This window comes from Campylobacter sp. IFREMER_LSEM_CL1890, from assembly GCF_025772045.1.
Lineage (GTDB): Bacteria > Campylobacterota > Campylobacteria > Campylobacterales > Campylobacteraceae > Campylobacter_D > Campylobacter_D lari_D.
In genome coordinates this window covers 1-57,671 of record NZ_JAKMRK010000007.1, presented here as the reverse complement: position 1 = coordinate 57,671, position 57,671 = coordinate 1, and the positions used below count along the sequence as shown (strand labels likewise).

General features: G+C 29.4%; 50 protein-coding genes, 1 tRNA gene, 1 other RNA gene and 3 pseudogenes (1 of these 55 running past the window's edge). 34 read left to right on the top strand and 21 right to left on the bottom strand.

Features of this window, described 5'->3' with window-relative positions:
* The 9 genes from fliI to L8W57_RS04865 all read left to right on the top strand — a co-directional run.
* On the top strand, positions 1-635 hold the final stretch of the coding sequence (fliI, locus tag L8W57_RS04905) for a flagellar protein export ATPase FliI (protein WP_220566469.1). 673 nt of this gene lie to the left of the window's left edge; 635 of the gene's 1,308 nt are visible here — the last part of the coding sequence; its start codon lies beyond the left edge, outside the window; it ends in the stop codon at positions 633-635.
* Between the two features lie 56 nt (positions 636-691).
* On the top strand, positions 692-1,180 hold the full coding sequence (locus L8W57_RS04900) for a hypothetical protein (RefSeq protein WP_133318996.1): 489 nt from the start codon (positions 692-694) through the stop codon (positions 1,178-1,180).
* Positions 1,181-1,233: 53 nt separating this feature from the next.
* Entirely contained in the window at positions 1,234-1,413 is a 180-nt protein-coding gene (locus L8W57_RS04895; RefSeq protein WP_133318997.1) for a putative motility protein, read from the top strand.
* A 79-nt stretch (positions 1,414-1,492) separates the two neighbouring features.
* Entirely contained in the window at positions 1,493-2,638 is a 1,146-nt protein-coding gene (locus tag L8W57_RS04890) for a hypothetical protein (protein ID WP_263660676.1), read from the top strand.
* 126 nt (positions 2,639-2,764) lie between these two features.
* A complete protein-coding gene (locus tag L8W57_RS04885) occupies positions 2,765-3,943 on the top strand; it encodes a NifS family cysteine desulfurase (protein ID WP_263662132.1) in 1,179 nt (392 codons plus the stop codon).
* Between the two features lie 10 nt (positions 3,944-3,953).
* Positions 3,954-4,925: an iron-sulfur cluster assembly scaffold protein gene (locus L8W57_RS04880; RefSeq protein WP_220566466.1), complete on the top strand. Its 972-nt coding sequence runs from the start codon at positions 3,954-3,956 to the stop codon at positions 4,923-4,925.
* 85 nt (positions 4,926-5,010) lie between these two features.
* On the top strand, positions 5,011-6,171 hold the full coding sequence (gene nhaA, locus L8W57_RS04875) for a Na+/H+ antiporter NhaA (protein WP_263662131.1): 1,161 nt from the start codon (positions 5,011-5,013) through the stop codon (positions 6,169-6,171).
* Entirely contained in the window at positions 6,168-7,322 is a 1,155-nt protein-coding gene (nhaA, locus tag L8W57_RS04870; protein WP_263659575.1) for a Na+/H+ antiporter NhaA, read from the top strand. Before nhaA (L8W57_RS04875) ends, nhaA (L8W57_RS04870) begins: the two co-directional genes overlap by 4 nt.
* A gap of 54 nt (positions 7,323-7,376) precedes the next feature.
* Positions 7,377-7,451: transfer RNA gene (locus tag L8W57_RS04865), tRNA-Glu, on the top strand.
* 190 nt (positions 7,452-7,641) lie between these two features.
* Here L8W57_RS04865 and L8W57_RS04860 read toward each other — a convergent pair.
* Genes L8W57_RS04860 through L8W57_RS04835 form a run of 6 tightly spaced genes read right to left on the bottom strand, consistent with a single transcriptional unit; the run spans position 7,642 to position 12,546 of the window.
* A complete protein-coding gene (locus L8W57_RS04860; RefSeq protein ID WP_133319002.1) occupies positions 7,642-8,268 on the bottom strand; it encodes a trimeric intracellular cation channel family protein in 627 nt (208 codons plus the stop codon).
* Positions 8,269-8,302: 34 nt separating this feature from the next.
* Positions 8,303-9,346: a Cj0069 family protein gene (locus tag L8W57_RS04855; RefSeq protein ID WP_263662130.1), complete on the bottom strand. Its 1,044-nt coding sequence runs from the start codon at positions 9,344-9,346 to the stop codon at positions 8,303-8,305.
* 54 nt (positions 9,347-9,400) lie between these two features.
* On the bottom strand, positions 9,401-10,489 hold the full coding sequence (gene aroC, locus L8W57_RS04850) for a chorismate synthase (RefSeq protein WP_263662129.1): 1,089 nt from the start codon (positions 10,487-10,489) through the stop codon (positions 9,401-9,403).
* A complete protein-coding gene (rnc, locus tag L8W57_RS04845; protein ID WP_263662128.1) occupies positions 10,486-11,154 on the bottom strand; it encodes a ribonuclease III in 669 nt (222 codons plus the stop codon). Before rnc ends, aroC begins: the two co-directional genes overlap by 4 nt.
* Positions 11,147-11,587 carry a ribonuclease HI gene (rnhA, locus tag L8W57_RS04840; protein ID WP_263660658.1) on the bottom strand — a complete coding sequence of 147 codons (441 nt, stop codon included), beginning with the start codon at positions 11,585-11,587 and terminating at the stop codon, positions 11,147-11,149. The genes rnc and rnhA overlap by 8 nt, the downstream gene beginning before the upstream one ends.
* Positions 11,584-12,546 carry a hypothetical protein gene (locus L8W57_RS04835; RefSeq protein WP_263662127.1) on the bottom strand — a complete coding sequence of 321 codons (963 nt, stop codon included), beginning with the start codon at positions 12,544-12,546 and terminating at the stop codon, positions 11,584-11,586. Before L8W57_RS04835 ends, rnhA begins: the two co-directional genes overlap by 4 nt.
* A 74-nt stretch (positions 12,547-12,620) precedes the next feature.
* Between L8W57_RS04835 and dnaG the strand changes: the two genes are divergently transcribed.
* Together dnaG and L8W57_RS04825 are read left to right on the top strand one after the other, a co-directional pair.
* Complete coding sequence (gene dnaG / locus L8W57_RS04830; protein WP_263662126.1) at positions 12,621-14,408, top strand: DNA primase; 1,788 nt, start codon at positions 12,621-12,623, stop codon at positions 14,406-14,408.
* Positions 14,409-14,473: 65 nt separating this feature from the next.
* Complete coding sequence (locus L8W57_RS04825) at positions 14,474-15,457, top strand: MnmA/TRMU family protein (RefSeq protein WP_220566459.1); 984 nt, start codon at positions 14,474-14,476, stop codon at positions 15,455-15,457.
* 23 nt (positions 15,458-15,480) lie between these two features.
* Here the strand turns inward: L8W57_RS04825 and L8W57_RS07955 are convergent.
* Together L8W57_RS07955 and L8W57_RS07950 are read right to left on the bottom strand one after the other, a co-directional pair.
* Positions 15,481-15,861, bottom strand: a pseudogene (locus tag L8W57_RS07955) (methyl-accepting chemotaxis protein); the annotation flags it as partial.
* 1,077 nt (positions 15,862-16,938) lie between these two features.
* Positions 16,939-17,562, bottom strand: a pseudogene (locus L8W57_RS07950) (hypothetical protein); the annotation flags it as partial.
* Between the two features lie 141 nt (positions 17,563-17,703).
* Between L8W57_RS07950 and L8W57_RS04815 the strand changes: the two are divergent.
* A pseudogene (locus tag L8W57_RS04815) lies at positions 17,704-18,156 on the top strand (hypothetical protein); the annotation flags it as partial.
* 16 nt (positions 18,157-18,172) lie between these two features.
* On the opposite strand, the gene pbpC reads toward L8W57_RS04815, so the two are convergent.
* Positions 18,173-20,377 carry a penicillin-binding protein 1C gene (gene pbpC, locus L8W57_RS04810; RefSeq protein ID WP_263662125.1) on the bottom strand — a complete coding sequence of 735 codons (2,205 nt, stop codon included), beginning with the start codon at positions 20,375-20,377 and terminating at the stop codon, positions 18,173-18,175.
* Positions 20,374-25,659 (bottom strand): Ig-like domain-containing alpha-2-macroglobulin family protein, encoded by a 5,286-nt coding sequence (locus tag L8W57_RS04805; RefSeq protein ID WP_263662124.1) that lies wholly within the window; start codon positions 25,657-25,659, stop codon positions 20,374-20,376. The genes pbpC and L8W57_RS04805 overlap by 4 nt, the downstream gene beginning before the upstream one ends.
* A 101-nt stretch (positions 25,660-25,760) precedes the next feature.
* Here L8W57_RS04805 and L8W57_RS04800 point away from each other — a divergent pair, with 101 nt between their 5' ends.
* Both L8W57_RS04800 and L8W57_RS04795 read left to right on the top strand, forming a co-directional pair.
* Entirely contained in the window at positions 25,761-26,123 is a 363-nt protein-coding gene (locus tag L8W57_RS04800) for a hypothetical protein (protein WP_263662123.1), read from the top strand.
* Between the two features lie 31 nt (positions 26,124-26,154).
* Positions 26,155-26,469 carry a hypothetical protein gene (locus tag L8W57_RS04795; RefSeq protein ID WP_263662122.1) on the top strand — a complete coding sequence of 105 codons (315 nt, stop codon included), beginning with the start codon at positions 26,155-26,157 and terminating at the stop codon, positions 26,467-26,469.
* Here the strand turns inward: L8W57_RS04795 and L8W57_RS04790 are convergent.
* Both L8W57_RS04790 and L8W57_RS04785 read right to left on the bottom strand, forming a co-directional pair.
* Positions 26,466-28,337, bottom strand: coding sequence for a mechanosensitive ion channel family protein (locus tag L8W57_RS04790; protein ID WP_133319016.1), 1,872 nt, complete (start codon positions 28,335-28,337; stop codon positions 26,466-26,468). The genes L8W57_RS04795 and L8W57_RS04790 overlap by 4 nt on opposite strands.
* A complete protein-coding gene (locus tag L8W57_RS04785; RefSeq protein ID WP_133319017.1) occupies positions 28,334-28,972 on the bottom strand; it encodes a carbonic anhydrase in 639 nt (212 codons plus the stop codon). Before L8W57_RS04785 ends, L8W57_RS04790 begins: the two co-directional genes overlap by 4 nt.
* A gap of 160 nt (positions 28,973-29,132) precedes the next feature.
* Between L8W57_RS04785 and L8W57_RS04780 the strand changes: the two genes are divergently transcribed.
* The 10 genes from L8W57_RS04780 (at position 29,133) to L8W57_RS04735 (ending at position 36,285) form a co-directional block, all read left to right on the top strand.
* A complete protein-coding gene (locus tag L8W57_RS04780) occupies positions 29,133-29,834 on the top strand; it encodes a Bax inhibitor-1/YccA family protein (protein ID WP_039629164.1) in 702 nt (233 codons plus the stop codon).
* 103 nt (positions 29,835-29,937) lie between these two features.
* Complete coding sequence (gene secG, locus L8W57_RS04775; protein ID WP_263662121.1) at positions 29,938-30,282, top strand: preprotein translocase subunit SecG; 345 nt, start codon at positions 29,938-29,940, stop codon at positions 30,280-30,282.
* A gap of 13 nt (positions 30,283-30,295) precedes the next feature.
* Positions 30,296-30,853 (top strand): ribosome recycling factor, encoded by a 558-nt coding sequence (frr, locus tag L8W57_RS04770; RefSeq protein ID WP_039668941.1) that lies wholly within the window; start codon positions 30,296-30,298, stop codon positions 30,851-30,853.
* Positions 30,854-30,855: 2 nt separating this feature from the next.
* Positions 30,856-31,464: an orotate phosphoribosyltransferase gene (gene pyrE / locus L8W57_RS04765; protein ID WP_263662120.1), complete on the top strand. Its 609-nt coding sequence runs from the start codon at positions 30,856-30,858 to the stop codon at positions 31,462-31,464.
* Positions 31,464-31,880: an RDD family protein gene (locus L8W57_RS04760; protein ID WP_133319021.1), complete on the top strand. Its 417-nt coding sequence runs from the start codon at positions 31,464-31,466 to the stop codon at positions 31,878-31,880. The genes pyrE and L8W57_RS04760 overlap by 1 nt, the downstream gene beginning before the upstream one ends.
* Positions 31,877-32,899: a ribonucleotide-diphosphate reductase subunit beta gene (locus tag L8W57_RS04755; RefSeq protein WP_133319022.1), complete on the top strand. Its 1,023-nt coding sequence runs from the start codon at positions 31,877-31,879 to the stop codon at positions 32,897-32,899. Before L8W57_RS04760 ends, L8W57_RS04755 begins: the two co-directional genes overlap by 4 nt.
* A 124-nt stretch (positions 32,900-33,023) precedes the next feature.
* Positions 33,024-33,191: a dihydroneopterin aldolase gene (locus tag L8W57_RS04750; RefSeq protein WP_133319023.1), complete on the top strand. Its 168-nt coding sequence runs from the start codon at positions 33,024-33,026 to the stop codon at positions 33,189-33,191.
* Between the two features lie 10 nt (positions 33,192-33,201).
* On the top strand, positions 33,202-34,719 hold the full coding sequence (locus L8W57_RS04745; protein ID WP_263661613.1) for a disulfide bond formation protein B: 1,518 nt from the start codon (positions 33,202-33,204) through the stop codon (positions 34,717-34,719).
* Positions 34,720-34,809: 90 nt separating this feature from the next.
* On the top strand, positions 34,810-35,439 hold the full coding sequence (locus tag L8W57_RS04740; RefSeq protein WP_133319188.1) for a protein-L-isoaspartate(D-aspartate) O-methyltransferase: 630 nt from the start codon (positions 34,810-34,812) through the stop codon (positions 35,437-35,439).
* 105 nt (positions 35,440-35,544) lie between these two features.
* The gene (locus L8W57_RS04735) at positions 35,545-36,285 is read left to right on the top strand and encodes a carbonic anhydrase family protein (RefSeq protein WP_263662119.1); all 741 of its coding nucleotides are present in this window, start codon (positions 35,545-35,547) and stop codon (positions 36,283-36,285) included.
* An 11-nt stretch (positions 36,286-36,296) separates the two neighbouring features.
* Here the strand turns inward: L8W57_RS04735 and L8W57_RS04730 are convergent, their stop codons facing one another.
* Both L8W57_RS04730 and typA read right to left on the bottom strand, forming a co-directional pair.
* Complete coding sequence (locus tag L8W57_RS04730) at positions 36,297-36,929, bottom strand: poly(A) polymerase (RefSeq protein WP_263662118.1); 633 nt, start codon at positions 36,927-36,929, stop codon at positions 36,297-36,299.
* The gene (typA, locus tag L8W57_RS04725) at positions 36,929-38,737 is read right to left on the bottom strand and encodes a translational GTPase TypA (protein WP_220567072.1); all 1,809 of its coding nucleotides are present in this window, start codon (positions 38,735-38,737) and stop codon (positions 36,929-36,931) included. The genes L8W57_RS04730 and typA overlap by 1 nt, the downstream gene beginning before the upstream one ends.
* Positions 38,738-38,864: 127 nt before the next feature.
* Between typA and L8W57_RS04720 the strand changes: the two genes are divergently transcribed.
* The 4 genes from L8W57_RS04720 to L8W57_RS04705 are packed head-to-tail and all read left to right on the top strand — an operon-like array spanning position 38,865 to position 43,568.
* Positions 38,865-39,203 (top strand): hypothetical protein, encoded by a 339-nt coding sequence (locus L8W57_RS04720; protein ID WP_133319030.1) that lies wholly within the window; start codon positions 38,865-38,867, stop codon positions 39,201-39,203.
* Positions 39,204-39,206: 3 nt separating this feature from the next.
* Complete coding sequence (locus L8W57_RS04715; RefSeq protein ID WP_133319031.1) at positions 39,207-40,880, top strand: flagellar hook-length control protein FliK; 1,674 nt, start codon at positions 39,207-39,209, stop codon at positions 40,878-40,880.
* 50 nt (positions 40,881-40,930) lie between these two features.
* On the top strand, positions 40,931-41,938 hold the full coding sequence (locus tag L8W57_RS07945; protein WP_263662117.1) for a flagellar hook capping FlgD N-terminal domain-containing protein: 1,008 nt from the start codon (positions 40,931-40,933) through the stop codon (positions 41,936-41,938).
* A 4-nt stretch (positions 41,939-41,942) separates the two neighbouring features.
* Positions 41,943-43,568, top strand: coding sequence for a flagellar hook protein FlgE (locus L8W57_RS04705; RefSeq protein WP_133319032.1), 1,626 nt, complete (start codon positions 41,943-41,945; stop codon positions 43,566-43,568).
* Positions 43,569-43,578: 10 nt separating this feature from the next.
* On the opposite strand, the gene L8W57_RS04700 is transcribed toward L8W57_RS04705, so the two are convergent.
* Entirely contained in the window at positions 43,579-44,022 is a 444-nt protein-coding gene (locus L8W57_RS04700) for a hypothetical protein (RefSeq protein ID WP_133319033.1), read from the bottom strand.
* A 52-nt stretch (positions 44,023-44,074) separates the two neighbouring features.
* Between L8W57_RS04700 and ffs the strand changes: the two genes are divergently transcribed.
* Positions 44,075-44,172, top strand: an RNA gene (gene ffs / locus L8W57_RS04695) — signal recognition particle sRNA small type.
* A 3-nt stretch (positions 44,173-44,175) separates the two neighbouring features.
* Here ffs and L8W57_RS04690 read toward each other — a convergent pair.
* Positions 44,176-45,399 (bottom strand): HD domain-containing protein, encoded by a 1,224-nt coding sequence (locus L8W57_RS04690; protein WP_263659558.1) that lies wholly within the window; start codon positions 45,397-45,399, stop codon positions 44,176-44,178.
* 133 nt (positions 45,400-45,532) lie between these two features.
* Here L8W57_RS04690 and L8W57_RS04685 point away from each other — a divergent pair, with 133 nt between their 5' ends.
* Positions 45,533-46,204 carry a WG repeat-containing protein gene (locus tag L8W57_RS04685; protein WP_263662116.1) on the top strand — a complete coding sequence of 224 codons (672 nt, stop codon included), beginning with the start codon at positions 45,533-45,535 and terminating at the stop codon, positions 46,202-46,204.
* A gap of 70 nt (positions 46,205-46,274) precedes the next feature.
* Here L8W57_RS04685 and L8W57_RS04680 read toward each other — a convergent pair whose 3' ends face one another.
* The 3 genes from L8W57_RS04680 to L8W57_RS04670 are packed head-to-tail and all read right to left on the bottom strand — an operon-like array spanning position 46,275 to position 49,862.
* Positions 46,275-47,255, bottom strand: a complete 981-nt coding sequence (locus L8W57_RS04680; RefSeq protein WP_263662115.1) for an ABC transporter ATP-binding protein — start codon at positions 47,253-47,255, stop codon at positions 46,275-46,277.
* Entirely contained in the window at positions 47,255-48,838 is a 1,584-nt protein-coding gene (locus L8W57_RS04675) for an ABC transporter permease (RefSeq protein WP_263662114.1), read from the bottom strand. Before L8W57_RS04675 ends, L8W57_RS04680 begins: the two co-directional genes overlap by 1 nt.
* A gap of 19 nt (positions 48,839-48,857) precedes the next feature.
* Positions 48,858-49,862, bottom strand: a complete 1,005-nt coding sequence (locus tag L8W57_RS04670; protein ID WP_133319037.1) for an extracellular solute-binding protein — start codon at positions 49,860-49,862, stop codon at positions 48,858-48,860.
* A 190-nt stretch (positions 49,863-50,052) separates the two neighbouring features.
* Here L8W57_RS04670 and cgb point away from each other — a divergent pair, with 190 nt between their 5' ends.
* Positions 50,053-50,481 carry a single-domain globin Cgb gene (gene cgb, locus L8W57_RS04665; RefSeq protein WP_133319038.1) on the top strand — a complete coding sequence of 143 codons (429 nt, stop codon included), beginning with the start codon at positions 50,053-50,055 and terminating at the stop codon, positions 50,479-50,481.
* 24 nt (positions 50,482-50,505) lie between these two features.
* On the opposite strand, the gene L8W57_RS04660 is transcribed toward cgb, so the two are convergent.
* Together L8W57_RS04660 and L8W57_RS04655 are read right to left on the bottom strand one after the other, a co-directional pair.
* Positions 50,506-50,979: a GlcG/HbpS family heme-binding protein gene (locus L8W57_RS04660; protein ID WP_133319039.1), complete on the bottom strand. Its 474-nt coding sequence runs from the start codon at positions 50,977-50,979 to the stop codon at positions 50,506-50,508.
* A gap of 9 nt (positions 50,980-50,988) precedes the next feature.
* Positions 50,989-52,617, bottom strand: coding sequence for a multidrug ABC transporter permease/ATP-binding protein (locus tag L8W57_RS04655; protein WP_263662113.1), 1,629 nt, complete (start codon positions 52,615-52,617; stop codon positions 50,989-50,991).
* A gap of 164 nt (positions 52,618-52,781) precedes the next feature.
* Between L8W57_RS04655 and L8W57_RS04650 the strand changes: the two genes are divergently transcribed.
* The 3 genes from L8W57_RS04650 to L8W57_RS04640 form a co-directional block, all read left to right on the top strand.
* On the top strand, positions 52,782-52,976 hold the full coding sequence (locus L8W57_RS04650; RefSeq protein WP_263662111.1) for a hypothetical protein: 195 nt from the start codon (positions 52,782-52,784) through the stop codon (positions 52,974-52,976).
* Entirely contained in the window at positions 52,955-56,449 is a 3,495-nt protein-coding gene (locus L8W57_RS04645; RefSeq protein WP_263662110.1) for a filamentous hemagglutinin N-terminal domain-containing protein, read from the top strand. Before L8W57_RS04650 ends, L8W57_RS04645 begins: the two co-directional genes overlap by 22 nt.
* Before the next feature lie 10 nt (positions 56,450-56,459).
* Positions 56,460-57,671 (top strand): ShlB/FhaC/HecB family hemolysin secretion/activation protein (locus L8W57_RS04640; RefSeq protein ID WP_263662109.1); only part of this gene is annotated, 1,212 nt, incomplete at its 3' end.

The following is a 57,671-nucleotide window of genomic DNA, read 5'->3' as shown; positions in this document are numbered from 1 at the left end:
CGCTGATGAGAAAATACGGAGCATTTTGTGCTATGAGTGTGGCTGAATATTTTAAAGAACAAGGTAAAGATGTGTTATTTATCATGGATAGCGTAACGCGTTTTGCTATGGCTCAAAGAGAAATAGGTCTTGCCCTAGGTGAACCACCTACAACAAAAGGTTATCCGCCAAGCGTTTTAAGTCTTTTACCTCAGCTTATGGAAAGAACAGGAAAGGAAGAAGGTAAAGGCACCATAACAGCTTTTTTTACCGTGTTGGTTGATGGGGATGATATGAGTGATCCAATAGCTGATCAAAGCAGATCTATCCTAGATGGGCATATAGTACTTAGTCGTGAACTCACTGACTTTGGAATTTATCCACCTATAAATATACAAAATTCAGCCTCAAGGGTTATGGGGGATATTATCAGTGATGAACATAAGTTAGCTGCTAGAAAATTTAAGCGTTTAAATTCTTTGCTTAAAGAAAATGAAGTGCTATTGCGTATTGGTGCTTATCAAAAAGGTACCGATAAAGAACTCGATCAAGCTATTGCTAAAAAAGATTTTATGCAACAATTTTTAAGTCAAAATCCTGAAGAAAGTTTTGAATTTGAAGATACGATTAATATGCTTAAGATGATTGATACATAATAGTTGGAATATTTTTTGCTTTTTTTGATAAAAAAGTCATGAAAAAAGGATAGATCATGTCAAATATAGCATTTTTAGATCATCAACAAAGCTTAGGTTTAAAATATACCGATATTTGTCAAAATATTTTTGAAAGAGAAATTTTTACACATATGTTTTTAGAATGCATAAGTTTTGTTTTACTAGAAGATAAAGCAAAATTAAAATATTTAAAAATTATCGCTTCAAAAGAAGATTTTATAATCGAATTTAAAATCAATAATCAAAAAAAATCTTTTATTATTAATAATAAAAAAGTTCTAAATGAAGAATTCAGTGCAAAAAGAATGACTCAAGATGAATATGAAAGAGAAGTGGCGAGAATTTATCAAATCGAAAGATATTTAAAAGCCCAAAATAATCTTCAAAATTTTTCTAATGAAATTAGCACTACAATGAAAAATCTTTTTAAAGATATGGATGAATTTAAAAATTATATCGATATGCTTGAAGCAAAAGAAAACACCCACAATCATTACTTATCAAAAATTTATAATATAGCTTAATATTTACCAAACTTTGCCGATAATACCTTTGATCCAAACAAAAGGAGTATGTTATGGGCGAAGTTACAAACAATCAAGCAAACTTAATGCTTAACATTGCAACTACTATGATGAAAAAAACCATAGAAGTTAATGAAAATGCAGTAATGCAAGTACTTGAAGGCGTAAATGCAAACCCTGCTCCAACTACTACTCCTACTGCTAGTTCAGGATTACTTGACATTTACGCTTAAAATTTTTCTCTTCAATTCAAAAATTTTGGCATAGCTTTTGCTTTTTAAAAGTTAAGCAATATTTTTGAAGAGAAGAGTTATGTTTGTAAATTCTAATGTTAATCCGTATCAGAATTTTGCAAATTATCCTTTTGCAAAAACTGGACACATAGAAGAAAAAAAAGAAAATACTAATATTAAAAGTGATTTACTTGATATCAATGGTTCTAATTTAGACTATAAAGTGACTTATGCAAGTGAATTTGGTTTTAGAATCAATGAGCAAGGTTTTTTTGAAAAAGATCTTAATAAAGCAGCTGCTTTGCCTCTTGATTATGATATTAATATAAAAAGTATAAGAGAAATTTCAAAACAACTTATAAAGCTTGATGAGAATTTAAATTATAACAAAATAGATTTACCAAGACTTTTAAACACTTATCACAACACATTAAAAACTATAAATCCACAGTTTCAAAACAATGACAATGATTTTTTAAGTAAAGCTCAAATTTCAGAGTTAAATCAAGGTTATAGTTATACTTATGAGGGTAAAATTTTAAAAGTTTATGAAAATGCTAAAAATTTACAAAATGCAAAAGAATCAAATAAAAATTTAAACACCTTAATGCTTGATAATAAAATAGGTGATTTTGCGTTTAACGCAAGCATAGAAAATACAGCTAGTAATCCTGTTATCAAACCTTATTTAAATAAACAAGGGGAGGTTTCTAAAAGTGGATTGCTGCTCAATTATATTTATCATGATTTAAAAGAACAAAATCACAATAAAGCTAATTTTTTTCTATCGCCTATTGAGTTGGATATGTCCTCTAGTGTAAATTTTCAAAAACTCATGAGAGGTCAAATGAGTATGCAAGATTATATTAATGAAAACAACAAAGAAAAAATGAGTTTTGATTTATATTTATATATCAATGGAGTAGATAAAAACAACACTTCAGAAGATAAGCTTTCAGTTTTCTTTCAACAATATATTAACTATCAACATAGCATTAACATGAAAGAATTTGCCAATTCAAGTTCTATTTATAGTCTTTATAGCGAGCAAGTTAGTAAAGAAATTGAAGTTTTAAAAGAAGAATTCAATCAAAACAATCCTAATATTGATCTTGAAAAAATCAATACTCAAAAAGAACTTTTAGATACTCAATTTTTAGAAAATAGAAAAAAACAAGCTAGTATTAACAAAATTTTACATTCTTATTTAAATGCTATGGCTTAACTTGTGCTAAAATAATAATGTAAATTATTACACAAGTTAAAAACTTACTTGATTTAATATTAAATTTAATATTTTAGTGTATATTAACAAAAAAGATAAAAATTATCCTAATTAAAGGAGTATAATTTGAAAGTATATTTAGATAACAACGCAACAACACAACTTGCACCAGAAGCTTACGAGCTTATGAAGCCTTTTTTAAAAGAGCATTTTGGAAACCCAAATAGCCTTCATCAATGGGGTAGTGCAACCCATCCTGCCTTAAAAGAAGCTATGGATAAACTTTATATAGGTGTAGGAGCAAGTGATTTAGATGATATTATTATCACTTCCTGTGCTACAGAAAGTATCAATTGGGTGTTAAAAGGTGTGTATTTTGATAAAATTTTAAATAGCGATAGAAATGAAGTAATTATTTCTAGCGTGGAACATCCCGCAGTAGCTGCTAGTGCTATGTTTTTAAAATCTTTAGGGGTAAAAGTTATAGAACTTGGTGTTGATCATGAGGGTGTTTCTAGCGTAAAAGATTTAAAAGAAGTTATTTCAGATAAAACTGCCCTAGTGAGCATTATGTGGGCAAATAATGAAACTGGTATGATTTTTCCTATAGAAGAAATGGCTCAAATTACTCATGAATACGGAGCGTTATTCCATACTGATGCAACCCAAGCTGTTGGAAAAATCAAAGTTAATTTTGCAAAAGCTGGAGTTGATTTTGCTTCATTTTCTGCACATAAATTCCATGGTCCAAAAGGAGTTGGTGGGCTTTATATTAAAAAAGATATAGAACTAACTCCACTTTTACATGGTGGTGAGCATATGGGTGGCAGAAGAAGTGGAACTTTAAATGTGCCATATATTATAGCAATGGCAGAAGCTTTAAGAATTGCAAATACTATGCTTGACTTTGAAAATTCACACATTAGAAAATTAAGAGACAAACTAGAAGATTTAATTTTAGCAATGCCTGATACAAGCGTAGTTGGAGATAGATCAAGAAGAGTTCCAAATACAATTTTAGCAAGCATTAAAGGCGTAGAAGGTGAAGCTATGCTTTGGGATTTAAATAAAAATGGCATAGCAGCAAGCACTGGATCAGCCTGCGCTAGTGAAGCACTTGAGAGCAACCCTATCATGGAAGCAATTGGTGCTGAAAATGATTTAGCTCATACTGCCCTAAGACTTTCTTTATCTAGATTTAACACAGAAGATGAAATTGATTATACAGCAGAGCAGATAAAAAAAGCAACGCAAAGACTTAGAGCAATCTCAAGTACTTATGCGTATAAGCCTGAAAATATTTAAAGGATAAAAAATGGCAAAAAATAATTTAATTGGCGGATCTATTTGGGATGAGTATTCTCAAAAAGTACAAGATAGAATGAATAACCCTCAACATATGGGCGAATTTACACAAGAAGATGCACAAAAAGCAAATGCAAAACTTATTATTGCAGATTTTGGAGCTGAAAGCTGTGGTGATGCAGTTAGACTTTATTGGCTAGTGGATGAAAAAACAGATAAAATCATTGATGCTAAATTTAAAAGCTTTGGCTGTGGAACAGCAATAGCAAGTAGTGATACTATGGTTGATCTTTGCATAGGTAAAACCGTGGATGAAGCTGTTAAAATTACAAATTTAGATGTTGAATTTGCTATGAGAGATAATCCGCAAACTCCTGCGGTTCCACCTCAAAAAATGCATTGTTCGGTTATGGCTTATGATGTTATCAAACAAGCGGCAGCACATTATAAAGGAGTCAATCCTGAAGACTTTGAAGACCAAATTATAGTTTGTGAATGTGCTAGGGTAAGCCTTGGAACTATCAAAGAGGTAATTAAACTAAATGATTTACATACAGTAGAAGAAATCACACAATTTACAAAAGCAGGAGCTTTTTGTAAATCTTGTGTTAAACCTGGAGGACATGAAAAAAAAGATTATTACCTTGTAGATATTTTAGCTGAAACTAGAGCCGAAATGGAAAGAGAAAGATTAAAAGATCAAAGTAAAGCAGATATTGCTTTTGATGATATGACCATGGTTAAACAATTAAAAGCAGTAGAGGCTGTTTTAGATAGCGATGTGCGTCCGATGCTACACGGAGATGGTGGGGATTTGGAAGTAATTGATATACAAAAAAGTGAAAGTAAAAATATAGATGTATATATACGCTATCTTGGAGCTTGCAGTGGTTGCTCAAGCGGAAGTGGCGCAACTTTATATGCCATAGAAAATATCTTACAAGAAGAACTTAGTCCAAATATACGCGTTATACCTGTTTAAGCAGTTTTTCTGCTTAAACTTTTAAATTTCAAGCCTTTTTATGCTAAAATAACGCATTAATTAAAAATTTAAAAAGGCTATTTATATGCAAAGACTTCAAACCTTTGTTAAAAGCGAAACTTTTCCGGGTGTTTTGCTAATATTTTTCACTTTACTTGCATTAATTTTACAAAACAGCTCTTTAACAGATCAATACACCAACTTTTTAAATATTCCTTTTGGGTTTCAAGCAGGAAGTTTAGAAATTTTCAAACCTTTGCTTTTATGGATTAATGATGGACTTATTGCGATTTTTTTCTTTGCCATAGGGCTTGAATTAAAGTATGAAGTAACAAGAGGACAGCTAAATAGTATAAAAGCTATGTCTTTACCTGTATTTGCTGCACTTGGTGGTATGATAGTACCTGCATTGATTTTTGCATTTTTTAATTATAAAGATGCTTTTGCTTTGCAAGGTTGGGCTATACCAACAGCAACTGATGTGGCTTTTGCAGTAGGAATTTTAATGCTTTTAGGTAAAAAAGTACCTACTTCATTAAAATTATTCTTGCTTTCCTTGGCTATTTTTGATGATTTGGGTGCGATTATTGTGATTGCTTTATTTTACACAAGCGAGCTTTCAGTATTTGCTATGATTGCTGCTTTGGTATGTATATTAGCACTTTATTTATTAAATCATTTTCATGTTACTAAAAAATCCTTTTATATCATTATAGCTATAGTATTTTGGATAAGCATGCTAAAAAGTGGAGTACATGCAACTTTAGCGGGTGTGATTACTGCTTTGTTTATACCACTTGAAACAAAAAATGGAAAATCTTTTTTAAAAGAAATCGAACATGATTTAGCACCTTGGGTAAGTTATTTTATTTTACCTATTTTTGCCTTTGCAAATGCAGGTGTTGATTTAAAAGATATGGATCCAAGCTTTATGTTTTCTTCGGTTAGCTTAGGTATTATTTTAGGTTTATTTTTAGGAAAACAAATAGGTGTCTTTTTATTTTCATATATTAGTATAAAACTAGGCTTAGCAAAACTTCCACAAAATGTTAATTTCAAACAACTCTATGGAGTTTGCATACTCACAGGTATAGGTTTTACCATGAGCTTTTTTATAGATGGCTTAGCTTATCAAAATAGTGATATTTTTGCATATTCAGATAAGCTTGCTATTTTAATAGCCTCTTTGTTAAGCGCTGTGATTGGCTATGTTTATTTAAAATTCATTTATAGTTTCAAAAAATGAAATTTAAAAACCTCCAAAGTTTTTTATCTCTTGAAATTTTAGGAGGATTGTTGCTTTTAATAGCAACAATCTTTGCTTTATTACTCAAAAATAGCCCTTATGGACAACACTATATGAATTTTTTAAGTGTAGAAATGGGTATAAAAATAGGAGCTTGGGAGCTTTTTAAACCTTCTTTGTTATGGATTAATGATGGACTGATTGCAATTTTTTTCTTTGCAATAGGACTTGAATTAAAAAAAGAATTTGTTCAAGGAGAATTTAAAACTCTTAGCAATATTACTCTACCCTTAATAGCTGCTATAGGTGGTATAGTAGTACCTGCTTTGATATTTTGTGCTATTAATTTTAATGATACTTATGTTTTAAAAGGTTGGGCTATACCAACAGCAACTGACACTGCATTTGCTCTAGTTATACTTGCAATGCTAAAACAACGCATACCAAGCTCTTTAAAAATATTTTTAGTTTCTTTGGCGATTTTTGATGATGTAGGAGCTATTTTAATCATTGCTATTTTTTATACAGGTGAGCTTTCAACTTTGGCTTTTTTTGTTGCCTTTTGCTGCATTGTTGGCTTGTTTTTACTTAATCGCTTAGGTAATGAAAGAAAATCATTTTATTATATACTTGGTGCTCTGCTTTGGCTTAGTGTATTAAAAAGTGGAGTGCATGCGACTTTAGCAGGTATTATTACTGCTTTATTCATTCCTGTATATACAAAAAACAATCATGCTTTATTAGAAGAAATTGAGCATGGTTTAAAATTTTGGATAGCTTTTATAATATTACCGCTTTTTGCTTTTGCAAACGCAGGAGTTGATCTTTCTAAAATAGAATTTCATATGCTTTTTAGTGGTGTAAGCATGGGTATATTTTTGGGACTTTTTGTTGGAAAACAACTAGGTGTATTTGGCTTTGCCTATATGGCGATTAAATTCAAACTTGCAAAACTACCAAAAGATGCAAATTTTAAACAACTCTATGGAGTTTGTATACTCACAGGTATAGGTTTTACCATGAGCTTTTTTATAGATGCTCTTGCTTATGAAGTGAGTGATATATTTAATTTTGTAGATAACTTTGCAATCTTACTAGCCTCATTAACTTCTGGTGTATTTGGCTATTTTTACCTGCGTTTTATTAAATAATTAAGCTTTTTTTAAATTAAATAAGATATAATTTCATTTCTTATTTAATGTTTTGGCCCATTCGTCTAGCGGTTAGGACATCGCCCTTTCACGGCGGTAACACGAGTTCGAGTCTCGTATGGGTCACCACTCTTTTAACTCCTAAATAAAAATAGCATAAACAATAGTTTCAATATTTAAGCTTAATATAAATTTAATATATCAAATATATATTCTAAAATAAAATATAAATAAATATTGCTTACTAGCAGAGCTCGCAGGGATTTTATAAAAACATTATAAATAGCAAAACTTGCATTTTAAAATCTAAAAAATAAAATTAGCTTTCTTTATTTTCTCCATCTTTAAAAGAAAATATAGGCAAACTTAAACCATAATATATCGCCAAAAGTCTTGCTATAGTTCCTACAATCAATGAAGCAAGAATTACCCATAATTCATCTATGCCTAAAATATGCAATATATAATACAAAGCTCCTGTTAATATGGCCACACCTGCATAAATTTCTTTTTGAAATACAAGTGGTATCCTAGCACATAATATATCTCTTAATATCCCGCCAAATACACCTGTAATCACAGCTGAACTCACAGCCACTATAAAACCATACCCCATTTCTATTGCAATTTGTGCCCCTAAAACACTAAAAACAACCAAACCTATAGCATCTAAAATTAAAAAAAGTTTTTCAAGTCTTATAACATATTTAGCAATTTTTGTTGTAATCATAGCCGCAACACAAATCAAAATGACATATTCAGGAGTTTTAATCCAAGTTAATGGATGATGATCAAGTAAAATATCTCTAATAGAACCTCCACCAATAGCTGTTACCAAAGCTATAAATATCACTCCAAAAAGATCCATTTTGTGCCGTCCTGCAGCAATAGCCCCCGTCATTGCATCAACAGTAATTCCGATAATATAAAGTATAGTTAAAAGCATAATGAGTTTTAAAAAACCCTTGTTAAAACAAGGGTTAATTTTTACTTACAATATCAATGATATTTTGAGCTACTTTTTTAGCAATAGGCTCAACAAATTCAGCAGGAGAAGTAAATCCTACGCAAGAGCAGTTAATCTCACCTAAAACATATTTATCTTTACCATTTTCATCTGTATCTAAGATAAAATCCGCTGTCCAAATTAAAGGAATATCGTAATTTCCAAGTTTTGAACGAATTTCTGGTAAGGTTACTAAAAACCAATCTACCAATTCTTGCCAATCTTTTGGCTCATCATATCTATATTTTGCACCTGAAAAGAGTGTAGCAGAGAATGCATCAGCACCTTCTGCAGGCTTTTTATGCACTACATAAATTGGAGTATGATAAAGCATTAAAATTCTAATTTCACCTTCTTTAATACGCGGTAAGAAAGTCATATCTACAAGCATACCATTATCACCTATAATGTATTGCTCACAAAAATCCATAAATTCACCAAGCTCTTTTTCTTCTGTATGATTGTCTTTTGCTTCTGTGCATTTGATTTTTGCATTTAATGGTACACTTGTAGTCCCAGCTGGCAGTTCATCTATTAATCTCACACGCCAAATTCCCTCACCTGTTGAACCACGATTTTGCTTCAAAACCCTCTCGCCTTTTGCTAAGGTTTTGACAAAACTTTCTTTAAAAGTTTTAATATCATAATACGCATAAGTATCTTCAGGCACTAAAGCTGTTTTATTAAGCTTAGTAAGTGCATCTTTAGCGCCATATCCTATCATCGCATCAGGATGAGGCATACCTATAACACCATTTGCACAAAGTTTTCTTAACATATCAAAGTATTCATTTTCTTCTTTTAAATTTCCTGGGTTAATTCTAGAAACATAAGCATCAGCATTGTTTTTTACATATTCATAAATTTCGTCTTTTTTTTCAACTTCAAAAAAGATAACCTCAGCGTTCCAACCTTGCTCTTTTAAAGCATTTACCATAGGCATAGTGTCTTTTCTATGGCCATCTTCACCTTTATCGCTACCACCTCTAACTTCAAAAAATACGATATTTTTTTTCATATTGCTCCCTTTTTAAAGATATTTTATCATCATATCAAAATAAGTATTAAATTTTTATTTATTTTTTCCATAAATACATTGTAAATTTTGCAAATTTGAACTTGCATTTAAAAGTAAAGCATCGGCCATGCATATAGCTACCATAGCATTTACTACAACACTACCTCTTATACCCACACAAGGATCGTGTCTACCTTTTAACTCATATATGATATTTTTTCCTTGAATATTTTGTGTTTGCTGGGGTAAAAATATAGAAGGGGTTGATTTAAAATATGTTTTTATATCGATAAAATTTCCATTAGAAATTCCACCCAATATACCTCCGCTATGATTACTTAAAAATACTCCATCTTTTAGCTCATCATTATTTTCGCTTCCATACATATAACTGCTTTGAATGCCACTTCCTATTTCTACAGCCTTAACTGCATTTACACCCATAATCGCATGAGCAAGTTTAGAATCAAGCTTATCATACAAAGGCTCACCTAAGCCTATGATAGGGTTTTTCACTCTAGTAAAAACTCTTGCACCTACGCTATTTTTAGCATTTTTAGCCTTTAAAATTTCATCTTTAAAGTTTTGCTCTAAATTTTTATCTAAAGCATAAATTTCACTATTTTTAGCATAATTAAAATCGAACTCATCATTACTAAGTTTGCTATCAATACTTCCTACCCCAAAAACTCCACTCATTATTTCTATATCAAACTCTTTTAAAAGCATACAAGCTAACGCCCCTGCTGCCACTCTTGCTACACTTTCTCTAGCGCTAGCTCTTCCACCACCTCTATAATCTCTAATGCCGTATTTGTGATAATAAGTAAAATCAGCATGTGCAGGACGAAACACATCTTTTTCATAATCTTTTGAGCGTGTATTTTCATTATACACCAATACACTTATAGGAGTTCCTGTTGTATAACCCTCAAAAACCCCGCTTAAAACTTGAGCTTTATCTTCTTCTTTTCTAGGAGTGCTAAATTTATTTTGACCTGGTTTTCTTTTATCTAGCATTTCTTGCAAAAAATCAAAGTCAAACTTCACCCCTGCTGGCATACCATCTATCACACAACCTATAGCTTGACCATGAGATTCGCCAAAGCTTGTAAATTTAAATCTTTTTCCAAAGCTATTCATAGTTTTCCTAATTTTTCAAGTACTATTTTGGCACATTGTTGTTGGGCTTCTTTTTTACTACCTGCTATAGATCTTGCTACTTCTATACCTTGAATTTTTACTGCAATTTCAAATTGCTTTTTATGATCAGGTCCAAAAGCTTTCATCACTACATACTCAGGTGTGCCTGCCATATTTGCTTGTGTAATTTCTTGAAGTCTTGTTTTATAGTCTTTAAATAAACTTTGTGTATCAATATGTGGATAAACTTCATTGAGTAAATTTAATGCTATGTTTTTAGTTTTTTCAAAACCTATTTCTAAATACAAAGCTCCCATTAAAGCTTCAAAGGCATCAGAAAGTATAGAAGGTTTATTGCGTCCATCATTATTTTCTTCTGCAATAGACATAAAAATACATGTTCCAAGATCAAGTTTTTGTGCTAAGGTTGCAAAAGATTTTTCATTTACCAAAGCTGCCCTAAGCTTAGAAAGGTTTCCTTCTGAGTCTTTTTGGAATTTAAAAAACAAAAACTCCCCTACTACTAAATCCATTACAGCATCACCCAAAAACTCTAATCTTTCATTATTATAAGGCTTTTTATAGCTTTTATGTGTCAAAGCTTCGATGAGCAATTGCTCATTTTTAAAATGATAACTTAATCTTTCTTGGAGTTTTTTAAGCATTTATCAACCTTTCTTCTTGGAGTTTCAAAGCTGCATTTCTTGCTAGTTCATCACAACGCTCATTTAATTCATGGCCATTATGTGCTTTGATCCAAAAAGCAGTTATTTTATGATCTTTAGCAACATTTAAATACTCTTTCCAAAGATCAATATTTTTTTTACCTTTAAAATCTTTTTTTATCCAACCTTCAAGCCATTCATTAATACTTTGCACCATTAAATTTGAATCTGTGTATAATTTTACCTCGCATGGCTCTTTTAAAGCTTTCAAAGCTTGTATAATGGCCATTAACTCCATACGATTATTTGTTGTATTCTCACATGCCCCACTTTGTTCTTTTTGATGATTTTTATAAGTTAAAACATAAGCCCACCCTCCAAAACCAGGGTTATTTAAACACGAGCCGTCTGTATAAATTTCAATATTTTTCAAGCTTTTACCTCATAATAAATCTCACATTTTCCAAATTCATAACAAAATGGACAATGATAAAAAAACAAAGGACTTTGATTTTTGCAATTATTACACACATAAGTAAAGCTAAGATTAGCACTTAGCTTATTATCATTTAAAATTTTTAAAATTTTTAGTTTATGATTTTTAATAGAAATAGCTTTGGTACTTAAATTTTTTGCATAAAAAAACTCATGGTATTTTTCATCTTCAAGATTAAGTGGGCTTTTACATTCATTAAGTAAATCAATAACATTTTCAAATTTAGGCATTTGAGTAAGTTTATCTTTATAGTGTAAAAAACAAAATCTTAAAACATACTCATTATCTTTGCTAAAAATTAAAATTTCTTTAATCTTTTGCTTTTGCTCTTTAGAACTTGCTTGAATTTTTAAAGCCTTTATCAAAGCTTTTTCTGCATATATATTTTCTCCAAGCTCAAATAAACATTCTAAAACATCTAAAACCTTATCATAATCTTTAAGTTTTAAATACACAATTTTTAAAAGTTTTAAGCTTTCTTTATTGCGTGCTTTGATTTTTAAAGCATTTAACAAAGCTTCTACACTACGCTCTAAAAATCCTGCTTTTAGATAAACTTGTGCTAATGAAAAAAAGATAAATTCTTTTTGGTTAGCCTCATTTGTCTTTTGCAAAGCTATGAGATAAATTCCCACAGCTTTTTCAAATTCACCACTTTTGGTAAAAATTTGAGCTAGGAAATTTAAATTTTCTATACTTAAATTGGCATTTTTTAAAATCTGCTGATGGGTAGAATTGATTTCAAATTTTTTTACAAAACGATCAAGCTTGCTTTTTTGATCTTTGCTTGCAAAAAACCGCCATATATAATGTGAGCTAGCAACGATAAAAATCAAAGCCGTCAAAACAATAAGACCGAATAAAGGATCGCGGTATTCTACAAAGAAAAAATCCATAATCTTGCAACTTAACTTTCAAATTTATAACAATTATAGCTAAATGCTTATATAATTTTCTTTAAGGTTTAAATATGATAGAACAAGCAAGTATAGAACAACTTTTACAAAAAACAGATATTGTTGATATTATAGCTCATTATGTTGAAGTAAAAAAACAAGGTTCAGGCTATGTATGCGTTTGTCCTTTCCATGATGATAAAAATCCTAGCATGCATATTAATTCTATTAAAGGATTTTATCATTGTTTTGCATGTAAAGCTGGGGGCAATGTTTTTAAATTTGTAATGGATTATGAGAAATTAAACTTTGTTGAAGCGGTAGAAAAGGTTGCTTCGTGGAGTAATTTTTCACTTACTTACACCTCACAAAAACAGGACAATAAAAAATCTATCACTCACATCTTACCTACTCTTAATGCTTTTTATAAGCAAAACTTAGCTAAAAACAAAGAAGCTTTAACTTATCTTTATAAAAGAGGTTTAAATGATGAGGATATTAGAACCTTTGAGCTAGGCTTTGCACCAAGTTCTAATGAAACACTAAGACTTTTACAAAATGAGCAAATCACTCAAGAGGAAGCCTTAGAGGTTGGCGCAATAAAACAAAATGAAAATGGTGCTTATGCAAGTTTTATCAACCGCATTACTTTTAGTATTTATGATCATAAAAATTTACTCATAGGCTTTGGTGGTAGAACTTTAGATGAAGCAAATATGGCAAAATATGTTAATTCACCTCAAAGCAAACTTTTTGATAAATCACGCGTTTTTTATGCACTCAATTTAGCAAAAGATACCATTTACAAACAAAAAGAAATGATAATTTGTGAAGGCTATATGGACGCCATAGCCTTTCATAAGGCAGGATTTAAAAATGCTGTAGCAGTTTTAGGAACAGCTTTAGGTGAAAATCACATACCCTTGATAAAAAGATTAGAGGCAAGAGTGATTTTGTGCTTTGATAATGATAATGCAGGACTTAATGCTGCCGTGCGTTCAGCACATTTACTAAGTTTAGCAAAAATTGATGGAAAAGTAGTTTTAATAGAAGGTGGGAAAGATCCGGCTGAACTAGTGGCTACTCATCAAGAAAAATTGCTTTTTAATATTTTAGAAAAAGGTATAGAACTTGGAGAATTTTATATAAGAAATTTGATCACAAATTTTGATTTAAGCTCAGCACTTAGTAAGCAAAAGGCTTTAGAAGAGGTGCAAAAATATACTTTTAACCTTGAACCTTTAATAGCAAATTCCTACACTACCTTAGTAGCAAATCTTTTGGGTGTAAATATTAATGATATAAAACTTTCTAAAAATACTAGAAAAAATATAAATTTTTTTACTCCTACAAAACAAAATAAAATCAACAACATAAGCGAGTTGGAGCTTTTGAAATTTTTATATGAAAATCAAAAAGCCATAGGACTTTTTAAGCTTTTAAGCACAAAAGAATATTTCTTACATCAAGATATTGCTAAGGCTATTTTAGAACAAAAAGACTTTAATGATCCTAGCATAAGAGAACTTTATGAGATCGAAAATATTAAAATTTTAAGTAATTTAGAAGAATTTTTATATGCTATTTGCAAAATTAATTTTGCTCATTTTAACAAATTAAAAAACTTAAATTTAAAACAAGCCTTTAAAAAGCAAATTTATAATTTGCTCAATCAAAATTTAGAAAAAATCAAAAAAAACTATCAAAATGATGAAAATTTTTTTAATCATTTAATGGAAGTTTTAAAAAATGTCCAATTTTTAGATGATGAGGAAAGTTTAGAATTATTTTTAAGTAGATTACAAAAAAATATAAAAGATAAAAAAGCAATTCATTATAACTTTGAAGAAGAAGTTTTTTAAATAAAAACCTACATAAAAATTAAAAAATATTCACTACAATATGCCAAAAATTTCGAAAGGAAAAAATGAAAGCATTAGCACTTTTTAGTGGTGGCCTTGATTCTATGCTTGCTATAAAACTTATAAGCTCTCAAGGTATAGAGGTAAAAGCTTTAAATATCAATATAGGCTTTGGTGGCACAAGCGATAAAAGCGAACTCATGGCAAAACGCGCTGCTATGGCAGGGGCTAGTTTTGAAATGATAGATGTAAAAAATGCATATTTGCAAGAAGTTTTATTTAATCCTCAATATGGTTATGGAAAACATTTTAACCCTTGTATAGATTGTCATGCTTTTATGTTTAAAACCGCTCTTTCTATGTTAAAAGATGAAAATGCAAGTTTTATCATCACAGGAGAAGTAGTTGGTCAACGCCCTATGAGTCAAAGAAATGATGCTATGACCAAGGTTAAAAAACTAGCACTTGATGAAGAAGATTTAATCTTGCGTCCAATGTGCGCTAAAAATTTACCTTTAACTAAACCTGAGCGTGAGGGTTGGGTTGATAGAGAAAAGTTAGAAAACATCAGCGGAAGAAGTAGAAAAAGACAACTTGAACTAGCTGCCAAATTTGGTTTTGAAGATTTTGAAAGTCCAGGTGGTGGATGTTTGCTCACACTTGAGAGTTTTTCAAATAAAATCAAAGATTTTATTAAATTTGATAAAAATATGCAAGTTAATGATGCACAACTTTTAAAATATGGACGCCACTTAAGACTTCCAAATGGCTCTAAAATGATAGTAGGTAGAAATGAGCTAGAAAATCAATTTTTAAAAGAATTAAAAACTCAAAAATATGAAGAATTAAAACTCTTTGATTTAATCGGTGCTTATTCTTTGGTAGATGAAAATATCAATCCGCAAGATCTTGAACTTGCTCTAAGCATAGCACTAACTTATGCTAAAACTCAAAATAATACAAAATACAAAATAGGTTTTAAAGATAAAATTTTCCAAAGTATGGCTTTTGAAGATAAAAATAAAATTCAAGAGTATTTTATAAATTAAACTACCCTTTAAAGGGTAGTTTTTTAGAATTTCTTTCTTCTAACTTCTGCTACAATATCAGCCGACATAGAATCAACTTCATTTGCTACAGAATTAGTCGCATGTGCAATTTGTGAGTTTTCTTTAGTTAAACCATCTATTACTGAAACAGATTGATTAATTTGTGAAATTCCTAAAGCTTGTTCTTTAATACTCTCACCCATTTCATTAATAGATTGAACTAAGATATTAGTATTAGCTTCAATCTCACCTAAAGACTTTTGAGTTCTTTCTGCTAAGTTTCTAACTTCATCAGCAACAACAGCAAAGCCACGACCATGTTCTCCTGCACGAGCTGCTTCAATAGCTGCATTTAATGCAAGTAGGTTAATTTGATCAGCAATATCTCTAATAACATCAGTTACATCTTTAATATCGCTACTTTGTTTAATAACCTCTTCAGTTCTTGCTGCTACTGCGTTCATAGAAGCACTCATTTCTTCAACAGCAGCTGCGCTTTCTTGTAAAGAATCAGCTTGTTTTTGTGCGCCATCATTAAGCTTTAAAACACTCTCTTTTAAAGCATCAGCTTTAGTTTGAAGCATTTCCCCTTGTTTTAATGAAGCTTGAAGCATTTTTCTTATTTCTTCTCCGACTGCATTAAGCGATTTTTCTATCTCACCATCAGCATACTCAAGCTTATCTGAAAAATCAAGATTTTTAAAACTTTTAAAAACTCTTTCTATTTCATTTAAATCTTTACCAATTTTCATTTGCATATCATCAAGCATTTTATTTAATACTTCTTTTAATTCCACAAGTTTTGGATTAACAGGATTTGCTTTTATTCTTTGAGTAAAATGTCCTTTTTCTATATCACAAGATACTTCTAAGATATTTTGCACAGTTATGTCATCTTTTTCTAAACAAGTATGTATATATTGAACATTATCATTAATCATTAATGCCATTTTTCCAAGTTCATCATTATATCTAGGAATTAAAACCTCAACGGTTGGAAGCTCATGATTTAAGTATCTAAAAAATTTCATTAAATGATCTTGAAGTCTTTGCACTCTTATAGAAACTATTCTTTTTACTGAAGTACCAATCACAACTACTATAACAATTATCGCTATAATAGAATTAATCAAAATAATATTTCTTAAATCCACAATAGAAGCATATACAGATTCATTTGGGACAATAGCCAACATAGCCCAATAAATTCCTGTATTTGGCCATATTTCAAATACTCTTATAGCACCATGATATTCACTACCATCATCTGCTTTATAATCAATAGCTCCTGCATGGATAGTTTTTTGTGCTTCTATTATATGAGCTGTATTTTTATTAACCTCTGTAATCTTTTTTGTAACAAATTCAGCATTTGGATGCGTAGCTATAACACCATTACTTGCTATTAAAATCCTCCTTGCTCCTTGATAAATAGATCTTGAAGAATCATTTAAAAAATCAGCCGTAGGTTTAAGATCAAAAAGCATACCAACAACACCTATAGCCTTTCCTTTTTTATCTGCAATAGGTGCAGCTACATGAACACCTAGAAATTTATTTCCATGTATGTTATACCATCTTGGTTCTCCAAAATATAACTTACCCCCCCCCATCAAATTTTTTATAGCATTCGTTTTAGCAATCTCTTCACTTGCTGCTAAAGTTTGCATACCGCCAGCATTGTTAATATCTACATCTCTCATTAACACCATAAATTCATTATTATTTGAAAAATATTTTACATCAACACCCAAATTTTTATATGCAGTTCCGTCTTTTAAATAATAATAACCATAAGCTATATCTCCATTTGCGTCAATGGCTTCTCCGAGGATATTTTCTATCCTTTTTGGGTTTATAGCACCTTCTGAAATAAGATTGTTTAAAGTTCTTTGTGTACCAATAGTACTGACGAATAAAGACCTAATACTCGCTTCAGCTTGATTTCCATAACGATGCACAGAAGCTGTGAGTGTATTTTCTATTTGTGTATTTAAAATAGCTGTGGATCTGTTTATAATCAAAAAAGATAAAATACTTAAGATTAAAACAACCGTTATAATAGCTATTGCAACTATTTTAGCACCAAGACTCCAATTACGCATTTTTTCTCCTTTAGTTAATAAATTATAAATTTTTATAATTATAAAAACTTTTCATTAAATAAAAATTAAAATTTATTAAAATATTAAATATTTTATAAACAATAAAAATTATCAAGTTAAAGCTAAAGAATTGAGTAGTTTTTACAAAGAAAAGAAGTTGAAGATTTATTTAAATGGATGAATGAAAATGCCAAATCACCTCGTTGGCTGAGCGTAAATGGAATAGATTATGATGAAGCTTATGTTAAAATTTTTCACACAAGCAAAAGCATAGATGAGTTTAAAGAAAAATACCTTGGGCTTCAAAATACATACTTTGTTGATTTTAGTAAAAAGATTAATAAACCTCAGGAAACTTTAGAAAAAGACAAAGAAAAATCTTTCAAACCTATACAAGGTGAAAGTAAAAATAAAGAAACCTACAAAGATAATAATACAAAAAATGAACTTATAAAAAAACTTTTAAAAAATAAATTTAGCACAAGAGAAGAATTAGAAATTCTTTTTGGTATGAAATTTAATGATGATGTGAAAGAATTTAATCAATTTCTTTCTCAAAATATCACTCCAAAAATTATAGATATTAAAGTTTAAAAATATTTTTATAATATTAAAATATATTAAATTTTATAAAATCATTAGAGCCATTTTCACTAATAACATTAATAACATATTTACCTTTTTTTAAATCTAAAGATAAACTTTCTTCTTTTCCTTCAAAAATCAATTCTTGATTTAAATACCAAAAAAGTTTTTCTTTTTTAGGGTTTATAAGTTTAATTAACAATTTTTGCTTACTTTTTAAATCTTTTGGCAAAATGATATTAAGATTATTTAGTGGATATATGATTTTTAAATTTTGATTAGAGCTTTGTAAATTTTGCTTTTCTTTTGCAAAAAATGCTTGTGCATTAGAAGGTAAATTTAATATAATCTTTTTCTTTGCATGGATGAAATTTTCATCTAAAGAATTAACTTCTTTATTTTTATACATAAAAACTTCTTTTAAAAATGGTGAAGTTCTTAAGACATTTGCACTTTGCGGGTAAAGCACTTCTTTAAAGTCAAATTTATAATCATATCTATATCCTGTTTGATTTTCAATTTTGATAGAAACTAAATCATTAGGCTTTTCAAATTCTAAATTAACTCTCTCAAGTAAGGCTAAAAGTTCAAAAAACAATTCCCCTGCTATGCTTACACCATATAAATTTGCATTTGCCTCGCCATTAAAATTTCCAACCCACACTCCTAAAGTGTATTTTGGAGAAGTTCCTATAGCCCAGGCATCTTTTCTACCATAACTTGTGCCTGTTTTCCAAGAAATAATAGTATTAAAATCATATTGTCTTAAACCTACTCTATCTAAATCCTTTAAGGTTTGTAAGGTTAAAAAGCTTGCTCCATCACTAATAAGCTTTTTATTTTCTTTAGTAAATACATTTTCTTCATATAAAAGCTCTTTAAAATTTCCATAATTTCCAAGTCCTAGATAGATTTTTACCATATCTTCTAAACTAAATTCTTTTGTGCCCAAAATCAAAGAAAGTCCGTATTTTTTAAAATTTTCATCTTCAAAATCTAAAATATCTTTGAGCTTATAAAAAAACTTCTCATACCCATATTCTGCAAGTAAGCTTACAAAAGGAACATTAAGTGATTTTTGCAAAGATTCTTTTGCACTAATAAAACCATGGTATTTTTTATTTGCATTTTGTGGAGCAAAGTTAGAAAAAAATGTAGGCACATCAAGCATTAAAGATTCAGGCACTATAAGTCCCTCATCTATGGCAAAAGCAAAAAGCAAAGGTTTTAAGGTTGAGCCCACACTACGCTTTGCTATCACCCCATCAACTTGACCAAAACTTGCAAAATCATAAAAATCATTAGAGCCTACATAAGCTAAAACTTTATTTGTTTTGGTATCTGCTAACAATATAGCTAGATTTTTTATGCCTTTTTGTTGTAGTTTATAAGAATATTCTTTAGCCTTTTCTTCAAATTTAATTTGAATTTTTTTATCTATACTAGAAACGATTTTTTCTTTATCCGCTAAAAGCCTACGCGCTAAATGTGGAGCTAAGTTTTTCCTTGTTTTAAAGCTAGGAAGTTTTTCAGCCTTTGCAAGAGTTAAAATATCTTTAGAAAAATATCCCTTTTCAAAAAGCCTATCAAGCAAAGCATTGCGTTTTTTTAAAAGTCTATCTTTGTTTTTTTCAAGATTAATTAAACCTGGATTATTAGGAAGCACAGCAAGCAAGGCTGCTTCACTCCAAGTAAGATCTTTTAAATCTTTTTCAAAATAAAATAAACCAGCACTTGCAACACCTACTAAATTTCCCCCATAAGGAGCATTATTTAAATAAAGTCTTAAAATTTCTTCCTTATCATAAGCATTTTCTAAAGCAAAAGCTTTGATGATCTCATTAAATTTATTAAAATATGTGCGTTTGTTTTGCTCTAGAAGTTTGATTGTTTGCATAGAAATTGTACTTGCGCCACTTCTTTTACTTGAAAAAATATTATTTTTAAAAGCCCTTATAATCGCTAAAAAATCTACTCCATAATGAGAATAAAAATTTTTGTCTTCATATAAAAGAACTGCGCTTTTTAATTTTTGCGGTATAAACTCACTCTCTAAATGCCATTGTTCGTTAGAATCTAAAAATACACTAAGAATTTCTTTATTTTTATCAAACAAAACCTTACTATAAGTGCATTTAAATAAATCCTTGCTATCAAAGCTAAAATAAATTAAGCCTATGTAAAGACATAGACTTAAAAAGCATATTGCAAGGCTTATTTTGATTTTCACTGCACTACTTTGACTCTTTTACTCTCACTTAAAGCTCTATAAGCATTATCATACATTGCTTCAGCATAAGCTCCACTCAAAGTATAAACACCTGGAGTAACAGCACTTAATTTCACAAAAAATTCTCTTGACTCATCAGAGTATAAAGGAAAGAAATACATGATTTTATCATCTCTTATATCTACAAAATCATAATAAGAATTTTTCACAAAATCAGGAGTTTCATCATCTAAAAGATCATGTACTATCTCCCATCCACTTGGTAAAATTTGAGTTAAAGCTATATTAGAAGTGCCTGGATAATTTTTATTTGATATTTTTAATTTCATATAAAAAATTTGAGAGCTTTTTATAGCACTTTCATCTATTTCATTTCCATTTTCATCATAAAAACTTCTTTCTATATACATACGCTGCGCAAAAGGTTCAACAATACCTTTTTTAATCCCCTCTACTCCAAAATGCACATAAGTATCTTCTTTAGCTTCTATTAAAGCGCTGCCTTGATTAAACTCAAATTTAGAAAAACTTGTATTGAGCTTTTTACTCTCACCATTAATTTTTACACTTGCATTGATAGTTTTAGGATTTTCATCACTAAAGCTATTTGCCAAAGCATATAAAGCATAGCCTGTGCTTTGAGTGCTAAGCCAAGCTTGGCTTTCTAAAGTTTTTTTAATATCATCTAATAATTCATCATTATTTTTACCATAGATTATTTTATACGCATTTGCAATAATAGCTTCATCTCTTAGAAAAGATCCATAAGTATGAGTATAATTAGCTTTTTCATCAGGCTTTGTGCTTAAATTTTTAGCTATATTTAAAGCTACCTCATCAAAACCTGCTAATTTATAAGCTGCACTAAGTTGCCAAAGACTTACATTGTTTAAGCTTTGCAAATAAGTACTATCTTCATAAATGGCATTCATTATGCTTAAATTTGGCTCTTTGGCTAGAGCTAAAAGATATAAAGAATTTATTCTAATTTCTTTATTTGTTTGAGCTTTTAAAACATAGCGTTTTTGATAATCAAGCCATGCTTTAAACATTCCCTCGCTCACATAATAGCCTCTTTCTTTGGCTAAAATCATAAACATACCCGCATAATTACTTCCCCATGCATCAGAATCTTTAAGTCCTTGCCAATAAGCAAAGCCACCATTAGCGGTTTGAAAATTTACGTATTTACTTAACAATGCATTGATATTGTTAATATTTTTTTGTTCATTTGCCCCTTGATCAAGCTTTTGCAAAAAAAGTTGTGGTAAAACTGCTGAAGTACTTTGCTCTATACATCCATAAGGATAATTTTGCAAGTATTTTAATCTATGATTTATATTTAAAATAGGCTTAGAACTCACACTTAAAAACGCCACTGGGTTGATATAATCTTGTGTGATTTTAAACTCCATAGAAGTATTTGCAGGAATTTTAAAAGATTTTCCCTCATAAGTAATCGTATTTAGTGCTTTTATGTCGATTTGAGTATTTTGAGTATAGGTGTAATCTTTTGCATTTAAACTTAACTCTATTTCTTCTACTCCAAGCTTGCTTGAATTTACTCTTGTGTTAATATAAATATCTTTTGTTTTTTCATTACCAAAATCAATTAAAATTTCATCTTTTTCAAAATTTATGAGTGAATTTTTTGTTTTTAGTTTAAGTTTTGCATTTTTTACATCATCATCTACTTTAAATACCTGAACCAAAAGCTTAAACTCATCATCAAGTCTTAAAACCCTTGGCAAAGTTTCAAGCATTACAGCAGGTGCGCTAACTTGGATATCTTTAGAAGCACTGCCAAAACCTGCTAAGTTGTTCGCCACTACCATAACTCTAACCAAACCTAGATACGAAGGCATATTAAATTTTAATTTTGCATAACCATTTTCATCACTTTGTACTGGCTCTTGAAACAACACAACAGGTTTAAATCGTCTTGCTTTTTCATCATTTTTATTTTTATTTGCCCTACTTTCTAAGAAAACATCACCGCCTGTAGTTAATACCTTGGAAGCATTAGAAATATTTTTAGCAATGATTTTATCATAGGTATCATATATGCTCATGTTAAAGCGAATTTTTTGATAAAAATATCCCCAAATATCTGGAGTTTTAAAAGCATTCACATCAAGCAAACCCTCATCTACAATAGCTATAGTATAAGTATAGCTTTGCTTGTTTTTACTTTGAATTTCTACTTCAAAATCTTGTTTTGGCATGATTTTATCCGGTACTTTTAAATCAAGCTCGATTTTACTTTGTTCATCTACTATATTCAAAGGCACTACACCAAAAAGTCTTAAGGCTCTATCGTTAGTGTATTGATTATAATCTTGAAGCAAAATCACACTCACATACACATTTGGCTTATATTCTTTAAGAATAGGAATTTCAACCTTTGTAATATCTTCATGCGTATCTATCACAAAGCGTTTTAAAACCTTTATATTATCATTTAAAGTAACGATGGCTTTTGCACCCTTAACACTTTCAAATTCAATAAAAGCTGTTTCGTTTGGTTTGTATTCTTTTTTATCGCTTTTTATTTTTAAAGAACTTACTATATCAGCATTACTTGGCGCACCAAAACTACTAATATAAAAAAACTCTCCTGCGCTTGTTTTACTTTGTGTATCTTCAAGCTCTATAAACATTTCACCATGGTATTCTTTGGGATCAAATTCTATTTTAACTGGTTTATCCTTACTTAAAATAGTTCCTTGGGTAATAATTTGTGTGTTTTTATCTTTTTTGAGTGATTTTAAAAAATCATCATAATTATCATAATCCCACCACCAAGAATAATCATTTGCATAAATAGTATATTTAATCTCCCTATTTGCTATCAAATTCTCATCTAAATCACTCACAATAGCTTCAAAATTAATTGTAGAACCCGAGCTTAAATAGTGATTTTTCAAACGCTTAATACCCACAAAATACTCATGCAATATCACTTGTGAATTCACAAGCGCTTCAACCGATCTTGAACCTTTTTCAAAAACCCTAGCCCTTATGTTAGCTTCAAGATTATATGGAGTATTTTTAAAAAAATCTTTTAAAGCAAATTCTTGCTTTACAAAGCCACTTTCATCTAAAATGCCTTTTAAATTATCTTGATATTTTTGCACTAAAACACTAGGATTTGAAAAAATATATTCTGGATATTTTGAATTTTTATATTCTTTTTTACTTACAAATAAATCAGCTTGATATTGTAAATTACTTGCTGGTGTTCCAAAAAGATATTTTGAGCTAATATTAAAATCTAATTTTTCATTTTCTTTTATACTTTTTGGAGCTTGTATAGATACTTTTATACGATTTGGCACTATATTTTGCACTAAAATTTCTTTATCAAAAATAGCATTTGCAAATTCTACTCTAGCTAAATACACTCCACTTAAAGCTTGTTGATCAAGTGAAATCTTTTTATAAAAAGTTCCATTACTCAAAGGATCAAGTTTAATTTTATCTAAAAACTTTTTATTGCGTGGATCAAAAAAACTCAAAAATATAGGGTGATTAACAGCTCCTTTATCATTTCTTGCAACCATAGTTAAATGTATATCATCACCTGGTCTATAAACCCCTCTTTCTGTGTAAATAAACACTTTGTTTTGAGAATTTTGCTCTAAACCATCTACATCAAAACCATCATATAATAAAGGCGAACTTAAGCGTAAAATAGAAGCTTGCTTATCTTTTGAAGCAATGATAAATAAAGCTCTTGACTCATCAATATCATCAAAAACAGCCAAACCATTATCATCGCTTGTCTTAGAAGCTAAAATTTGATTGCTTTTGCTAATTATATCAACCCTAACCCCACCTAAAGCCTTTTGTGTGGTAAAATCTCTTACATCGACAAAAAGTTTTTTATTTAAATTTTGAGCAATTAAAGCTATATCTGAAAAAATCAAATTTTTACTAATCTTTGCTTTTTGATCAAAAAATCTTTGCTTTTTCCAACTCTCCATACCCTCATCAAAAACATAATCAATATCTTCTTCTTTAAAATAAAGCTTAACTATAAACACACCACTTAAATCTTTTAAACCATCTAAAGCTATCTCATTTTCTTGCCATTGATTTTTAACATTTTTAATATCAAAGTCTTTTTTTAATACTACTTCACTAGTATAATCACTCTCTGAAAAAATATCACTATCATAATCACTTAAATTTTTAGCACCTTGAAGATTTTTATATCTTAAATATTCACTTAAATTATTTGAAAATACCTGATGAACTTCTAAATGGATCTTTTTAATATTTAAACTTTTAAAAGCTATTTTTTTACTCGCTTTGCTAGATAAAAATACCCCTTGATTTGTAAAACTTATAGCAGGCTCATAGTCTTTTAAGCTCACTTGAGTTTTATAGCTTTCTTTTGTACTAATTCCATCAGCGCTTTTAATCCCTTCAGCAAGTTGAATTTCATAAGTTTTATTTGGAGTAAAATTTCCTGTGAGCTTGATTTTATTCCCAAATACCAATGCTTTAAAATCTACTTTGGGTGTAATAAAAATCAACTCTTTTAAATTTTGATCTTGCGAAATACTTTGAGAAAAAAGTAATTCTATGTTTTTATTGATTATATTTGCATTTTGAAATACAAATTCGTTCTTTGCAAGTAAAATATATTCTAAATCTATATTTTTCTCTAAACCTAAAATTTCTTTATCAAAAACTACTTTTATATTAGTGTTTGTATTTTTAATTTTTAATGGCTTAGAATACACACTTGCTATATCATCTTGGATGATAATTTTATCTATTTGAATTTCTTTTTCTTGTGTATTAATTTTTACAGCTTTTAACAACTCATCTTTATCAAAAGCATAAAAACTTTGAACATTTAAAATCAACACACTCTCATCATTTGATATATTTTGAAAATATCCTTTGACATCTAGTTTTTCAAAAGGAGTTTTTACTTTTAATTGTATTTTTTCATCAGCTACAATATCACTTAAGTCTATAAAAATATCATAATTTTGATTTGCTTTTAAAGAAGTGTATATGTTTAATCTTGTGGAAGTTTCAAGTTCATACTTTGCTTTTATTTTTTGATTATTAATAACAATTTCTCTTTCTTTTACAACACCTATGTTTTCTGTAATGATATTGGTATTAAATTCTATAAAAATACTATGCGTATTTTCATTAAAACCATAAGATCTTATAATAGAATTCTTATCTTCATTTTTAGAACATGCAAACAACAAGCTTGCAAGCAAAACAATAAAAAAATAATGTAAAAATCCTTTCATGGGTATCCTCTTTTTGGTAAATTTTTCAAATTATATCTAAATTCACTCTTGCTTCACTCAAAAAATTATATAATTCTTACATAAAAATAAAGGAGAAAAAAATGAAAAAGAAAATCGCTGCATTATTAACAACTTTAAGTCTTTCAAGTCTTGCTTATGCAGATGGAATTTATGGTGTGATAGTAGATGTAAATGATGGCGCAAAGACTATTTTAATCGATACTACCTATGGAGAAAAAATGAATATAAAAATTCTACCAAATACAGAAATTGATATGGATGATTGCGGTATTTTTGGTATGGATAAATATGGCACTTTTAGAGATTTAAAAGTAGGAACTTTTATAGAAGCTGAAGTTTTCCATGGCTATGCTCAAACAACACCAAATCCACAAACGCCAAATCAAGTTCAAAATATAACCGCTAAAGAAATTAAAATAGAATGCAAAAAAAGAGCTTATTAAGCAAAATAACTCCTAAAAAGGAGTTATTTTAATGCGTTTTTTTCTTATATTAATTTGCATTAGCACTTTTGCATTTGCTTATAAAATTCAAGGTATTTTAAAAAACACTACTACACATACAATAAGTATTCAAACAAGTTTTGATAATAACTTAATTATTACCATTTTACCCCAAACACATATAGATATTTATAACTGCGGAATTTTTGGTAGCAATAGAAAACAAGCCAATGTACAAGATCTAAAAAAAGGAAGTCTTGTTAAAGTTAAAGGTAGTAAAAATGGAAGCATTATCATTGCTGAAAAAATTATAGTAGAGTGTGATGATCAAAGAAGAGCTTATTAAGATAATAACTCTTCTTTATCGTCTTTATTGATTTTTTCTATATAAAGACTTTGTGAAGGAAATGCAAAACTTAGTTTATTTCTTTCGACAATCTTCATTAATTCAAGTAAAATACTTTGTCGTGCTTCTCTAAAACCTGCAGCATCAACTGCTTTAGTATAAAAATATACTTCTATATCAATAGAACTTGCGCTAAAGCCACTCACAGCCACATAAGTATTATTTTTATATCCTTCTAAATCATTCACTGAAACTAAATTTTGTCTATATCTAGCGCGGGTTCCACCATGATTTAGCGCACTATCATCAACTTGGGCTATTAAAGGACTAGTAGCTAATAAATATCTTATATCTTCTACACATTGCTCAAGTTGTTCAGGTCTTGCATCATAAGTTACACCTATAAATAATTTTACATGGCGTCCTATTTTTCTTTTACTCCAATTTTTTATATTAGTTCCCATAATAGTTGAATTTGGTAAAAATACCAAAGAATTATCAAAAGTTCTAATAGTAGTTTTTCTAAGCCCAATTTCTACTATAGTTCCTTCTATACCTGAAATTTCAACCCAATCGCCTTGATTAAAGCTGTTATCAAAAAGCAAAAGCACAGAAGCAAAGAAATTTGCAATAATATCCTTAGCTGCCAATGCCACAGCCAAACCACCAATACCTAAAGATGCAATCAATGCTGAAATATTAAATCCTAAATGTGATAAAACAAATAAAACAGCTATTACTATAATAATAAAATATAAAATTTTAATAATTAAATTAACCACTTCGCGTTTGCCACTTTTTTCAGCAAGCTTTGCCACAATTACCATACCATAACTATCAAAAATATTTATCACAAGCCAAGCAGTTAAAATAACATAAACAATTGATAAAATATTACTAATTCTTATATCTACAGGTGCAGGATAGTAAAAAATAGTAAAACAAATTCCAATAGCATAAGCAAACAAAAACCAACCCACTGGCCCTTGGAGCTTTTCTAAAAAGTGAGTTTTTATTTCTACATTTTCTGAATTTTTTCCAAATAAATGTATCAATACAAAATACAAAATTTTTGCAAGATAAAATTTCAAAGAATAAAACAAAACAATGACAATAATAGAAATAACTATTTTTCCAACATTTACACTACTAATAGAGGTTTGTTTATTAATATAATTAATGGCATTTTGCAAGCCCAAGCCCGTAAATAAAAAATTAGTTTCAAGCAAATTTGCATTATTTCTTAGATATACCAAAATTTCATTATATGACTTGATGGTATTTCTTAAATTATTTTCACTAAGCTCTAAAGTTCTAAGTTGAGTAATATCATTAATTTTCTCTTTATCTAAAGCAAAATTAAAAACTATATCTTCTTTTAATGAGTCAATGCTTTCATCAATAATTTTTTTTATTTTTTGACTTTGAGCACCTTCTATAAAAACTTTTTCTAATTCAAATATACAAAGATAAAAATGTTCTGCAGAGGTTAAATTTAAAAGTTTGATTTTATTATCCACATAATCATAATATCTTTTTTTAGCTTGGGCATTTTCAACACTTTTTTGTAAAGCATTCTTAGTTTTTAAAAAATCTTTTGCTTCTTTATCATCAATCTTTTGAGATACCATTTTTAAAGGTAAAGTAGTCAAAAGAGCTGTTTTTTGTTTTTCTATTTCTTTGATATTATCTTGAAATTCGGTGCTATTTGTATCACCGGTTTTAAAACTTTCCAAAAGTAAATTAAGCTCTATATAATCTTGTACCAAAGCAAAAATACTATTCTTATCCTCTAAAGCATTTTTTTCCTGTGCATTCAAAGTGCTGATAAATAAAAATAATAAAATAATATTAACAATCTTTTTCATACTTTTTTCACCCTCTCTTGTATTAAAACAAAATTTTCAAAATTAAAATCATACTCATAAATTTCACCCGTTTCTATGATGTAATACCAAGCATGAAGTTCTATTTCTTTTTTATTTAAAGCTTCTTCTATACCTGGATAGGTTAATAAATTTTGCAAAGAATTAACCAAGTTCATTTTTTCAGTCATCCAAGATCGCATGGCTAAATCACTGCCTGCAACTTTTAAAACCTTATTTTTAATAGGCTCGAGCAAGGTAAGCCATTTTCTCACATTCGGCATACTCTTTAGCTCATTTTCATTTGCATATAAAGCCGCACAGCCACCACAATTACTATGTCCACAAACTATGATATTTTTTATATGTAAAGAACTAAAAGCATACTCAATAGCTGAAGTAGTTGCCAAAAAATCATCTCCTACTCTATAAGGTGGAACTATATTGCCTATATTTCTTACAACAAAAAGCTCTCCTGGGCCTGTATTAGTAATTAAATTTGGTATAACTCTTGAATCAGCACATCCTATAAAAAGCGTGTGGGGATTTTGTTTATTTTTTAAACTTTCAAAAAGTTCTGCATGCTCTTTAAAATCTTCTTGCATAAATTTTAAAGCACCCTCGATCAAGTCTTTCAAAAAAAGTCCTTTTTTGCATTTTAATAAAGCATTATACTAAATTATTTTTACTTAAAATAAATCTATAAATTTATTTTTTGTTATATTTTTATACAATTTTAATCTTTTATTTATCTTTTTTTTGTAAATTTTAATTTTTAAAAATTATTGGAGGATTTTAATGAGTCTTTATGATAGAGATTATTCTAACTCTAAAACTCAAGAATTTGAAGGTTATGCTAGAAGTGATTTGAGCATTTTTATAAAACAAACTTATCAGCTTTTTGCTGCTTCATTATTAGCTGCAACAGCAGGTGCTTACATAGGAATTTTTGCCTTAGCACATTTATTTGCACAATCTCAAGCAACTTTTTGGATTTTATTTATCGTAGAAATTGGCTTGTTATTTGCATTACAATGGAAAAAAAGAGAAGCTCCGCTTAATTTAGTTTTACTTTTTGCCTTTACTTTTGTTTCAGGACTTACTTTAACACCACTTTTATATTCTGTTTTAGCACTTCCTGCAGGAGCTAGCATTATCGCTCAAGCTTTTGCTTTAACAACAGTGGCTTTTGGTGCTTTAAGCGTTTTTGCTATGAATACAAAAAGAGATTTTACTATGATGGGAAAAATGCTTTTTATAGCTTTAATTGTTATCGTAGTAGCTTCTTTAATTAATATCTTTTTTCAAAGTTCACTTTTAAGCTTAGCAATTTCTGGTATTGGTGCAATTTTATTTTCTTTTTACATTCTTTATGATACTCAAAACATCATTAGAGGAAATTATGAAACACCAATCGAAGGTGCAGTTGCGCTTTATCTTGATTTTATCAATCTTTTCATCTCTCTTCTTAATATTTTAAGAAGCTTTAATAGCAGATAAAAATTTGCGAGAAAAATTCTCGCAAATTTTCTTTACCTCATTTCAAGTTTTTATCAAACTTTTTAAGTTAAAATACTCATTTTATTTTCAATAAGGAAAATTCATGACTACTCTTTTAATTATTTTGCAGTTTGCAATTGTTGTGATTATTTGTATTGCTGTTTTATTACAAAAAAGCTCAAGCATAGGACTTGGAGCATATAGCGGAAGTAATGAAAGCTTGTTTGGAGCAAAGGGTCCTGCAGGGTTTTTAGCTAAATTTACTTTTGTGATGGGTGTTTTACTTATCGCTAATACAATTGCTCTAAGTTATATGTATAATAATGCTAATTCTAACTCACTTGCTGAAAAAGCAGAACAAATTTTACCAAAGGCACCTGAAACAAACACAACTAGCATTCCAGTTGTACCAAGTGCTCCAATTAGCGAAAGTAATACTAGCAAATAAAAAAGGAAATACCATGCTAAATGAAATTTATACCAAGCAAAAACAACAATCAGACAAAAGCTTAGAGGCCTTAAAAAAAGATTTTACTACCATAAGAACTGGCAAAGTAAATATAAATATACTTGATCATATTCATGTAGATTATTATGGTAGTGCAACTCCATTAAATCAAGTAGCAACAGTTTTAGCAACTGATGCTTCAACTATTAGCATTACTCCTTGGGAAAAATCAATGCTAAAAGCTATAGAAAGTGCCATAGCTGCGGCAAACATTGGAGTAAATCCGAACAATGATGGCGAAAGTGTTAAATTATTTTTTCCTCCTATGACAAGAGAACAAAGAGAAGAAAATGCTAAAAATGCTAAAGCTATGGGTGAAAAGGCTAAAGTTGCTATTAGAAATATTAGAAAAGATGCAAATGATGCGGTAAAAAAACTAGAAAAAGATAAAGCAATCTCAGAAGATGAAGCTAAAAAAGCTTATGATGAAGTACAAAAACAAACCGATAATTATACAGCAAAAGTAGATGAGTTAGTTAAAAACAAAGAAGCGGAACTTTTAAAGGTTTAAAAATGAACTTAGAACAAATTTATAAAGATTGTGGAGCATACCTACAAGGACATTTTTTACTTAGCTCAGGGAAACACTCTGAGTTTTACCTTCAAAGTGCTAAAGTTTTAGAAAATCCAAAACTAGCAGGTGAGCTTTGTGATGAGCTTGCGAAAGTTATTGCCAATTTTAATATTGAATTTGATAGTATTTGCTCGCCTGCCTTGGGTGGAATTTTAGCAGGTTATGAACTTGCTAGAGCTTGCAACAAACGCTTTATTTTTACTGAACGCGTAGAAGGAGTGATGAGTCTTAGACGCGGTTTTGAAGTAAAAAAAAGTGAAAAATTTATCGTTTGTGAAGATATTATTACAACAGGTGGCTCAGCACTTGAGAGTGCAAAAATCATCGAGAATTTAGGTGGAGAAGTAGTAGGTTTTGCAGCTTTAGCAAATCGTGGTTTTTGTGCTGTAAAAAATTTAAACAATTCAAGAAAAGAAAATGCAAAATTACCACAAAATTTACCACTTTTTGCACTAGGAAATTTTGAATTTGATATTTATGATGCAAATACTTGCCCACTTTGTGAAAAAGGCACTAAAGCTATCAAACCTGGTAGTCGTGGTAACTAATGAAAACTAAAGCAAAAATAGCCACTCGCTTTTTAAGATTTAAAGCCTTTTTGATTGATCTATTTTTGCTTTATGTGCCCATTTTGTATTTGTTTTATTTTACTCTTGGCTCTAAAGAAGCTTTTTTAAACAATCAACTTATAATTTTTTTGTGCCCATTGCTTTTTGGATTTTTACAAGCATTATTTTTAGTAAAAAAAGCTCAAAGTCCTGGACTTAAAGCTTATGATTTATACTTGATTGATATTAAAAATGGACACAAACTTAATTTTTTTAGAATAATCCTACGCTATGTAATTTTCATTATAAGCTTTGGCTTGTTGATTGGCTTTTTGGTAAGCTTTTTAAGAAAGGATACCTTAGCCTTGCATGATATTTTAAGCCAAAGCGCTATTGTAACAAAGGTGGAAAAATGAATAGAAAAAGAATTTATAATCCAAAATCAAACGAAACTTTAAATGATAGAAAAGTATTTAACGGCAACCCACATGGTATTTTAAATTTTACTAAAGCAAAATACACATGGGCTTTAAAACTTTGGGATTTAATGGAAGCAAATACTTGGTTTCCAAAAGAAGTAGATACAACAAAAGATGCACTAGATTATCGTTGCAATCTAACCGTAGCAGAAAAAAGAATGTATGATCTAGTTTGGTCTCAACTTATCTCAATGGATAGTTTTCAAACAAACAATCTTGCTGATAATATCAACCCTTATATCACAGCACCTGAAATCAATGCGGTTTTAGCAAGACAAGCTTATGAAGAAGCAAATCACTCAAAATCTTATGCAGTGATGGTTGAAGCAATCTGTGAAAATACAGACTTAATTTATGAAATGGAAAAACACGATGAGACTTTAAGAGAAAAAAATGATTTCATTTCAAGTATTTATGAAGAATTAGCTGGCGAAGTAGATGATAATAAACTTTTACTTGCAATGGTAGCAAATCAAATTCTAGAAGGAGTGTATTTTTATAGTGGTTTTACTGCTATTTATGCTTTAGCGCGTGCAGGAAAAATGCTAGGTTCAGCACAAATGATACGCTTTATACAAAGAGATGAAATTACTCATTTATTATTATTTCAAAATATGATTAATTCTGTGCGTAAAGAAAGACCTGATTTGTTTAATGATATCAATATAAACAAAATTTATGATATGTTTAAAAAAGCAGGTGAACTTGAGATCAAATGGGGTAAATACATCACTCAAAATCAAATCATGGGTTTTACAGACGATATTATAGAAGAGTACATTCACTATCTTGTTGATCAAAGACTAATAGCTATTAATCTTGATAAAATTTATAATGCAAAACATCCTATTAAATGGGTAGATGATTTTTCTAAATTTAATGATCAAAAAAGCAATTTCTTTGAAAGCAAGGTTACAAACTATTCTAAAGGGAGTTTGAGTTTTGATGACTTTTAAGTCACAAAACTACCCATATTTTACATTTTTTTAAACTAAAATTCTCTTTTTATTTAATATTTTATTTTTATTTATTTCATTATTGTAAAATCCGCCATTTTATTTTATTAGTAAAGGGGTAATTATGGAGTTTTTAGAACTTTTGCTAGTCTTTATTGCCATAGTTCTCATGATAATTAAGCCTGAAAAAGAAAAACTAGCTTTTTCTATACTTGTAATTTCATGGGCTATTATGGTATTTGACTATTTAGGTCGCAAATCAGGCGCAATCTTAGGCCTAATGAATCTATAAGGTGGCAAATATGTGTGATATTAACAAAACTAAATTCTTTTATTTTTTAATGTGCTTGGCAGGTTTTTTAATCATTTTAATGCCTGTTGGAATTGCAAATTTGATTTTTGGTTATATGCTAGGTGATAGCCCTTGTACTTCTTGCTGGGGCCAAAGAGAATCAATGATTTTCATTGGCGTAGCGGCTTTATTTATTGTGCGTTATGGTATGAAAGGTAAATTTTTAGCTTTCCTTTTAATCGCGACTGCATTTGGTTTATGGCAATCATTTAATCATATAAGTGGCCATGCACACCGTGATCTTGATCAAGGTTTTGGTTTGCCTATTTTTGGTTTGCATACTTATTTTTGGGCTGAAGTAGTATTTTGGGCTGTGGTTTTATTGCTTGGTGTTATTTTTGCCTTTGCTCCAAAATTTGGTTCTTTTGAAAAAGAAATGGAAGGAGTTAGTTTTAGAAAATTAACTAAATTTAACCTAGCTGCTATGGTTATTGTTGCTTTTATCGTAGCTTCAAATGTCTTCCAAGCTTTCGTAAGCACTGGTCCTATCCCATATAGCGGACAAGGTGATCCAGTTCGTTTTAGTTTAAATCCAAAATATATTATTTGGGATGATTCAGGCTGGAATAAAAGTTGGAAAAGCATTTCTTTCTTAGGAAAACGCGATGTTAAAGAACCTGATTTTGCTTTTGCTCCTGCTAATGAAAAACTAGGTATTGAATTTGATAATAATATCAGTAATGCTCCATTTGCAAATATCGATGATAATCTAAAAATCGTAAATGAAACAAAAATTGATTTTCCTAAAGCTATCAATACACTTGATTATATCAATGGAGAGTATGTCGCAAGTTCAAAATGGGAAGTATTTTTCCTAGATGATAATTTTAGCACTAAAACAGATTTTCTATTAGACCCATATTTTTCAGCCACAATTAATCCTATCATAGGAATTATTCCTTATTTGGACAACAAATACATCTTAATGGGCTCTAATAAAACTTTCTTAAGATTTGCTCAAAATCCTAATGCAGATGAAGCTTTACAATATGCTGATTTTATTAGAGGGGCAAATAATTTTGAAGGACAAGGTGAAAACCTTGGTCGTGGTAGAATTGACACAGTTAGAGCTAAATTCCATCATATTTTAAGCACAACTACTGATGGAAAATACATGTATCTTGCTACCGTTCCAAACAATAAGGATGCTAAAACTTTTGTAATTTCTAAAATTTCTTTAGCAGATAGAGTTCTTTCAGCTGAATTTACTCCTAAAGCTGAGTTAAAAGAAGGAAAAACTTTGGGCGATCTTTATATAACTTCAATGGCTTTTAAAAATGGTAAAATTTATGCATTAAGTAAAAAGCATAATGTTATTGCTGTAATTGATCTAGACAAAGAAGAAGTTGTAAAAACTATTTCGTATCCAGAAAATATAACTAACGCAAGAAGCTTATTCTTCAAAGATGGTAAAATGCACATCTTATCTTATCAAGATGGATCAAACATCCTTTATACACTTGATTAATCTTAAGGCGTTTTTACGCCTTAAGGATTTTAAAGCTAGATAAATAAAATTTAAGATAAAATAACACTTTTTATCAAGGAGTGCTTATTGATTCATATATTTGAACAAAAACAATGTCAAACTATGGCAGAAGAAATTCGCAAAAACACTTTCATTAATGAAGAATTATTTGAAGCTTTTTGTTCTACTCCAAGAGAAATTTTTTCACCTTTAAAAATGCATGCTTATAGACTTGATGCACTTCCTTTAATGGGTAATCAATGGATAAGCTCACCTTTAACTGTGGCCAAAATGACTATGGCACTTGATTTTAAAGAAGCTGATAGTGTTTTAGAAATAGGTTGTGGTAGTGGATATCAAGCTGCGATTTTAAGTAAGCTTATTAGAAGAGTTTTTACCATAGAACGCATCGAAAAACTTGCAATTAGTGCTATAGAAAAATTTAAAAAACTAAACTATGCTAATATTCATGTAAAATTTGATGATGGGCAAAATGGTTGGAAAAATTATGCACCTTATGATAGAATTTTACTCTCAGCTTATATAGAACACATTCCAAATGTATTATTTGATCAACTTGAAAACAATGGAATTTTAGTAGCTCCTTTACTCATAGGAAATCAACAATTTATCACTAAATTTACCAAAAAAGATGGCGAGATTAGCAAAGAAGTTTTAGATGAATGCCTTTTTGTGCCTATTAAAGACGGTAAAGAATAATCTTGCTAATTTTTAAGATAAATATTTAATTTTAATATAATTATTTTTAAACATAAGCTTCTTGTAGGATTTATTTTTTTATAATTATATTAAAAAAGGAATATTATGAGTTTTAAAAGAATACTTTTTGGTTTATTTACTACTAGCATGCTTTTTGCCTATGAGCAAATGCCTCAAAATGCCTCACATGGAAATTTCATAGACAAAGACAAATGGAAAAATTTAGATAAAAACTGGATTTATTGTGAAAGTGGTTTAAATCAAGATTTTATCAATATAAATAGTAAAAAGGCTACAAATAAAAATCATTCTTTAGAATTTAACTACTCAAACGATTCTTTTGGTTTAATAAATGATGGTTATACCATAAAAATGTATTTTGCAAGCAATGGAAGCCATATCATGCTAGATAATACAGCTTATAATTTATCGCATTTTCACTTTCATAGCCCATCAAAGATTTCTATTGATAAAAAATCTTATCCTTTAGAAATTCATTTTAGCCATGTAAGTCAAAAAGGCGATATAGTAGTGGTTGTGCTGTTTTTACAAGAAGGCGCGGAAAATCCTTTTATTAAAAAAATCATCCGTGCTTTTCCTAAAAAAGAAGGCGATAAGCTTTATGTTCAAGGCTTAAGTGCTAATGAGTTATTGCCAAACAATCTTCAATCTTTTTATATCTTTAAAAATAAACTCAACAAGCCTTGTAATCAAAAAATCACTTGGATAGTTTTAAAAGACATAAGCTATGCCTCTAAAGAGCAAATCCAAACTATACAAAATTTAATGGGAAAAAATGAGAATTTAAAAATACAAGAAATTAATAATTTAGAACAAAATGATTAAGTAAGCTAAACTTAATCATGTATAAAAGCTTGAATTTTTTCTAAATTAGCTCTAAAAAGTTTAAAATTTAACTCGCTTGAAATTTTTAAATCAGCAAAAAAAGGATTTTTCAAACTAGCTATGAGCAAATAATCATCTTTTTTCAAAACTCTTTGTGTAGAAAATTCTTTATCCTTTACTTTTTCAAAAATACTTTCACTTGAGCTAATATCTTCTTTTAATTTCTTACTATAAAGCAAAATTCCACAAAAGAAATTCCCAAATTCATCTTTAAATTTCACATCATAAAGAATAAAATCATCAAAAATAAAAGAATTTTGAGAATGATAAGTTTTTAAAGAAAAATCAAAAGCAATTTTTTCAAAATATTTTTGATCAAAGCCTTGTTTATCAAATTTAGCATTATTTTGTTTTAAAAATTCTTCACACATTTTAAACACAAGCTCATTGCGTCCCCACATAAGCTTTCTTCCTAAAATTCTAAAAAACAAAACTCCTGCTAAAACAGCAAAAAACAAAGCTATAATCACATCTTTGCTAAATTGAAAAGCAAGAAAAAATATAACCAAAGCTTCGGCAAATGCTAAAATTTGTAAAGCTTTGAGTCTTTTATTTAAAGCTTGTCTTATGGCTTCAAAATCCATTAAGACTTAGCCTTTTCCATTCTTTTTCTTTGAGTAGGATCAAGATATCTTTTTCTAACTCTAATATTTTGTGGAGTAACCTCTACAAGTTCATCTTCTTCTATCCACTCTAATGCTCTTTCAAGGCTTAATTTTCTAGGTGGTACAAGCTTAATCGCATCATCACTACCACTTGCTCTAACATTAGTTAAATTTTTACCTTTAATAGGATTAACATCTAAATCATTTGGGCGTGAATGCTCACCTATAATCATGCCTGTATATACTTTTGTTTGAGGATCGATAAACAACACCCCTCTATCTTGTAAGTTAAATAAAGAATATCCTAGTGCAACACCATTTTCCATAGAAATTAACGCGCCATTATTTCTTTTTTCAACTGCTCCACTAAATGGACGAAACTCTAAAAAGCTATGGTTCATAACACCCTCGCCTTTAGTATCTGTTAAAAATTGTGATCTAAATCCTATAAGCCCACGCGCAGGAATTTCAAACTCAAGTCTTGTTTGACCATCTCCAGTTGGTGTCATAGTTTTCATTTCAGCTTTTCTTTTACCTAGTTTTTCAATCACTACTCCGGTAAAATCATCAGGCACATCAATCACTAAATGCTCAAACGGCTCTGTTTTAACACCATCTTCTACCTTAACGATAACTTCAGGTCTACCCATACAAAACTCAAAACCTTCTCTACGCATATTTTCGGCTAAAATAGTTATTTGAAGTTCACCTCTTCCACTTACTTTAAATTTACCCTCGCCTGTGCTTTCATATTTCATAGCAATATTAGTTTTCATTTCAGCTTCTAAGCGTTCTGCGATTTTATTTGAAGTTACATGCTTACCTTCAGTACCCGCTAAAGGACCATCGTTTACTGAAAATACTATACTTAAAGTTGGCTCTTCTATATGTAAAGGATCAAGCGGCATAGGGTTGTTTGGATCTACCACGCTATCTCCTACATCTAAAGCTTCAAAACCTGCAATCGCTACAATATCGCCTGTCCCTGCTTCTTCAATGTCCATTTTTTCTAGACCCATAAAACCAATAAGCTTTGAAATTCTTCCATTGATTTTAGAGCCATCTGCTTTAGCAAGCATAACATTTTGATTTTTCTTTACTTTACCATTAAAAATTCTTGCAATCCCTATCTTACCAACGAAATTATCATAACCTAGAGTAAAAACTTGAAGCTGTAAAGGATTTTCATCACTACCACTTGGAGCAGGCACACGCTCAAGTATAGTCTTAAACAACGGCTCCATGTTAGTGCTTTCATCTTCAAGTGCAAGTTTTGCATAACCATTTTTAGCAGCCGCATATACTACTGCAAAATCAAGTTGTTCATCATTTGCCTCTAAAGCCACAAAAAGATCAAAAATTTCATTGATTACTCTTTCAGGATCAGCAGCTGGCTTGTCGATTTTATTAATAACAACAATAGGTTTAAGCCCTAAAGATAAAGCCTTTTTTACCACAAATTTAGTTTGAGGCATAACCCCTTCTTGTGCATCAACTAAAAGCAAAACCCCATCAACCATTTTTAACACACGCTCAACTTCACCACCAAAATCAGCATGGCCTGGAGTGTCTATGATATTTATTTTTGTGCCTTTATAATTAATAGCAGTATTTTTAGAAAGTATAGTGATACCTCTTTCTTTTTCTATATCATTACTATCCATTACACGCTCTGCTATTTGTTCACGCTCATTAAAAGTTCCTGATTGTTTTAAAAGCTCATCTACCATTGTTGTTTTACCATGATCAACATGAGCTATAACAGCTATATTTCTAATATTATCCAAGTTTTTCTCCAAAGTCTTAAATTTAAAATCTAATATTATATAAAAAAAATGCTTAAAAATTAAGATTTAAAAATTGGAACACTTGTTGCTTTTGTCTTGAGTAAGAATTATTTTTAAGGAGAAAAATATGTCAAACCTAAATACTCAAATCTTTAACGCTAACTTAGAAAAACAAGGAACTTCAGTTTTAAATAGTAAGCATTTTATGGAACTTTTAAATTATTTAGAAGTTATAAATTCAAATGAAGAAAAAGAATTAAATTATGCAAAACTTTCAAGTAAAGTAAGTGAAATTTTAGATGATGCTCAAAATGAAAATGCGGTTTTAAATGCTAAAAACATAGAAGAATTATTAGTGATATTTAAAAATTTTAATCTTACTCATGAAAATTTAAAACTTGATTGTGCAGCACAATTACAAAATTTATTTCCAAATTTAGCAAAAAATAATTTTTTAGTAGGTTAATTAATGTCTAATATCCAAGCTAGTGATGCTTTAAACTTACTAAGCATCACTCCACAGAATGAAAACCCAAGTAAAGAAAACACTAGCTCACAAAGTGATGGCGAGGAATTTTTAAATTCCTTATTGCAAGCAATAAATGAAAAAGATGGAAGTTTACCAAAAGATTTCAAGACTCCACAAAAAGATGATAAAGTTAATGATAAAATTTTAAAAGATGATGTCAAAGATAAAATACCGCTGGATGAAAAAGATGCTTTGAAGCTTTTTGAGGGTGCAAATTTTATGCAAATTCTTTCTTTATTGGAGGTTTTACAAAGCGATAGCAAGGATATAAAACTAAACAAACTTGTCCAAGATAATACTGCTATTTTAGCTCTTGAAAAAAACCTACACAAGCTAAAAAATATAAAAAATATTAATGAGCTTTTTAATGTGGCAAAAGAGCTTGGATTAAACATCAAAAATATAAAATTTGAACAAATTAAAGATTTAAAAGAAGCTTTTCCAAATCTTGATAAAAAAGGTTTTTTTGAAATACCAAAACAAAATAATAATACTAATGTTTTTCAAGATTTAATCAATCAAAAAATTACCAAGCTCTTAAAAGAAGAACCAAATACAAGCAAAAATATAAAAAGCAAAGAAAACGAAGGTGTATCTTTGCTTTCTTCTGCTTTAAAAAATATAGAACTTCCAAAAAAAGATATAAAAACACAAGCAAAAGAAAACATTCAAAACATAGATTTTAAAGAAAAACTAGTAGAAAAAATTCAAATTCAAGATGAAAAAGAAATAAAAAACGCAAAAAATATCCAAAATACAACAACAAAATTCAATGAAAAACTAAGTGATATTGAGTTAATTAATCTTACTCAAAACACAAACCTAAAAAAAGATATTAAAGAAAAAGAAAAGCTAGATTTTAAAGAAATATTAAAGAATGAAAAACTAACTACTAGCGAAGATAGCTTTAGTAAAAAAATAAGTTCTGTTTTAGAAAATTCAAAAGATTTAAAAACTGAATTAACAAATATAAAAAATACTCAAAATATACAAAATCAAAATCAAGATTTAAAAATTAACTTAGAAAATCTATTAGCCCCTCAAGATAAACATTTAAAAATAGATAAAAATAATCAAAATATAGATAATTTTAGTGATATTTTTAAACACACAAAAGAGTTTTCAAAAGATGAAAATGATCATAGTGAAGAGAATTTAAATTCTTATGTAAGGGAAATGAATAGGGTTTCTAATAATTTTATAAAAAATCAAAATATTCCTATAAAAGAAACTTTCAATGATTTTGCCCAAGAATTTAAAGAAAAACTAGAAAGCTACAAAGCACCTATAACTCGCTTTAGTATAACTCTTAATCCACATAATCTTGGAGAAGTAGAAGTAACTTTAGTCCAAAGGGGTTCAAATTTAAATATTAGCTTTAACTCTAATCAAAATACCCTAAATCTTTTTATACAACATCAAGCTGAGTTTAAAAATGCTCTTGTAAATATGGGATTTACAAATTTAGAAATGAATTTTAGTAATCAAGAAAGAAAAGAACAAAGCAATCCGCAAAGACAAAAAAACAACAATAGTAAAGAAGATAAGGTGAATTTTGAAAAAGAAATTCAAGAAAAACCAAGCTTAGAAATGGTTTTAGCAAAATATTTTTAAATGGAATATTTTTTGCTTTGAGCTTTAAAAATATATAAAAAAGGATTTTTATGTCAAATATAAACACACAAACCCTTCAAGGTCCTTTAGCAACGCTTAATACTAAAGATATGCCAAATGCTAAAGGAAGCACTAGAGCCGGTGAAGGTGATAGCGGGTTGATTTACAACCCTGGGGCAGAACTTGACAAGGATGCGTTTTTAAAGCTTCTTTTAATAGAACTCCAACATCAAGATCCAACAGATCCTATGGATACTGAAAAAATGCTTACCCAAACAGCACAACTTTCAGCACTTGAAATGCAAGATAATACTAATAAAACCATGACTCAACTTGTAGCTGCGATGACAAAACTACAAAATTCTATTGCAGCAAGCACAGGTATGAGCGCACTAGCTGCAGTTGGAAAGCTTGCAACAGTTAAAGATAATTACCTTGTAGTGGCAGATGATGATATACAATTTCAAATTAATATGTATTTACCACAAGAACCACAAAAAGGTAAAAAGACTGATATTGATATTGAAGGTTTTGAGCTTAAGAAAAATGGCGAAGATAAACTAGATATAACAGGTAAGGTAGATAAAGAAATAGCTGAACCTGGAGAAACTATACATATAAAATTAAAAGATGACAAAGGTCAAGAAGAAACGGTTCAAGCAGTAGTTGGAGAAGATCAAACATTTAAAATAGTAGGACATACCCCAAGTGTTGATATCAAAACAGCAAAAATTGATTCAGCTTATAAATCAGACAGCACACCTGTAACATTTACTATTTATAATGAAGCAGGAGATCCTGTAAGAACAATGAGTGTTAAAGATATGAGTGCTGGTATGAAACAAATCGTTTGGGATAGAACAGATGATAGTGGAAGTCCTGTACCATCTGGAAAATACTATGTAAGAGCAAGCTATATAGGTGAAGATGGCACAACCGTTAATTCAACTTATGGTGCTTATCCTATCACTGGAGTTAAATTTGAAGAAGGTGAAGCTCTAGTTGGTATGGGCGGTAGTTGGGTTAAATGGGAAGATATTAAAGAGATTACAGGATAAAGTCATGTTTACAGCATTTTACAATGGAGTAAATGGAGTAAAATCCCAAAGTTATGGTATAGACAATACCGCTCATAATATAAGCAATGTCAATACAGTCGGTTTTAAATACTCTGATGTGGCATTTAAAGATGTATTTTATAGCACCATAACAACACAATCATATAACAAAGGTCAAACTGGTTATGGTAGTGTAGCAGGAGCTACTAATGATATTTTTGAACAAGGTCCGTTAGTTTCTACTGATAATGAATTTGATGTAGCAATTGCTGGAAAAGGCTTTTTTGGTGTAAGTAATGCCAATGGGGTTTATTATACTAGAAATGGTGCTTTTAAACCTGATGCAAATGGATTTTTAGTAGATTCAAATGGAAATTATGTACTTGGAACTATGAATCCATCATTACAAGAAATTCAACTAAGTGATAGAGTTTCTAATATGTTTGGTCAGATTATGGGACAAAAAGTCACTACAGCTTGGAGTGGAACACCTGGACAGAATTTACAAATGGGTGGAGTTAATACTCAAGGACCTATTTCTGTACCTAAAAATCTTTACTTACCACCTCAACCAACGCAAAATATAACTTGGAGTGGAAATTTAGACACAAGCACCAAAACAGAAGCAGTAAATGTAGATGTAGATGCTTCTAAATTTGAATTTAGTAAAAATGAAGATGGTAGTGTAAAAATTTCAGGTAGTGTAAAAGATGAACAAATTTATGGTATAAAACCTGGCGATACTATATATTTTAAAATCACTGATGAAAAGGGTGCTAGTCAAACATTACAAGCTACTTTAGATGAAAATTTAGCTTTTAGTATCGACAATCAAAAACTAGATAAAGTCGATTTAGAAACAGCCAAATTAGAATCATCTCACTTAAGTGTTGAAAAAGAAGTAGCTGATAGCACAGAACTTTCTGCAAAATTAATAAATCCTGATGGATCTATTAGTTGGGTAAAAGTTAAATTAGATAGAGTTTTACCGCAAAATGGTACAGATTTAGAATACAAAGCCGTTGCACAAGTGTATGATAATGATGGCAATAAAATAGGTGGAACAACTGAAGGTTTAATCACTTTTAACGAATCTGGAGCTTTAGTATCTAACACCTTAAATTCGGTAGATAATAATGGCACAAGGGTTAATATAAATCTTGGTTCTTATTATGATCCAAATATACCAAATTCAGGCTATGATGGGCTTCATGCTTTACAAAACAAACAACCTTCAGTGCATACACAAACAGATGGTAAGGGCGAGGGGTTTTTAAATAATTATTCTATTAACACAGATGGCACTATCATCGCCACTTTTACCAATGGAGATCAAATAGCTATGGCAAAACTTGCTTTGTTTAATTTTACAAACGAACAAGGCTTGGAAAAGCTAGGGGAAAATCTTTATGGGCAAACAGGAAATAGCGGTAATCCAACTTTTTTACTTGATGCTAATGGAAATTTCAGCACAGCAACTTTTAAAGGTTCTTATTTAGAGCAATCTAATGTAGATTTATCGGTAGCTTTTACTAACTTAATCACTCTACAAAAAGCTTATGATTCAAGTAGTAAAAGTATCACAACAGCCGATCAAATGATACAAAAAGCAATCAACATGAAACGCTAATTTTAGCTTTTCATGTTTTATTTATATTTTTTTGCTCTAAGATATATTTTACCTCTTGCTCAAAAAATTCATACACCCTAAGCTGAACCAAAGATTCTTCTTCATTTTTATCTATTAAACGCTCAAGTTTATCAAATTTTATCTTTTGTATATATCTTGGATTTTTTTTCAAAAGCAAAGCAATATTTTTAAGTAAAGTATCCAAACTAAGCTCACTTTTTAAAACTCTATCTACATATTCTTTAGAAGTTTGCACCAAAATTGCTTGCCTGCTTTTATCTTTTGGATAAATTTCACTAGCAATATCAGCTAAAACTTGCCAAATTTCTGCTTTTATATTTTTATTTGCCACAATAATAGCCGCAAAAGATTTTGCTCTAAATTCTAAAGACAGATGACTAGGAACAAAAAATTCTCTAAATTTAGATAAAAAATTTGCAAATATACTCAACATACTTCACCTCAATGTTTTTTAAGATATTTTAAGATATTATTTCAACTGCCTTCTCTTAGACCTGTGCAATGCTATTTTTAAGCACCGCTTCAGGGTGGGAACACAGCAGAGCACTTAGACTTAGTGTGTGCCGCAGTCATCTGGGAGAGGGTTTTAAAGTTTAAAATACCCTTTAATATCCTCACAAATTCTAAAGAAATTTACCCCATTAATAGTCGGATTTGTTTTAAAATACTCATACATTCCCACAAAACCGCTTTCAAGCTCTTTAGACTTTACTCCATAGCTAATCGATAAAGCCGCTTCTATAAAAGCTGCTAGCTTATCACAATATTTCAAAGCCTTTCCATCAATAGCCTTAAAACGATCCTCATTAACCGCATCCAAACTACCGCTATAAACACTTGGCTTGTTATTAAAAATACGATTTTCAAATTCATTTTTTACAAAGGCACTTTCTTCATTTTGTCCTTCTCTAATACCAAGTATATAACTAAATTCTTCTCTAAAAGATAGTGGTATAAAAGGTAAAATTTTCTCATTAATAAGCTTCATTTCATACTCATTGATGATTTCATTTAAACCATCTATGCCATATTTTACCGGAGAGATGATATCTCTAGTTAAACTTTCAGGCAAATCATGAAACAAAGCACAATAAAAATTGCTTTCTATCCTACCATCGCATGCTTTTACTTCTAAAGAATAAAAATAAGACAAAATAGCTACCACAAGCATATGTCCTAAAACCGCAGTTTCTGGAATCCTTGGAGTTTGTGCCCATCTTTTTTGAAAACGCAAGCGTCCGCTTAGATCGATTATTTTAGAAATTTTTTGATTAAGAGCTATTTTTCTTGCGCCAATTAACTCATAATAATCTTCTAATTCCTCTTCAACCTTAGCCTTAATCTCATCAATATCACTTAAAAATGAACTAGTTTGATAAACTATATTAAACTCCCACCTTGTCGCAAAATACGAAGCAGCTTTTAAAACAAGCCTTTCTTTTGCACAATCTTTACCTTGCAAAAAAAGCTCATAGCGTTTTAAAAACTCACCATTTTCAATATCTTGAATCATTGGTGCGATTTTACTTAACACCCAAGCACTTACTTGCTCATTTTTTGCACGCGTTATCTCATGATACACATCAGGGCGTATATCAGTCACTACCACCCTACTTAAAAACTCAAAAATCCCCGCTTCTATGATAAAGCGCATATTGACATCTTTTTCCATTTTAGCAATGAAATAAGCAATGATGAATTTATGCGCTTGCTTATCAAGCTCAACTAAATTTGTCATTCTAGGATAATCATTCCACCTTGATATAGAAGCAGCTTTAAAAATATGCTCTATCAATTCTACACTAATCATTTATTTCCTTTTTTTGCTGTGATTTTACTTTATTTTATAATCTTTAGCAAATTTTATTTTGATATTGTGATTTGATATTTTATTGTAAAATAATCTTTAAAACTTATCATCAACATAAATACGAGGTTCTACCATGATTAAATTAAACAACAACCAAGGTTTTGTAAATATAAATGGTAAAAAAATGATGTGGCCGATTTTTGATGAAGTTTTATTTTTTCACAATGATATAGCAACAGTAAAACTCAATGGCAAGTGGGGCTTAATAAATAAAAATGGAGATTTTATAATAAACCCAATATATGACTATATTAGTCACCTTAATGAAAATTTTATAACTATTCAAATAGGTAATAAGTACGGTTTCGCTGACAAAAACGGAAAAATTATAACTGAACCAAAATTTGACGATACGAATGGTTTTTACGAAAATTTGATATCGGTTTTAATAAACGACAAATGGGGCTTTATTGACACAAATGGAGAATTTATAATAAAACCTAAATTTGATTATGCGGGAAATTTTAACGAAGGACTTGCAGATATAAAACTAAATGAAAAATGGGGGTTTATAAACAATAAAGGGGAAATTGTTATAAATCCTATATTTGATGAAGTAGAGAGTTTTAGCGAAGGCCTCGCAAAGATAAAATTAAACGAAAAATTTGGGTTTATAGACAAAAGTGGAAATATTGTTATAAACCCTATATTTGATGAAGTAGAGAGTTTTTATAATAAAGCCGCAATAGTTCAGCTAAATGGAAAATGGGGCTTTGTAGATACTAATGGAAACATTATAAAATAGCAAATATAATTTGATATTATTCCAATTACTAGAACTTTTATTTTCGCATACTCATTATAATTTTAGCAAATTAAAAACTTTCTATATCACTTAACTTAAGATAAACCTCATCATTTTTACTAAGCTCTTTATGATGATAAATGCTAAAAATATGTCCTTCCAAACTCACGCCTAGCTCATAAAAATCCCCATAAAACACACATTCTAAAACGCTAGCCTTTAAAGGAGTTTGTGAGGTTGAAATTTGTATATCATTAGGGCGTAAAATGCCATTTTTACTTTGTAAATATGCTTTAAAATTCTCATCTAAAATTGTATTTGGATCTATAAAAAATGCTTCGCCCAAAAAACAAGCACTATCTATATTTTTAGGCTTATAAAAAAGCTCTTTAGCACTTCCATAGTCTAAAATTTTTCCATCCTTAATCAAAGCGATATTGTCTGATAAATAAAAAGCATCGTCTTTATCATGCGTAACAAAAATAGCACTAAGCTTATGTTCTTTCAAGATATTTTTGATTTCTTTGCGCATTTTAACGCTTAAAGTGTGATTTAAATTTGAAAAAGGTTCATCAAAAAGTATAATTTTTGGCCTTGCGACTATGGTTCTTGCTAGTGCTACTCTTTGAGCTTGCCCACCGCTTAGCTCATTTGGATAGCGTTTTAAAAGTGTATTTAAATTTAAAATTTCCAAAACCTCATCAAGCCTTTGTTTTTGCTCGTTTTTACCTAAAGAGCTTATACCAAAGCATATATTTTCTTCTACATTTAAGTGCGGAAACAAAGCATAATCTTGAAACAAAACCCCCACATCACGCTCTTGCGGGGCTAAATACACACTCTTAGAAGCAACTAGTTTATCTCCTATATAAATACTGCCATCATTGATTTCAAAAAAACCAGCTATACAACCAAGCAAAGAACTCTTACCACAGCCACTTTCTCCCAAAATACTGACAATCTCGCCTTCTTTTAAGCTCAAAGAAATTCCCTTTAAGACCTCTATTTTTCCAAAAGATTTGTAAAGATTGTCAATTTTTAAGATTTCCATTATTGTCCTTTTTGGTTGTTTTTATTTTGCAAATAATGCATTAAAAATGTAGGGATAATCCCAAATAACACTATAATCAAAGATGGCAAAGAAACATTATAAATTAACTCATTTTCACTATAAGCAAATACAAGCGATGAAAGCGTTTGAAAACCTGAAGGTGAAAGTATAGTTGAAATAGGTAATTCTTTTAAAATATCCACACAAATAATCACCACAGCTAAAGCTAAATAATGTTTCATCAAAGGAAAATGAATTTGAGTGAAAATTTTAAGCGGTTTTGATTTTAAGGTTAAATTTGCATAGTCTATATTTTTAGAAATTCTCTCATAGCCTGATTGAGTTGCAAAAATTCCAGAAGCCAAAAATCTCACAAAGTATCCAAAAAACAGCACTAAAAATCCACCACCTATGGCATACTCAAAAGATAAAAGATCAAAAATATAATTTAACACACCCAAAATCACTAAAATTCCCACAGCTACCACAGCTCCAGGTAAAGAATACCCCAAAGTCGTAAGCCAAAGGATGATTTTAGAAGCTTTTGTATCATTTAAACGCACCACAAAACATAAATAAAATGCCACTCCCACAATAGCAAAAGAACTCACCAAAGCCACACTAAGACTATAAAATGCAGGTGTTAAGACATTGCTTAAATTTTGCATAAAATCAAACCCAACCCAATAAACAAGCCACATAATAGGCACGACAAAGGCTAAAAATGCCACTAAAAAGCACCATAAAAAGGCTAAAAATGCCTTTAAGCCTTTTAACTCATCTTTTGGAGTAGGCAAAAACACATTTTGATTAAAGCCTTTTTTACCTCTTTGAATTTTTTCTAAAAGCATTAAAAGCGCGATAAACACAAGTAAAGCCACGCTTAAAGCCACAGCACTGACTTCATCGCCACCACTTCCCCATGTTCTAAAAATTCCTGCACTAAAAGTATCTACGCCAAAATACGCCACCAAGCCATAATCACTCAAAACCTCCATAGCCACCAACAGCAAAGCACCCACTATACCCACACGACAAAATGGTAAAATCACTTTAAAAAATGTTTTTAAATTAGAAGCCTTAAGTGTTTTAGCACTTAAAATGATATTTCCAAGTCCATAAGCAAAGGTATTTTTAGCAAAAAAATACACATAAGGATAAAGAGCAAAAGATAAAATCACAATCACGCCATATGCATTCATGATATCTATACGCTTATCAACACCTAAAAGCGTGGGAATTAAGCCTTGAAATTCAAACAAATCAATCCAAACAAAACCCATTACATAAGAAGGTATAGCCAAAGGTAAAATCAAAAACCATTCAAAAAATTTCGAGCCAAAAAATTTATAAAAAGCTATCAAATAAGCACTAATTAATCCTATAATCAAACACAACACTAAAGTCCCAAACAATATAAAAGCACTACCAAAAATATACCTTGGTAAGACATTTTTACTCAAATGTTTTAAGGTATTAATATCTATAAAAGGAAGGTGTAAGATAATAGCAAGTATAGGCAGTATGATTAAACTACAGAAAAAAAAGGTGGCAAAAGACCACCTTAAACTTAAAAATTTCAAATTTTATTTTTCCTTAAAATTATTTCCATTGAACTTCATCAAAAATCATTAAAGCTTCTTTAGCATTACCCCAATAAGCTTCGAAATTTGGCTTTTCTACTTTAAACTCGCCCCAAGATTGTAAAATTTTAGCAGGTTTTACTTCTTTATTTACTGGATACTCATAGTTTTGGTTTGTTAAAATTTCTTGTGCTTCTTTTGAAAGCATAAACTCGATAAATTTAACCGCAGCTTCTTTATTTTTAGAAGTTTTTAAAACACCTATACCACTTACATTGATATGTGTTCCTCTATCATCTTGGTTTGGAAAAATCACTTTTACTGAATTTGCAGCTTCAACATCTTTAGGATTTTTTGAATTTGCTAGATGTCCTAGATAATAACTATTTGATATAGCCACATCGCCTTCTTTTGCATAGATTGCACGAATTTGATCACGATCCCCACCTTTTGGAGTGCGTGCAAGATTATTTGCTATGCCTTGTGCCCATTCTTTTGCTTTTTCTTTGCCCAAAGTATCTATCATAGCACTTAACAAAGAAATATTATAAACATTATTTGAACTTCTTACTAAAACCTTACCTTTAAATTTAGGATCAGTTAAATCTTCATAAGTTTTAATCTCTCCATCTTTAATTCTATCTTTAGAAGCGATGATGATTCTTGCTCTTGTTGTAAAAGCATACCATTCGTTATTTTTGCCTCTTAGCTCTTTTGGAGAAAGTTTTTCTAGCTCAGGCGAACTAACTGAAACAAAAAGATTATTTGTGCGAACTTGTTCTAAATTTCCCGCATCAGCAGTCATAAATAAATCTGCTTTTGAATTTTTACCTTCAACTTCTAATCTTTTAGCAAGCTCATTAGCCTTAGCTTGCACCACATTTACACTAATGCCTGTTTTTTCTTGAAATAATTTGAAAATTCCTTTATCAGAATCATAATGACGATGAGAATAAATCGTAAGCTCTTGAGCACTTAAGCTCATAGCAGCTAGTAAAGATAGTAAAACTACTTTTGCTTTCATTTTATAAATTTCCTTAATTTTAAATTTTGAAATTGATAAGGATTATTATATTAATAATTCACTTTATATTTACTTAAATTGATATACATAATCAATTTAAAATAAAATAATACAAAATTAACATAAATCAAGATATTTTTTCTCTTATTTTTATATAATCATCAAAAATACAATATACAAAGGAGATAAAATGACACAAGAGCAAATTCAAATCATCAAAGATTGTGTACCAATTTTACAAAAAAATGGTGAAGTTTTGACAAAAGAATTTTATAAAATCATGTTTGAAGAATATCCTGAAGTAAAACCTATGTTTAATATGGAAAAACAAGCTTCAGGCGAGCAACCAAAAGCTTTAGCAATGGCTATTTTAATGGCAGCAAAAAATGTAGAAAATTTAGAAAATATGAGAAGCTTTGTTGATAAAGTAGCTATCACTCATACAAAATTAAATGTCAAAGAGGAGCATTACCCTATAGTAGGTGCTTGTCTTTTAAAGGCTATTAAAGTAGTGTTAAATGCAGATGAAACTACACTAAAAGCTTGGGAAGAAGCTTACAAAGCTATCGCACAATTTTACATAAACATTGAAAAAGAAATTTATGCAAAAGCTAAGTGACAATAGGCTTTGATTTTTCAAAGCCTATTTTAAAAACGCTATCCCCGCTTTTGCTATTTTTACATCCTCATCTAAGTGTGCTCCACCCACACCTATACCACCAACAACAACTCCATCTATAAAAATCGGTACCCCACCAGGCATAATAGAAAACTTATCATCTAAATAACGAATATCTTCAGGTATTTTACCCTCTTTTACACCTTTAAAAATAACTGCTGTTTCTCTTTTTTGCGAAGTGGCTGTGTAGGCTTTTTTATAACTAGCATTAATCGTATGCACACCTGCTTTATCATCTCTTAAAACTGCTAAAATTTGACCAGATTTATCTACTATGGTAATACTTACATGAAAGCCATTTTTTCTTGCTTCTTTCTTTGCAAGATCCAAAATCCCTTCAACCATTTGCGAAGTTAGAACAGGCTCTTTTACAAGCTCAAAAGATTTTGCCATCAAACTTACTCCTAAAAATAAACATAAAATAAATAATTTTTTCATTTTTATCCTTTAAAATTTTTCTACTGCATTTTTTGCTAGTTCTTTAATATCGCCTTTTAATTCACAAATTTGACCATTTTGTGCGAGTAAAATTCTATCAGCCATGTCAAAATATACTTCATCATGTGTTATAGCAAATATTGTAATGCCTTTTTGCTTTAAAAGCGACAAAAGCTTAGTATAAAAAAACTTTCTAAACATAGGATCTTGATCAGCTGCCCACTCATCTAAGATTAAAATATCTCTTTTTTCAAGTAAAGCATTAAGCATAGCAAGGCGCTTTTTTTGTCCAGCCGAGAGCTTTATAGTGCTAAAAGTATTTTCCACAAGCTCTACTTTTTCATTTAGTTCTAAAATTTCAAGCCAGTATACCAAGTCTTCTTTGCTAAATTTCTCATCTTCTAAAACATGCTCAAATAAATGAAAATCACTAAAAATCGCACTAATTAAACTTCTATATTCATAAATATTTTCTGAAGTTACTTTTTCATCATCTAAAAAAATATCCCCTTTAAAGTCTATAAAAAGTCCTGCTAAAATCATAGAAAAAGTAGATTTACCACTACCATTTTTCCCTATTAAAAATACGCATTCGCCCTTTTTAAGCTCAAAATTTACAGGTTTTAGTGCAAAATTTTCATTATAAGAAAAAGATACATCTTTAAAACAAAGTTTTTGCCAAGTTTTTTTATTTTGACTAATTTTAAACTCATGAGAATAATTTTCTAAATTTAAATTTGAAATTTTATCTAAAGCGATTTTTGCCATCATAAGCGTAGGAAAACTTCCTATCATAGCTCCAAGTGGCGATCTTAAAAAAAGCACACTTAAAGCAATAGTCGTAGCACTTTGCAAACTAGCAAGTTCATAGCTTAAAGCTATATAAAACTCCACTCCTACTAAAGCTAGCATGGCACTATTGCTCCAATTATTAGATAAGATATGTAAGATATTTCCTATAGTGGAGCTTTTTTTCTTTTTTAGAGCATTTTTTTCAAACTCGTTTTCATAATAATACTTTGCCCTTAAAGGATTTAAGGTTAATTCTTTATGCCCTTGTAAAATATTTTGATAGTTTTTTTGCAAAGCATCGTCATTTTCCCTAGCATTTTTAAAATAAAAATACACCTTACTCATTAAAAAATTATCCACCAAAAAAACGCACACTATCCACACAAAACATAAAAAGAAAATTTCTAAAGAAAGATAAGCTATATAAGCACTTACACAAATAATCAAAACACTTGATTGTATGAATTCAGGAAGTCTTAAAAGTCCAAAAGAAATACTACGCACATCATTATTTAAAGAAGCCAAAATCTTTGCTTTAGTAGTATTTAAAATACTCAAAACACTTGTATCTAAAATTTGCTTTACAACCCTTCTTTGCATTTTAAAAATAAAACTTTGTCCAAACGAGCTTAAAGCAATTTCTACAAAAGAAGAACTCGCAAAAAAGACAAGCAACAAAAGCACAAAATACACGATAATATTTGAGTTTTCAAGATTAGCTTTTAATAAAAATTCATTGATAAAAACTAAAGTCAATACACCTAATATACTCGTAAAAATACTAAAAAGCAAAAAAAGAATGATTTTTAATTTGCTTTCTTTAAATAAAAAAACTAAAAATTTCATTTAATCTAAACCTTAACTCTAAAAGCAAATTATATAACAAAAATATGCATAATAAATTATTTATATTGTTTATGTTTATTTATTTTTATTTAACTATAAATAAATTTTGTTATAATATATTTAAAAATTACATATTGATATTAATAATTATTTAAGGATAGCTGATGTCTAGTTTTTCTAACCATATTCTTTTATCTGGTATTGTTATTTCTATCTTATTTGATCAAAGTCTAGCGCTACCTAGTGGTGGTAAATTTACACATGGAACTAGTGGTTCTATTAGCATAAATGATAATCATATGAATATCCACGGAAATGGGCAAAATTCTGTAATACAATGGGGGGGGGATTTAGCATAGGCAAAAATGAAAGTGTAAATTTTAATGGCTCTAACAAAAACTACCTAAACATTGCTCATGGGACAAGCAAATCTACCATAGAAGGTTTATTAAATGCAAGTGGCAATAATGTCTTTTTAATCAATCCTAATGGAGTAATCATAACTAAAACAGGAACTATCAATGCCAATCGCTTTGTAGCTTCAACCTCATCAATAAGTTCTGATGAAATGCAAAAATTTGCAAATGGAAAAACAAACACCATACAATCACCCATTATAAAATTAGATAAAAACAATGGCAATGTAGTTAATATGGGAAATATTAACGCTGAAGAAGTTGTCTTTATAGGAAATAAAATTTTATTAAATTCAAATATTAAAAATTCAAATGATTTATTAACTAAAATCAACTCAAAAAACATCAAACTTATAGGAAACGAAATAGACATTGATACATCAAATATAAACGCAAATTCTTTATCAAAATTAGAAGTAAGCGCTAAAGAAAGAGGTTCTATATATTTAAATGCTAGTGGATATTACTACGATCCTAATTCTTTTGCAGTTTTTGATAAACTTAAACAAGCTGATTTTCAAAATATAAAACATAATAATAACTCCTTTAACATATATGATTTTGTAGGAATATCTTCAGATGTTGATTGGTGGCATTTTGCCAAAGGTTGGAATGAAAATAAAAAAGATTTTAGAAATACAGCTGTTGAATACAGACTAACAAATGATATAGATTTTAAAGGAAAAAACTATGCAAATTACTGTATAGAAGGATATGGTTGCACCAATATGATAGTAGGATATAAAGATCCTATTTACAATGATAATTGGGAAATTATAGAAGATAATAGCTTTTATAATAAAATTTTTGACGGACAAAATTTTGCTTTAAAAAATATATTCATAGATACAAATGTATTATCAGATTCTTTAAGATATGTTGGTATATTTGGAAATGCTAATGGTTCTGAATTTAAAAATATAATAATTGATTATAACGATAATTCTATTCTATCAAACTCAATGTATACTGGAGGTTTTGTAGGATATGCAAGTGGTGGCAGTAAATTTGAAAATATAGAGTTAAAAAATATCTCTAAAATCTCTACACAAAATAAAAACAATCTCTACGCAGGAGGTTTTATAGGATATGTTAATGGTGCTAACTTTAACAAAATTGATATAAAATCAATAGGAGAAATCAGCGGTATTAGCCTTGAAAATAGATCACATATTGGAGGTTTTGTAGGTGGAATTAACAATGGAAAATTTGAAAATATAAACATATCACAAATAAATAAAATTATTAATGATAAAACAACAAAAGCAACATATACGGGTGGTTTTGCAGGAGAAGTATGGGGAGGAAAATTTAGCAATATCGATATAAGACAAATTGATGAAATTAATGGAGGTTTTGTTACAGGTGGTTTTTCAGGTAATATAGGCTATGCTGATCTTGAAAATATAAATTTAGATATAAACAACATAACCTCCACTTTTACTACTTTACGCCATACTTATGCTGGTGGATTTGTAGGAAGTATTGATTCTGGTGATACTTATTTTAAAAACATCAATGTGCGTGTTAAAAATGTAAAAAGCATTAGTCAAGATAACAAAGATGGCTCGTTGGAAGAAGATTTTTTTGATACAGGAAATGCTTATGCTGGCGGGTTTGTAGGTTTTGCTAATGGAGGTGTTTTTGATAATATTAGCATAGAAGCTGAAAAAATAGAAAGCATTAATAATAACTCCATGGAAGGCACTCGTGCTGCAAGCGGTGGTTTTGCAGGAAAAATAGAAGGATATAGAAGTGATAATTTATCTCTTTCAAATATCACAATAAAAAATATTGACACTATTTCAGGCAAGATTGAAAAAGACAAAAGTGGAATGGTGAATGTTGGAGGTTTTGCAGGATGGATTCAAAAAGAAGGTAAGGGAAGTTTTTCTGACATAAGCATATATGATATAAAAAATATACAAGCTTATGGACAAAAAGACTTTGCCAATGCTGCTGGGTTTATCGGATATATTGAAGGGCGTTCAATGTTTCAAAAATTTAATTTAGATTTTAAAAATATATATTTATTTTTTGAAAATGACTCCCAAATACAATCTTTTGCAAGTGATGGTAAAAATTTAAGTGGAAAATTTATTAGTGCCTATAACGATAAAAATGTAAATTTAGCTTTTAAGAATATACATATTTATCATCATGAAAATGATTTTAATGATGTTTTTAGCGACTTAAAATTATGGAAAGATATGAAAATTAATATTCATACCTATAATGATGATAATAAAAATTTAAAATTTGAAGATTTTTTAAGTAAAGATAATACAATAGCAAGACCTATTATAGAACTACCAAAAAAACCAGATTTTTCAAATAAAATAGAAATTAATTACCCAAATATAGACAATATCATACAAGAAGAAGCCATCCTTGGTAAAGATGATTTATATGAAGATGTCATCAAAAATGAAATTCTAGCAGATCTTATCAATCAGCATTATAAAATATATATTGATGTTTTATTGGATATATTAGCAGAAAAAGATTATAATCTAATGACAGAAGATGAAAAAGTAGATTTTGTGGCAAAATACTTCATCAAAGATACAGCAAATAATAAATCACAAGCCTTGAAGATAGTTCAAAGTTTAGATTTTATAATGGCTTATCAAAACAACGGATTAAATAATGCAAATAATGATAAATTTGAAGAAGGTGTAAAAGATTTTTATCAAAACAATATAAAATCAAATATAGACAAAACAATTGAGAAAAAAATAAGTATATTAGAAATTCTAAAAGGAGAATTAAAAGATATAGTTTTAAATTCACAACAACTTCTAAAAGAATTGGAAAATATAAAATTACAACTTCAAATAGCAGAAAAATCTTATAATGACTATATAAAAAACAATTCTTCACTAGATCCTAATAAGCTAGCTCAATTACTTAAAAATATCAATATGCTAGAAAAACAACAAGAAACAATAGCTTCCAAATTAGGATTAGCAGAAATTAAAAATAAAATAGAATATCAACACAATAAAGGTAGTTTTTTAATAATGGGAGATTATCAATATGACTTATATAAACCTATTTTAGAAAGCATTGATCTAACACCTAGTATTCCTGTTGAACCTGATTTACCTTGGACTGATCTAACACCTAGTATTCCTGTTGAACCTGATTTACCTTGGACTGATCTAACACCTAGTATTCCTAGCATTCCTACACTAGAAAACAATCAAGCAAAATCAAGTCTAAACAATAATCAAAACTATCCTGCAATGATTAATGACAATATTGCTAATTTATTTTTATTTAATTCTTTAGGAGATGATTTAGTTAAAGATGAAATAATAATCAAAGAAATTGGGGAACTTGATATAGAAGCTCGTAAAAAAACTTGTATTGTAAGCGATGGGTTTAAAGCTATGAACCCATGTGCTAATTAAAGAAAGTTAAATGCATAAGATTATTGTTTGCACCTTAATTTTAACATGTGCTTTACGAGCTACAAATGACAATATAAAAATAATAGAATTATCCCCTGATAGAAATATACCACAAAACAAAGCTTTAAAAGAAAATTTAAAAACTGAACAAAATTATGAAAAATTTCAAGATGCTAGAGAAATCATAAATACACACCAAGAACATTATGAAAAAGAAATACTTACTCACTATAATTTTCACATCACAAACAAAGGAATTGATTTTGAAAATTTAGGAATTGAAGAAGAGGAATTACATAATCTCATATTAAATTATGAACAGAAAAAATTTAATATCCAAGATTTGCAAGATGTATCAAATATTGTTGCTTATTATTTCCAAGTTAATGGCTATCCTGCTGCAACAGTGTTTATTCCAAAACAAAATTTTGAAGATGGCAATATAGAACTAAACATTGCTTTAGGAGTATTTGGAAAACACATAATAGAAAACAAAACCTCGATCAAAGATCATTTCATAAAAGATAAATTAGATAAAAAACTTAAAGGTAGAATTATCTCCACTAAATTAATAGAAGATAGCGCATATAAAGTCAATGAAATGTATGGAGTACAAACCCTAGCAGGCTTACAAGCAGGAGAGAATGTAGGAGAAACTGATATAGTTATAGAAGTAGTTCCTGATACTAAGGCTAATGTATTATTATATGCTGATAATTATGGTATTGAAAGTTCTGGCAAATATAGAATAGGCATCAGTATGGGATTTAATTCTATATTTAATATGGGGGATTATTATAATTTTTACTTACAATCAAGCAATGAAAAACAAATCAACTACGGGGCTAGTTATACTTTCTTTTTAGGAAATTTAAAAATTACTCCAAGTGTATCAAAAGGAAATTATTCCTTGGGAGAAGATTATGAAAATGCCGGATTTTATGGTACTTCTAGAAATTTCGGTATAGACTTTTCTTATCCTGTATGGATTAATACTAATTCATCTTTATACTTTACTTCAAGTATTTATCATAAAATACTTAGTGATACAAGTGCTGGATTTTTAACTTTTAATAAGCATTCTAATGTAGGTAGCATAGGTTTAGAAGGTTTATTTAGAAATTTTCATAACACTTTTATTTATAGTACCAAAATTAACCTAGGCAAGGTCTATGACTATGGGGTTAATTTTTTAGGTACTAATTATAAAAATAATAGTAAT

Coding starts and splice junctions, on each gene's coding strand:
- L8W57_RS07945 (WP_263662117.1), top strand. CDS start 40,931: ATGTCAAATATAAACACACAAACCCTTCAAGGTCCTTTAGCAACGCTT.
- L8W57_RS04795 (WP_263662122.1), top strand. CDS start 26,155: ATGCGTTTTTTTCTTATATTAATTTGCATTAGCACTTTTGCATTTGCT.
- L8W57_RS04720 (WP_133319030.1), top strand. CDS start 38,865: ATGTCAAACCTAAATACTCAAATCTTTAACGCTAACTTAGAAAAACAA.
- dnaG (WP_263662126.1), top strand. CDS start 12,621: ATGATAGAACAAGCAAGTATAGAACAACTTTTACAAAAAACAGATATT.
- L8W57_RS04690 (WP_263659558.1), bottom strand. CDS start 45,399: ATGATTAGTGTAGAATTGATAGAGCATATTTTTAAAGCTGCTTCTATA.
- L8W57_RS04825 (WP_220566459.1), top strand. CDS start 14,474: ATGAAAGCATTAGCACTTTTTAGTGGTGGCCTTGATTCTATGCTTGCT.
- L8W57_RS04745 (WP_263661613.1), top strand. CDS start 33,202: ATGTGTGATATTAACAAAACTAAATTCTTTTATTTTTTAATGTGCTTG.
- L8W57_RS04705 (WP_133319032.1), top strand. CDS start 41,943: ATGTTTACAGCATTTTACAATGGAGTAAATGGAGTAAAATCCCAAAGT.
- L8W57_RS04890 (WP_263660676.1), top strand. CDS start 1,493: ATGTTTGTAAATTCTAATGTTAATCCGTATCAGAATTTTGCAAATTAT.
- pyrE (WP_263662120.1), top strand. CDS start 30,856: ATGAACTTAGAACAAATTTATAAAGATTGTGGAGCATACCTACAAGGA.
- L8W57_RS04680 (WP_263662115.1), bottom strand. CDS start 47,255: ATGGAAATCTTAAAAATTGACAATCTTTACAAATCTTTTGGAAAAATA.
- L8W57_RS04790 (WP_133319016.1), bottom strand. CDS start 28,337: ATGAAAAAGATTGTTAATATTATTTTATTATTTTTATTTATCAGCACT.
- L8W57_RS04700 (WP_133319033.1), bottom strand. CDS start 44,022: ATGTTGAGTATATTTGCAAATTTTTTATCTAAATTTAGAGAATTTTTT.
- L8W57_RS04780 (WP_039629164.1), top strand. CDS start 29,133: ATGAGTCTTTATGATAGAGATTATTCTAACTCTAAAACTCAAGAATTT.
- L8W57_RS04760 (WP_133319021.1), top strand. CDS start 31,464: ATGAAAACTAAAGCAAAAATAGCCACTCGCTTTTTAAGATTTAAAGCC.
- L8W57_RS04735 (WP_263662119.1), top strand. CDS start 35,545: ATGAGTTTTAAAAGAATACTTTTTGGTTTATTTACTACTAGCATGCTT.
- L8W57_RS04730 (WP_263662118.1), bottom strand. CDS start 36,929: ATGGATTTTGAAGCCATAAGACAAGCTTTAAATAAAAGACTCAAAGCT.
- aroC (WP_263662129.1), bottom strand. CDS start 10,489: ATGAATAGCTTTGGAAAAAGATTTAAATTTACAAGCTTTGGCGAATCT.
- L8W57_RS04800 (WP_263662123.1), top strand. CDS start 25,761: ATGAAAAAGAAAATCGCTGCATTATTAACAACTTTAAGTCTTTCAAGT.
- L8W57_RS04805 (WP_263662124.1), bottom strand. CDS start 25,659: ATGAAAGGATTTTTACATTATTTTTTTATTGTTTTGCTTGCAAGCTTG.
- rnc (WP_263662128.1), bottom strand. CDS start 11,154: ATGCTTAAAAAACTCCAAGAAAGATTAAGTTATCATTTTAAAAATGAG.
- L8W57_RS04645 (WP_263662110.1), top strand. CDS start 52,955: ATGGGGGGGGGATTTAGCATAGGCAAAAATGAAAGTGTAAATTTTAAT.
- L8W57_RS04860 (WP_133319002.1), bottom strand. CDS start 8,268: ATGCTTTTAACTATACTTTATATTATCGGAATTACTGTTGATGCAATG.
- L8W57_RS04835 (WP_263662127.1), bottom strand. CDS start 12,546: ATGGATTTTTTCTTTGTAGAATACCGCGATCCTTTATTCGGTCTTATT.
- L8W57_RS04755 (WP_133319022.1), top strand. CDS start 31,877: ATGAATAGAAAAAGAATTTATAATCCAAAATCAAACGAAACTTTAAAT.
- cgb (WP_133319038.1), top strand. CDS start 50,053: ATGACACAAGAGCAAATTCAAATCATCAAAGATTGTGTACCAATTTTA.
- L8W57_RS04660 (WP_133319039.1), bottom strand. CDS start 50,979: ATGAAAAAATTATTTATTTTATGTTTATTTTTAGGAGTAAGTTTGATG.
- nhaA (WP_263662131.1), top strand. CDS start 5,011: ATGCAAAGACTTCAAACCTTTGTTAAAAGCGAAACTTTTCCGGGTGTT.
- L8W57_RS04670 (WP_133319037.1), bottom strand. CDS start 49,862: ATGAAAGCAAAAGTAGTTTTACTATCTTTACTAGCTGCTATGAGCTTA.
- L8W57_RS04650 (WP_263662111.1), top strand. CDS start 52,782: ATGTCTAGTTTTTCTAACCATATTCTTTTATCTGGTATTGTTATTTCT.
- frr (WP_039668941.1), top strand. CDS start 30,296: ATGCTAAATGAAATTTATACCAAGCAAAAACAACAATCAGACAAAAGC.
- secG (WP_263662121.1), top strand. CDS start 29,938: ATGACTACTCTTTTAATTATTTTGCAGTTTGCAATTGTTGTGATTATT.
- L8W57_RS04895 (WP_133318997.1), top strand. CDS start 1,234: ATGGGCGAAGTTACAAACAATCAAGCAAACTTAATGCTTAACATTGCA.
- L8W57_RS04655 (WP_263662113.1), bottom strand. CDS start 52,617: ATGAAATTTTTAGTTTTTTTATTTAAAGAAAGCAAATTAAAAATCATT.
- L8W57_RS04685 (WP_263662116.1), top strand. CDS start 45,533: ATGATTAAATTAAACAACAACCAAGGTTTTGTAAATATAAATGGTAAA.
- nhaA (WP_263659575.1), top strand. CDS start 6,168: ATGAAATTTAAAAACCTCCAAAGTTTTTTATCTCTTGAAATTTTAGGA.
- L8W57_RS04750 (WP_133319023.1), top strand. CDS start 33,024: ATGGAGTTTTTAGAACTTTTGCTAGTCTTTATTGCCATAGTTCTCATG.
- L8W57_RS04880 (WP_220566466.1), top strand. CDS start 3,954: ATGGCAAAAAATAATTTAATTGGCGGATCTATTTGGGATGAGTATTCT.
- L8W57_RS04855 (WP_263662130.1), bottom strand. CDS start 9,346: ATGAAAAAAAATATCGTATTTTTTGAAGTTAGAGGTGGTAGCGATAAA.
- L8W57_RS04900 (WP_133318996.1), top strand. CDS start 692: ATGTCAAATATAGCATTTTTAGATCATCAACAAAGCTTAGGTTTAAAA.
- L8W57_RS04715 (WP_133319031.1), top strand. CDS start 39,207: ATGTCTAATATCCAAGCTAGTGATGCTTTAAACTTACTAAGCATCACT.